The 57,671-nt window shown below is 50.9% G+C and carries 49 protein-coding genes (1 of these 49 only partly in view); 35 read left to right on the top strand and 14 right to left on the bottom strand.

All coding sequences use genetic code 11. From position 1 onward, the window contains the following. A protein-coding gene (pilB, locus tag ACO0LF_RS10885) for a type IV-A pilus assembly ATPase PilB (protein WP_423014109.1) crosses the window boundary here: on the bottom strand, nt 1–1,397 show its 5' portion. It extends 334 nt beyond the left edge of the window; only the first 1,397 of its 1,731 coding nucleotides appear in the window; the start codon lies at nt 1,395–1,397; its stop codon lies beyond the left edge, outside the window. A 324-nt stretch (nt 1,398–1,721) separates the two neighbouring features. Beyond that, complete coding sequence (ispB, locus tag ACO0LF_RS10880) at nt 1,722–2,702, bottom strand: octaprenyl diphosphate synthase (protein WP_423014108.1); 981 nt, start codon at nt 2,700–2,702, stop codon at nt 1,722–1,724. A 262-nt stretch (nt 2,703–2,964) separates the two neighbouring features. Here ispB and rplU point away from each other — a divergent pair, with 262 nt between their 5' ends. The 4 genes from rplU (at nt 2,965) to proB (ending at nt 6,357) form a co-directional block, all read left to right on the top strand. Then, nucleotides 2,965–3,276: a 50S ribosomal protein L21 gene (gene rplU / locus ACO0LF_RS10875; RefSeq protein ID WP_110255243.1), complete on the top strand. Its 312-nt coding sequence runs from the start codon at nt 2,965–2,967 to the stop codon at nt 3,274–3,276. Between the two features lie 48 nt (nt 3,277–3,324). After that, complete coding sequence (rpmA, locus tag ACO0LF_RS10870) at nt 3,325–3,594, top strand: 50S ribosomal protein L27 (protein WP_186952092.1); 270 nt, start codon at nt 3,325–3,327, stop codon at nt 3,592–3,594. Between the two features lie 252 nt (nt 3,595–3,846). Continuing rightward, a complete protein-coding gene (obgE, locus tag ACO0LF_RS10865; RefSeq protein ID WP_110255241.1) occupies nt 3,847–4,959 on the top strand; it encodes a GTPase ObgE in 1,113 nt (370 codons plus the stop codon). A 279-nt stretch (nt 4,960–5,238) separates the two neighbouring features. Then, a complete protein-coding gene (gene proB / locus ACO0LF_RS10860; RefSeq protein ID WP_423014107.1) occupies nt 5,239–6,357 on the top strand; it encodes a glutamate 5-kinase in 1,119 nt (372 codons plus the stop codon). 72 nt (nt 6,358–6,429) lie between these two features. Here proB and ACO0LF_RS10855 read toward each other — a convergent pair whose 3' ends face one another. Then, the gene (locus ACO0LF_RS10855; RefSeq protein WP_423014106.1) at nt 6,430–6,948 is read right to left on the bottom strand and encodes a CNP1-like family protein; all 519 of its coding nucleotides are present in this window, start codon (nt 6,946–6,948) and stop codon (nt 6,430–6,432) included. Nucleotides 6,949–6,951: 3 nt separating this feature from the next. After that, nucleotides 6,952–7,542, bottom strand: a complete 591-nt coding sequence (locus tag ACO0LF_RS10850; protein WP_423014105.1) for an RNA pyrophosphohydrolase — start codon at nt 7,540–7,542, stop codon at nt 6,952–6,954. Between the two features lie 224 nt (nt 7,543–7,766). Here ACO0LF_RS10850 and ACO0LF_RS10845 point away from each other — a divergent pair, with 224 nt between their 5' ends. The 4 genes from ACO0LF_RS10845 to ACO0LF_RS10830 all read left to right on the top strand — a co-directional run bounded on the left by ACO0LF_RS10845 (nt 7,767) and on the right by ACO0LF_RS10830 (nt 11,975). After that, nucleotides 7,767–9,503: a proline--tRNA ligase gene (locus ACO0LF_RS10845; RefSeq protein WP_423014104.1), complete on the top strand. Its 1,737-nt coding sequence runs from the start codon at nt 7,767–7,769 to the stop codon at nt 9,501–9,503. A 194-nt stretch (nt 9,504–9,697) separates the two neighbouring features. After that, nucleotides 9,698–10,216 (top strand): lytic transglycosylase domain-containing protein, encoded by a 519-nt coding sequence (locus ACO0LF_RS10840; protein WP_423014225.1) that lies wholly within the window; start codon nt 9,698–9,700, stop codon nt 10,214–10,216. A gap of 202 nt (nt 10,217–10,418) precedes the next feature. Then, nucleotides 10,419–11,111 carry a hypothetical protein gene (locus ACO0LF_RS10835; protein WP_423014103.1) on the top strand — a complete coding sequence of 231 codons (693 nt, stop codon included), beginning with the start codon at nt 10,419–10,421 and terminating at the stop codon, nt 11,109–11,111. Between the two features lie 198 nt (nt 11,112–11,309). After that, nucleotides 11,310–11,975 (top strand): hypothetical protein, encoded by a 666-nt coding sequence (locus tag ACO0LF_RS10830; protein WP_423014102.1) that lies wholly within the window; start codon nt 11,310–11,312, stop codon nt 11,973–11,975. A 173-nt stretch (nt 11,976–12,148) separates the two neighbouring features. On the opposite strand, the gene ACO0LF_RS10825 is transcribed toward ACO0LF_RS10830, so the two are convergent. Further along, entirely contained in the window at nt 12,149–12,556 is a 408-nt protein-coding gene (locus tag ACO0LF_RS10825; protein ID WP_423001922.1) for an SWIB/MDM2 domain-containing protein, read from the bottom strand. A gap of 278 nt (nt 12,557–12,834) precedes the next feature. Further along, nucleotides 12,835–14,202, bottom strand: coding sequence for a signal recognition particle protein (gene ffh / locus ACO0LF_RS10820; protein WP_423001923.1), 1,368 nt, complete (start codon nt 14,200–14,202; stop codon nt 12,835–12,837). A 425-nt stretch (nt 14,203–14,627) separates the two neighbouring features. On the opposite strand from ffh, the gene ACO0LF_RS10815 reads away from it, so the two are divergent. The 11 genes from ACO0LF_RS10815 to ACO0LF_RS10765 all read left to right on the top strand — a co-directional run bounded on the left by ACO0LF_RS10815 (nt 14,628) and on the right by ACO0LF_RS10765 (nt 26,783). Beyond that, nucleotides 14,628–15,776: an ABC transporter substrate-binding protein gene (locus ACO0LF_RS10815; protein ID WP_423014101.1), complete on the top strand. Its 1,149-nt coding sequence runs from the start codon at nt 14,628–14,630 to the stop codon at nt 15,774–15,776. A gap of 195 nt (nt 15,777–15,971) precedes the next feature. Then, entirely contained in the window at nt 15,972–16,943 is a 972-nt protein-coding gene (locus tag ACO0LF_RS10810) for an ABC transporter substrate-binding protein (RefSeq protein WP_423014100.1), read from the top strand. Nucleotides 16,944–17,036: 93 nt separating this feature from the next. Next, nucleotides 17,037–17,855 carry an ABC transporter permease gene (locus ACO0LF_RS10805; RefSeq protein ID WP_423014099.1) on the top strand — a complete coding sequence of 273 codons (819 nt, stop codon included), beginning with the start codon at nt 17,037–17,039 and terminating at the stop codon, nt 17,853–17,855. 1 nt (nt 17,856) lies between these two features. Continuing rightward, nucleotides 17,857–18,654 carry an ABC transporter ATP-binding protein gene (locus ACO0LF_RS10800; RefSeq protein WP_423014098.1) on the top strand — a complete coding sequence of 266 codons (798 nt, stop codon included), beginning with the start codon at nt 17,857–17,859 and terminating at the stop codon, nt 18,652–18,654. Nucleotides 18,655–18,711: 57 nt separating this feature from the next. Continuing rightward, the gene (locus tag ACO0LF_RS10795; protein WP_423014097.1) at nt 18,712–19,170 is read left to right on the top strand and encodes a cache domain-containing protein; all 459 of its coding nucleotides are present in this window, start codon (nt 18,712–18,714) and stop codon (nt 19,168–19,170) included. 78 nt (nt 19,171–19,248) lie between these two features. After that, nucleotides 19,249–21,036 carry a sensor histidine kinase gene (locus ACO0LF_RS10790; protein WP_423014096.1) on the top strand — a complete coding sequence of 596 codons (1,788 nt, stop codon included), beginning with the start codon at nt 19,249–19,251 and terminating at the stop codon, nt 21,034–21,036. Nucleotides 21,037–21,056: 20 nt separating this feature from the next. Next, on the top strand, nt 21,057–22,415 hold the full coding sequence (locus tag ACO0LF_RS10785; RefSeq protein ID WP_423014095.1) for a sigma-54-dependent transcriptional regulator: 1,359 nt from the start codon (nt 21,057–21,059) through the stop codon (nt 22,413–22,415). 68 nt (nt 22,416–22,483) lie between these two features. Then, on the top strand, nt 22,484–23,293 hold the full coding sequence (locus ACO0LF_RS10780; RefSeq protein WP_423014094.1) for a cytochrome C assembly family protein: 810 nt from the start codon (nt 22,484–22,486) through the stop codon (nt 23,291–23,293). Beyond that, on the top strand, nt 23,290–23,538 hold the full coding sequence (locus tag ACO0LF_RS10775) for a PP0621 family protein (protein ID WP_423014093.1): 249 nt from the start codon (nt 23,290–23,292) through the stop codon (nt 23,536–23,538). Before ACO0LF_RS10780 ends, ACO0LF_RS10775 begins: the two co-directional genes overlap by 4 nt. A gap of 24 nt (nt 23,539–23,562) precedes the next feature. Continuing rightward, complete coding sequence (locus tag ACO0LF_RS10770; RefSeq protein ID WP_423014092.1) at nt 23,563–25,326, top strand: sensor histidine kinase; 1,764 nt, start codon at nt 23,563–23,565, stop codon at nt 25,324–25,326. Further along, complete coding sequence (locus ACO0LF_RS10765; protein ID WP_423014091.1) at nt 25,323–26,783, top strand: sigma-54-dependent transcriptional regulator; 1,461 nt, start codon at nt 25,323–25,325, stop codon at nt 26,781–26,783. The genes ACO0LF_RS10770 and ACO0LF_RS10765 overlap by 4 nt, the downstream gene beginning before the upstream one ends. A 311-nt stretch (nt 26,784–27,094) precedes the next feature. Here ACO0LF_RS10765 and ACO0LF_RS10760 read toward each other — a convergent pair whose 3' ends face one another. Continuing rightward, nucleotides 27,095–27,358: a hypothetical protein gene (locus tag ACO0LF_RS10760; RefSeq protein WP_423014090.1), complete on the bottom strand. Its 264-nt coding sequence runs from the start codon at nt 27,356–27,358 to the stop codon at nt 27,095–27,097. Between ACO0LF_RS10760 and ACO0LF_RS10755 the strand changes: the two genes are divergently transcribed. Continuing rightward, nucleotides 27,333–30,248, top strand: a complete 2,916-nt coding sequence (locus tag ACO0LF_RS10755; protein WP_423014089.1) for a ribonucleoside-diphosphate reductase subunit alpha — start codon at nt 27,333–27,335, stop codon at nt 30,246–30,248. The two genes, ACO0LF_RS10760 and ACO0LF_RS10755, sit on opposite strands and share 26 nt — an antisense overlap. 79 nt (nt 30,249–30,327) lie before the next feature. Continuing rightward, entirely contained in the window at nt 30,328–31,497 is a 1,170-nt protein-coding gene (locus ACO0LF_RS10750) for a ribonucleotide-diphosphate reductase subunit beta (protein ID WP_423014088.1), read from the top strand. 677 nt (nt 31,498–32,174) lie between these two features. Here the strand turns inward: ACO0LF_RS10750 and ACO0LF_RS10745 are convergent. Both ACO0LF_RS10745 and ACO0LF_RS10740 read right to left on the bottom strand, forming a co-directional pair. After that, on the bottom strand, nt 32,175–32,867 hold the full coding sequence (locus tag ACO0LF_RS10745) for a hypothetical protein (RefSeq protein WP_423014087.1): 693 nt from the start codon (nt 32,865–32,867) through the stop codon (nt 32,175–32,177). Nucleotides 32,868–32,911: 44 nt separating this feature from the next. Further along, the gene (locus tag ACO0LF_RS10740) at nt 32,912–33,046 is read right to left on the bottom strand and encodes a hypothetical protein (RefSeq protein ID WP_423014086.1); all 135 of its coding nucleotides are present in this window, start codon (nt 33,044–33,046) and stop codon (nt 32,912–32,914) included. A gap of 265 nt (nt 33,047–33,311) precedes the next feature. Between ACO0LF_RS10740 and ACO0LF_RS10735 the strand changes: the two genes are divergently transcribed. Next, nucleotides 33,312–33,836 (top strand): YggT family protein, encoded by a 525-nt coding sequence (locus tag ACO0LF_RS10735; protein WP_423001937.1) that lies wholly within the window; start codon nt 33,312–33,314, stop codon nt 33,834–33,836. A gap of 5 nt (nt 33,837–33,841) precedes the next feature. Here the strand turns inward: ACO0LF_RS10735 and ACO0LF_RS10730 are convergent, their stop codons facing one another. Next, complete coding sequence (locus ACO0LF_RS10730) at nt 33,842–34,843, bottom strand: LacI family DNA-binding transcriptional regulator (protein ID WP_423014085.1); 1,002 nt, start codon at nt 34,841–34,843, stop codon at nt 33,842–33,844. Between the two features lie 124 nt (nt 34,844–34,967). On the opposite strand from ACO0LF_RS10730, the gene ACO0LF_RS10725 reads away from it, so the two are divergent. Then, complete coding sequence (locus ACO0LF_RS10725) at nt 34,968–36,245, top strand: amidohydrolase family protein (protein ID WP_423014084.1); 1,278 nt, start codon at nt 34,968–34,970, stop codon at nt 36,243–36,245. Between the two features lie 70 nt (nt 36,246–36,315). Here ACO0LF_RS10725 and hemL read toward each other — a convergent pair whose 3' ends face one another. Together hemL and thiD are read right to left on the bottom strand one after the other, a co-directional pair. Continuing rightward, on the bottom strand, nt 36,316–37,596 hold the full coding sequence (gene hemL, locus ACO0LF_RS10720; protein WP_423014083.1) for a glutamate-1-semialdehyde 2,1-aminomutase: 1,281 nt from the start codon (nt 37,594–37,596) through the stop codon (nt 36,316–36,318). Nucleotides 37,597–37,661: 65 nt separating this feature from the next. Beyond that, nucleotides 37,662–38,489, bottom strand: a complete 828-nt coding sequence (gene thiD, locus ACO0LF_RS10715) for a bifunctional hydroxymethylpyrimidine kinase/phosphomethylpyrimidine kinase (RefSeq protein WP_423014082.1) — start codon at nt 38,487–38,489, stop codon at nt 37,662–37,664. Between the two features lie 169 nt (nt 38,490–38,658). Here thiD and ACO0LF_RS10710 point away from each other — a divergent pair, with 169 nt between their 5' ends. From ACO0LF_RS10710 to ACO0LF_RS10685, 6 genes are all read left to right on the top strand, one after another. Beyond that, the gene (locus ACO0LF_RS10710; protein ID WP_110255217.1) at nt 38,659–38,811 is read left to right on the top strand and encodes a rubredoxin; all 153 of its coding nucleotides are present in this window, start codon (nt 38,659–38,661) and stop codon (nt 38,809–38,811) included. 117 nt (nt 38,812–38,928) lie between these two features. Continuing rightward, on the top strand, nt 38,929–39,321 hold the full coding sequence (locus tag ACO0LF_RS10705; RefSeq protein ID WP_423001942.1) for a response regulator: 393 nt from the start codon (nt 38,929–38,931) through the stop codon (nt 39,319–39,321). 39 nt (nt 39,322–39,360) lie between these two features. Next, nucleotides 39,361–39,726, top strand: a complete 366-nt coding sequence (locus tag ACO0LF_RS10700; protein WP_162039914.1) for a response regulator transcription factor — start codon at nt 39,361–39,363, stop codon at nt 39,724–39,726. 57 nt (nt 39,727–39,783) lie between these two features. After that, nucleotides 39,784–40,368: a chemotaxis protein CheW gene (locus tag ACO0LF_RS10695; RefSeq protein ID WP_423014081.1), complete on the top strand. Its 585-nt coding sequence runs from the start codon at nt 39,784–39,786 to the stop codon at nt 40,366–40,368. Between the two features lie 58 nt (nt 40,369–40,426). Further along, nucleotides 40,427–42,766: a methyl-accepting chemotaxis protein gene (locus tag ACO0LF_RS10690; RefSeq protein WP_423014080.1), complete on the top strand. Its 2,340-nt coding sequence runs from the start codon at nt 40,427–40,429 to the stop codon at nt 42,764–42,766. 90 nt (nt 42,767–42,856) lie between these two features. Continuing rightward, nucleotides 42,857–49,771 carry an Hpt domain-containing protein gene (locus ACO0LF_RS10685; protein WP_423014079.1) on the top strand — a complete coding sequence of 2,305 codons (6,915 nt, stop codon included), beginning with the start codon at nt 42,857–42,859 and terminating at the stop codon, nt 49,769–49,771. Between the two features lie 588 nt (nt 49,772–50,359). Here ACO0LF_RS10685 and ACO0LF_RS10680 read toward each other — a convergent pair. Next, a complete protein-coding gene (locus ACO0LF_RS10680; RefSeq protein ID WP_423014078.1) occupies nt 50,360–51,850 on the bottom strand; it encodes a cryptochrome/photolyase family protein in 1,491 nt (496 codons plus the stop codon). Nucleotides 51,851–51,997: 147 nt separating this feature from the next. Between ACO0LF_RS10680 and ACO0LF_RS10675 the strand changes: the two genes are divergently transcribed. The 6 genes from ACO0LF_RS10675 (at nt 51,998) to ACO0LF_RS10650 (ending at nt 56,693) form a co-directional block, all read left to right on the top strand. After that, nucleotides 51,998–52,615 carry a YqgE/AlgH family protein gene (locus ACO0LF_RS10675; protein WP_423014224.1) on the top strand — a complete coding sequence of 206 codons (618 nt, stop codon included), beginning with the start codon at nt 51,998–52,000 and terminating at the stop codon, nt 52,613–52,615. Further along, on the top strand, nt 52,615–53,010 hold the full coding sequence (gene ruvX / locus ACO0LF_RS10670) for a Holliday junction resolvase RuvX (protein ID WP_110255210.1): 396 nt from the start codon (nt 52,615–52,617) through the stop codon (nt 53,008–53,010). The genes ACO0LF_RS10675 and ruvX overlap by 1 nt, the downstream gene beginning before the upstream one ends. Then, nucleotides 53,007–53,528: a bifunctional pyr operon transcriptional regulator/uracil phosphoribosyltransferase PyrR gene (gene pyrR / locus ACO0LF_RS10665; protein ID WP_305258157.1), complete on the top strand. Its 522-nt coding sequence runs from the start codon at nt 53,007–53,009 to the stop codon at nt 53,526–53,528. The genes ruvX and pyrR overlap by 4 nt, the downstream gene beginning before the upstream one ends. After that, complete coding sequence (locus ACO0LF_RS10660; RefSeq protein WP_422949513.1) at nt 53,521–54,492, top strand: aspartate carbamoyltransferase catalytic subunit; 972 nt, start codon at nt 53,521–53,523, stop codon at nt 54,490–54,492. The genes pyrR and ACO0LF_RS10660 overlap by 8 nt, the downstream gene beginning before the upstream one ends. Before the next feature lie 7 nt (nt 54,493–54,499). Further along, on the top strand, nt 54,500–55,786 hold the full coding sequence (locus ACO0LF_RS10655; protein WP_423014077.1) for a dihydroorotase: 1,287 nt from the start codon (nt 54,500–54,502) through the stop codon (nt 55,784–55,786). Nucleotides 55,787–55,961: 175 nt separating this feature from the next. Next, entirely contained in the window at nt 55,962–56,693 is a 732-nt protein-coding gene (locus tag ACO0LF_RS10650; RefSeq protein ID WP_423014076.1) for a lysophospholipid acyltransferase family protein, read from the top strand. A 113-nt stretch (nt 56,694–56,806) separates the two neighbouring features. On the opposite strand, the gene ACO0LF_RS10645 is transcribed toward ACO0LF_RS10650, so the two are convergent. Next, a partial coding sequence (locus ACO0LF_RS10645) for a hypothetical protein (RefSeq protein ID WP_423014075.1) occupies nt 56,807–57,671 on the bottom strand: 865 nt, incomplete at its 5' end.

Below are 57,671 nucleotides of genomic sequence, written 5' to 3'. Positions count from 1 at the left end.
CGGCGCGCCAGCCTTTGTGCCGTAATCAGGATGACGGAGGAGGCGATATTGAAGGGAGCTACCCCCATATTCATCAAACGCGTCAGGGTGGCAGGCGCATCATTGGTATGCAAGGTGGAAAACACCATGTGACCGGTTTGCGCAGCCTTGATGGCAATATCGGCAGTTTCCAGATCACGAATCTCACCCACCATGATGACATCAGGATCCTGACGCAAGAAAGACTTCAGCGCAGCTGCAAAGGTCAGGCCGGCCTTGTCATTGACGTTGACCTGATTGACTCCTGGCAAGTTAATCTCGGCCGGATCTTCAGCAGTGGAGATATTGATACCAGGTTTATTAATAACGTTAAGACAAGTATACAGAGACACGGTTTTACCAGAACCCGTAGGTCCGGTCACCAGCACCATGCCATAGGGACGTTGAATCGCATCCATCAAGATGGCTTTGTGATCCGGGTCATAGCCCAGAGCATCAATACCCATCTGTGCTTGCGAACCGTCCAGAATACGCATAACGATCTTTTCGCCAAACAGGGTAGGCAAAGTGCTCACACGAAAGTCGATGGATTTGCTGGCCGATAGCTGCAATTTCATACGACCATCTTGTGGTATCCGTTTTTCCGAGATGTCCAGCTTGGAAATAACCTTGATGCGTGAGGATAATTTATCCTTGATCGCCAGCGGTGGCTGAGCAATTTCCCTAAGTTCGCCATCGACACGAAAACGTATGCGGTAAAATTTTTCGAATGGCTCAAAATGTAAATCGGATGCCCCCATGTTAATGGCATCAATCAGCATTTTTTGCAGGAATTTAACGACTGGAGCATCATCAATCTCTGTTGCCTGTGCTTCCGCTGCTGCGCCGGCACCAAGATCATCTTCCTTGAATTCCAGATCAAAGTCATCGCCACCAATTTCATTAAGGCTTTGCTCTGAGGATTTACCCAGTTTTTCCAGCAGTTTAACCAGCGCGTCGTGTTGTACGACGATAATGTCTATACCCAGGCCAGTCTGAAATTTGACTTGGTCCAGGGCGGAATTATTGGTTGGATCAGAAATCGCCAAAGACACTTTATTGCCTTTTTTGGCCACCGCAAGCAGTCGTTGTGCCTGCATGAGTTTTTGATCTACCAGTTTATCCGGGATCAGAGACTCATTGATAACTGATAAATCCAGCAATGGGTAGCCGAATGCATCCGAGCAAAAGGTCGCCAGATCACGTGCGCTGACCGTGCCACTTTGTGTCAGGGCGTCAATGAAGCCTATCCTTTCGGCTTGCGCTTTTTTGCTGACGGTTTCAACTTGAGCCGGCGTCAATAAATTGGCCTGCATCAAGGCTCGCGCCAAGCCTGGCGTTGCCATTTGGGGCGCTGAATTTGGTAGGACTGCGGACATAGGATCTTTTGAGTAAATTTGCCAATACAATCAGTTGCCTTAGGATAATGCAACCAAGCCTGTTATTTGTAAAGTCGTTCCATAGTGTAGTCACACGGGACGAGGCAAAAAAATGCATTGCTGCTACAACGCCATCAAGTTTGGAATCATTTCGCCATTTTCGACGCTGATTCATTACTTCTTTACTCTGTATAGATTGTTTTCTGCCAAATAGCTATGCCAATTTTTTCAGACATTTTCTTGCCGCTTGGAGCGCAGAATTTGAGCAGCCGTGCAAGGCTGCCCGATTTTGTAACAATCTGTTAATTCCGCGAATTTCGCGATTTAATGATTCCTGCCTACGGCAAAAGCACACAGCTTCACCATGGCTTGTTTATATTGATTTTCTGGCCAGGCCGATATCGCAGCTGCCGCACGTTCTGCGGCTTTAACTGCCTCACTTTGAGTATAGGCGAGTGCCCCGGATTGGGTAATAGCGGCCAGTATGGCATCAAATTTGGATTCGTCGCCGTTTTCTATGCAGGCACGCACCAACTCACGTTCTTCTTCACTACCGTTTTTCATCAGATATATCAGCGGCAGGGTGGGTTTGCCTTCGCGCAAGTCATCACCTACGTTCTTGCCTATGTCATCTGCATTGCCAGAGTAATCAAGTACGTCATCAATCAATTGAAATGCCGTACCCAGCGAACGGCCATATTCTCCTGCAGCCTCAATCTCTGTTTGGCTGGCGCCAGCGATCAGGGCTCCGATTTCTGCCGCCGCTTCAAACAACTTGGCTGTCTTGGAGCGTATCACCTGCAGGTAGCGCTCCTCGGTCACGTCAGGATCATGCATATTCAATAACTGCAAGACCTCACCTTCGGCAATGACATTGGTGGCATCGGCCAGAATTTGCATGATGCGCATGCTATTGATGGACACCATCATCTGAAAGGCACGCGAATACAGGAAGTCACCTACCAGCACCGAGGCCGCATTGCCAAACAGGGCATTGGCTGTCTTGCGACCACGGCGCATGGATGATTCGTCAACAACGTCATCATGCAATAGGGTGGCGGTATGGATGAATTCGACAATGGCGGCCAGTTCATGATGGTGCCTGCCCTGATATTGAAAGGCATTCGCCACCAGCAAGACCAGTACTGGGCGTATGCGTTTGCCACCAGCACTGATGATGTATTCAGCGATCTGGTTGACCAGCGCAACTTCAGAGTGCAATTTATTGCGTATGACTTGATTTACCTCGTTCATGTCGGAGGAAATCAATTCTGTAATGGGGTTTTGGTTGTTTGTGGCAGACAAGGGGGAACCTGCTTAAAAATCCGGGATGGCCGAGATTATACGATGCAGTGCTGGTATTTGCTTGAATTGCACCAGTTCTCTTGTGCATCATCTATTTCTTACCAGCAAATTGCCCGTTTACTATGGCTTTGCTGAAAAAATATGCAAATAGTCTTTGACGCATTTAGCAGGATTATGTACAATTTGGGGTTTTCCCGACTTCCCAGGTGCATTTTTGTCTGGCGGGGAGAAAATCCCTAATATTTATTTGATGAGGTTTCACATGTACGCGGTCATAAAAACCGGAGGCAAACAATACAAAGTTGTCGCTGGTGAAAAACTTAAAGTAGAACAGATACCTGCAGACATTGGCTCCGAAATCACCATTGATCAAGTGCTCGCTTTGGGCGCTGGTGAGACCATTAAGTTTGGTGCTCCATTGGTCGCAGGTGCTACGGTGCTGGCTAAGGTTATAGATCACGGTCGTCACGACAAAGTGCGCATTTTCAAAATGCGTCGTCGTAAGCACTATCAGAAACGTCAAGGCCATCGCCAAAACTACACTGAACTGCAAATCGTTTCTATCAACGGCTAATCTGTAGATCAGCAATCAATCTACCTGTATTTAAGGAGCTAATTAAAAATGGCACACAAAAAAGGCGGCGGCACCACGCGCAATGGTCGTGACTCAGAATCAAAACGCCTTGGCGTTAAAGTCTACGGCGGCCAAGCTATCAATGCTGGCGGTATCATCATTCGTCAACGCGGCACTCGCGTACACGCTGGTGAAAATGTTGGTATGGGCAAAGATCACACTTTGTTCGCTCTGGTTAACGGCAAAGTACAATTTGCGATCAAAGGTGCAGCACGTCACCAGTTCGCTATTGTTGTTGCAGACGCAGCAGCAGCGTAATGCATTGAAGTAATTCAAGGCAGGGCGCAAGCCAGTATGATAAAAAGGCTCTGCCATCGGTAGGGCCTTTTTAGTTGGATCAGTCATTATCCAACTTATTGCGGCCGTACTTCGCCGCAAGCTCAAACCTCTCCGTAAGCACACCCTGGATAGACAGTTTGGTGTTAGTCCTTTTAATTTGAAGAAATCCTGTATAAATTTATTGTTCCATCAGGTTACAAAAATTTATACAAGCTTTTTTAGGTGGTAAAAATGAAATTTATTGATGAAGCCCGTATCGAAGTAATCGCCGGCGATGGTGGCAATGGTGTGGCATCCTTTTGCCGTGAGAAATTCCGTCCATTTGGTGGCCCTGACGGTGGTGATGGTGGTCGTGGCGGCAGTATCTGGGCTGTAGCTGACCGTAATATCAACACCCTGGTTGATTATCGCTATTCCAAATTGCATAAAGCCAAAGACGGTGAAAATGGCCGTGGTGCAGATTGCTACGGCAAAGGCGCTGACGATATCCGTCTGCGCATGCCGGTTGGCACGCAAATTTGCGACAGAAATACCGATGAAGTCATCGCTGATCTGACCGAACATGGCCAGGAAGTTGAACTGGTCAAAGGCGGCGAGGGCGGCTGGGGTAATATCCACTTCAAGACTTCCACCAACCGTGCGCCACGTCAGCGCTCCGATGGTAAAGAAGGCGAACGCCGCGAATTGCGTCTGGAACTGAAAGTATTGGCTGACGTAGGCCTCCTGGGTTTGCCAAATGCCGGTAAATCGACTTTCATTACTGCCGTATCGAATGCACGCCCGAAAATCGCTGATTATCCTTTCACGACCCTGCATCCTAATCTGGGCATGGTCCGTGTCAGCCATGAGAAAAGCTTTGTCATCGCCGATATTCCTGGTTTGATTGAAGGCGCTGCCGATGGTGCCGGTCTGGGCATACAATTCCTGAAGCATTTGCAACGCACAGGCTTGCTCTTGCACATTGTTGATCTGGCACCGTTTGATGAAGCCGTCGATCCTGTCAAAGAAGCCAAGGCCTTGATCAAGGAATTGCGTAAATACGACGAAAGTCTGTATGAGAAGCCACGCTGGCTGGTACTCAACAAGCTTGATGTGCTGACAGAAGATGAGCGTAAGAAAAAGGTCAAAGACTTTATCAAACGCTTTGCCTGGAAAGGCCCGGTCTTTGAAATTTCCGCCTTGAACCGTGAAGGTTGCGAAGAGCTGGTGACCGAGATCTATAAATATCTGGAAGAAAAGCGTACGCATGAACAACGTTCGCAAGAAACCACGATGAAAGAAGAAGCGCAGGGTATTTTGTCTATTGATCCAGATGATCCGCGTTTTAAAGTAATTGAAGACTAAAAGAAAACCTGGTGAAAACCAGGTTTTTTTACATCTGCCATCAACTGCTCACGCATTGCTCATCAAGCCCCTCACAACCTGTAAGGATTGAATATTAATGATTGTTTTATTGTTAAAATAATTTCTTTTTAATAATAAAAATCTCATAAAAAGTAGAATATAGCTTTTAAATATGAATTAAATTTAGATTGCAATGATAGTATCCATATAAAGTATAATTTTGATTTGTTTGCCACTTTTGTGTGGCAACGTCGCCAAATCATATTTCCGTACTCATTTATGCAATCTGTCATTCAGCAAGCAAAACGTTTGATTATCAAAGTAGGTTCGTCCCTGGTCACTAATGATGGCAAGGGCTTGGACCAGCAAGCCATCGCCAAATGGGCGGCGCAAATTGCTGGCCTGCGTGCCATGGGCAAGGAAGTAGTGCTGGTCAGCTCTGGTGCTATCGCCGAAGGGCGACAACGCCTGGGTTTTGAAAAACGGCCGACGGCCATTCATGAATTGCAGGCCTGTGCCGCTGTCGGCCAAATGGGCCTGGCACAAATTTATGAAAGCAGTTTTCGTGAACACCAGATAGGTACGGCGCAGATTTTATTGACGCATGCTGACCTGGCTGACCGTGAGCGTTATCTGAATGCACGTTCCACCTTGTTTACCTTGCTGCGCTTTGGCATCGTTCCCATCATCAATGAAAACGATACGGTGGTCACCGACGAAATCAAATTTGGTGATAACGACACTCTGGGGGCACTGGTCGCTAATCTGATTGAAGGCGACGCCCTGATCATCCTGACTGACCAAAAAGGTTTGTATACGGCTGACCCGCGTAAAAACCCGGATGCCCAGTTTGTCCACGAAGCCCGGGCCGGTGACCCGTCACTGGAAGCCATGGCGGGTGGTGCTGGTTCCAGCGTCGGCAGTGGCGGCATGTTGACCAAGATTTTGGCAGCCAAGCGCGGCGCACGCTCTGGTACACATACCGTCATCGCCTGGGGGCGTGAAGAGAATGTCTTGTTGCGTCTGGCGCAAGGTGAGGCCATAGGTACGCAGTTGATTTCGCAGATGGCACCAGTGGCAGCACGCAAACAATGGATGATGGATCATTTACAGACCCTGGGCCAGGTTGTGCTGGATGCCGGTGCGGTACAAAAACTGACGCAGGAAGGCAAGTCCTTGCTACCCATAGGCGTAGTCGATGTGCGGGGTGAATTCAGTCGCGGTGCGGTAGTGACTTGCTGTGATGAGGCTGGTACACCGGTAGCCAGAGGCTTGATTAATTACTCAAGCGCAGATGCCCGCCGCATCAAGCGCCATGCTTCGGCTGAGATCGAGGCCATTCTTGGTTTTGTTGAAGAATCTGAGCTGATACACCGGGATAATCTGGTGTTGTTATAAATCAGATATAAAAATGGGTACTGAATTTAAAAATTCAGTACCCATTTTATTTCGGCATTCTATTGCAGCGTTTTAGTAATAGGACATCTTCTTGCCACGCAGCTTATCCAGCAAAACACTGGCTTTGCCTGCGATAGTTTTACCTTCACAAAAATACTCAGAGTACAAAGTCGCATGCTGTTTATTGACGCCAGTGTTTGTGATGGCATCCCATTGATTGCGGCGCGAGCGTGACCAGGTACCATCCGGGCGTCCAAAGGCATACAGCTTGACTTCATATGACTGGCAACGCAAGCCTTCAAAGCTGATATTCCTGGCACCACCAGAGCTGGTGGCAACCATGGTATAACGGATAGTGCCATCAGTTGCCACGATGAGCGACTTGGTATCAATCGCAAACGTCTGGCTGGGGCTCTTGTAAAAATTTAAAAGATTTTCAGGCTTGGGTGCCTCCGGCAATTGCAGGGCGACTTCATGCCATTCTTTGTCATTTTCTTCCTCTTCATCTGCAGCAAAAGCCAGGCTGGCAGGTAACAGTGCCATGCCTATGATGAAGATATGGTGGAGATAGCGTAGTTTTTTATTCAACATAAATTATTTGGATTCTTCCGGCTCGGTTTTCTTGCAATCCTGATTTTTTTGCGTTTGTTGAGTTTGTTGCGACTGTTGCTGATTACGCAAATAGCGGTTGCGGCTGGAATTGGGGTGCTCGGTACGGTGTACATAGCGTGACAATTCCTGCAAGGCCAGTTGGTAAACGCCGCGCTTGAATTCAATCACCACATCCAGCGGTACCCAATAGTCATGCCAGCGCCATGCATCAAATTCAGGATGGGTGCTGGCCCGTAAATTGACATCGCAATCACGGCCTATCATGCGCAACAGGAACCAGATCTGTTTTTGCCCGCGATAATGCCCGCGGATTTCACGCTTGATAAAATGATCCGGCACTTCATAGCGCAGCCAGTCACGGGTACGGCCTATGACTTTGACGTGCTCAGGCAATAAGCCGGTTTCTTCTTCGAGTTCGCGGAACATGGCCTGTTCCGGTGACTCACCATATTTAATGCCACCCTGGGGGAATTGCCAGGAGTGCTCGCGCACCCGCTTTCCCCACCAGACTTCATTGTTGGCGTTTAGCAAAATTATGCCAACGTTAGGGCGGAAGCCTTCACGATCCAGCATGTTCAACCTCAAAACTTTCTGTGGCTAAACGGCTTGCTCCTGCAATAGATAGCGTTGAGAGCGTTTGTTTCGTCGAAAAATACCGCGTTTTTCGACGGACAGCCCCCTGGGAGGCGAACAAATCGCAGTTTCCTTCATCAAATGTGCAAAGAGTGGGCGCATTAGCCAGCTAATCCTTTAAAATTGAGTTGATTATAACCCTCCATTTAAAAAGAATCACTGTCATGCGTGCTACACGATTTTTTATTTCTACACAGAAAGAAGCTCCTGCCGATGCCGAGATCGTCAGCCATAAACTGATGATGCGTGCGGGCATGATTAAACGCCTCGGTTCCGGCATCTACAACTACATGCCCATGGGCTTGCGCATCATCCGCAAAGTAGAGAATATTGTTCGTGAAGAAATGAATCGCGCCGGTGCGATAGAAATGCTGATGCCCGTCGTGCAACCTGCAGAACTCTGGCAAGAAACTGGCCGCTGGGACAAGATGGGCCCGGAACTCATGCGTGTCAAAGACCGTCATGGCCGCGATTACATCATCCAGCCTACGTCTGAAGAGGCGATTACTGACGTCATACGTACAGAAATCCGCTCCTACCGCCAGTTGCCTGTGAATTTTTATCACATCCAAACCAAGTTCCGTGACGAACGCCGTCCACGTTTTGGTCTCATGCGTGGTCGTGAATTCACCATGAAAGATGCGTATTCCTTTGACCGCAATGTTGAAGACATGCAAAAGTCTTATGAAATCATGTACGACGCTTATACGCGTATCTTCCAGCGCTTTGGCCTGGAATTCCGTGCGGTAGCGGCTGACAATGGCGCGATTGGTGGTTCTGGCTCCCATGAATTCCACGTCATCGCCGATACGGGTGAAGATGCGCTGGTGTATTGCCCGACCTCTGACTACGCTGCCAACATGGAAGCGGCAGAAGCTCTGCCTACGCAAACCAGTCGCCCGGCTGCCACTGCTGCGCTGACCAAGACTGCCACGCCTGGTAAAGCCAAGTGTGAAGATGTTGCACAATTGCTTAATATTCCGCTAGAAACCACCGTCAAGTCTATCGTGCTGGCAGTTGATGCCGAAAAAGACAGTGGCAAGCCAGCGCAAATCTGGTTGCTGTTATTGCGTGGCGACCATGACCTCAATGAAGTCAAGGCAGGCAAGATAGCGGGTATGGCTAACTACCGCTTTGCTACCGAGGCAGAAATTGTCGAGCATTTTGGCACCAAGCCAGGCTACCTCGGCCCTATCGGCACACAAAAACCAGTCAATATCGTGGCTGACAGAACTGTCGCCAACATGGCTGACTTTGTTTGTGGCGCCAATGAAGCGGACTTCCATTTCACCGGCGCCAACTGGGGCCGTGATTTGCCTGAGCCTGTCGTTGCTGATTTGCGTAATGTCGTCGCTGGTGATCCATCACCAGATGGCAAAGGTGTATTGGCGATACAGCGCGGTATCGAAGTTGGCCATGTATTCCAGCTCGGCACCCGCTATTCATCCGACATGAAAGCCACTTTCCTGGATGAAAACGGCAAACCACAATTGCTGCAAATGGGTTGTTATGGCATAGGTGTGACCCGTATCCTGGGCGCAGCGATAGAACAGAATTTTGATGACAAGGGCATCATCTGGCCAACGTCGATTGCACCGTTTGAAGTCGTCATTTGCCCCATGGGCATGGACCGCAGCGAAGCCGTCAAAACGGAAGCAGAGGCCTTGTATCATTCCTTGCTGGCAGCTGGCGTTGACGTAATACTGGATGACCGTGGCGAACGCCCTGGTGCCATGTTTGCTGACTGGGAACTGATAGGCGTGCCACACCGCATCGTCATCGGTGACCGCGGCCTTAAAGATGGCAAGCTGGAATATCTGGGTCGCCGAGATACTGAAGCCAGCAATGTGCCTGTGGCCGAGATGCTGGCCTTCATCCAGGCCAAAATGGCAGATAAATAAGTCGCAGGATGAAGTATTTTTTCTTGCGCTTTTGCGTCTGGTGCAAAGGAAGATGGAGTGCTGGCAGCAAGTGGGATCTGCAAGTCACGCAAGCTATAGGGGGAGGATGGAAAAAATCCATCCTTCGTGCGGCGATCTGCCTGTTGGCGGTTTCTGTATTACCGGTGCAAGCCGGTAATCAAAAAGAAGAAGCCATGGCAGATTCCGTGCGTCTGGCATTGGCCAAAGCTATTTCTGACTCCACACCACCCAAACCTACATTTGCCAATATCGAAGAACGTATCAAATACCTTAGCTGGCAAGGGGAAATGGCGACCCGCCTCAAGCGCCGTATCCCCGATTTACAGACCCGTAAGGAATTGCTGGATGCCATCTGGTATGAATCCAAGCGCGCTGGCCTGGATGTTGCCATGGTCATGGGTTTGATACAGGTAGAATCTGCCTTCCGCAAGTATGCGACCTCGGTCGTTGGTGCGCGCGGTTTTATGCAAGTCATGCCTTTCTGGTCACGCGTTATCGGCGATGGGGATGCCCAAAAACTGTTCCAGATGCAAACCAATCTGCGTTATGGCTGCTCCATTTTGCGTCTGTATATCGATATGGAAAAAGGCGATCTTTACCTGGCACTGGGGCGCTATAACGGCAGCCGCGGCCGCCCTGAATATCCCAAGGCCGTGCTGGCCAACTGGAAGAATTGGGAATTGAATAGTTAATGTAGGAAGAGAGTGGGGCTGATGCCCCATTTTTTTGGGGCGGTAGCAAAACACGCTACTTCAGGGCTTGTAAAACTATGCTTTTAAAAATTAACGGGCCAAGCAGGACCAGGCATTCCATGATATCTGGATACTGCGGTCATATTCAATACCGCTATTATTTTTGCTGTTATCGTTTATTTTCAGGAAAAGTCCAGATCCCATGCAGGCACTCTATTATCGCGCAGAGTTTGGCAGCACAGACTGGTTAAGCTTGTTGCGTACACGCTGGCAAATGCTGCTGGCGGTGGTCCTGGTACATCTTTTGTTTATCATGTTGTGGCCTAGTCTAATCCTGCATAAAAGCGAGCATGTGACACCGCTGGCAATGCTGGTGCAAATGCTGGAAGCACCTGCACCGCCGCAAAAAACCGTACCTTCGGAAAAAACGTCAGCGCCTGACAGACCAGCTACAGCGCAGGACAAACGCATAGCCCCTGTCGTCAACACAAAGACAGTGCCTCAGATTGAGCCACCTGCAGCAGATACCGTCAGTGAGCCAGTGGCACCAAGCATACCGTCAGCACGCGAGCAAGCCGGTGAGACGCAACGCGAGGGACAGAGCGATATTCAGCGCGACATCCGCAAGCTAGTCAAGGATGTGGAGCGTGAAATGCCAAATCGCATACTGACTGATATCAAGCCAGAAAAATCATCCATGCTCGCCTTTGAGAAAAATGTCGCTGCCGCAGCACGTCCACGCGGCACCACCATGCAGAATTTTGTCTTGCCAGATGGCACAGCCATAACCAAGGTGACCACATCCCTGGGCTCCTATTGTGTGATAGGTGCCAAGCCAGGGTGGGACATCACCAAGGCACCAGGCATACGTACGGTCAGTTGTGGCAGTTACTGAGCGCATTTGCCGATGGGATCAGGCAGTCTGCATTGCAAGTCTTGAATGATGCTACTTCAGGTACGTCGCCTTGCAGCTTTTTAGCAATCGCTATAAAAAATATGCTTTTTGTTTCAACATATAATGCTGGGAAGAGATGCCCGGCTTGGGCAATACTATCGTTCCCGGGTGAATAGTTCAGATGTAGCAGGGATATCAATGCTGGCACTTTATACTCACAATCACAATGACATGCAGCGGGCAAAATGGCAGATATTGTTTGCCGTCTGCTTATTCCATGCCTGCCTGTATATGTTATGGCCGCAGATCAAGGCCATGAACGAAGACAATAAACTGTTGGCCGGTAGTTTGATTTTCCTGAACCCACCTGACCAGATAAAACCTGCACCACCAACGCCAGCACCGCCAACCACTATCATACTGGCCAGGCCCGCCAAATCCCCTGTCCCTCCATTATCGCCAGCAACTATCGGCAAGCCCGATACAGCACCTGTTGTTGAAAGGCATCCTGTCCCGGTAGTTACAGCGGCAGAGCCCAGCGAAGATGTGTCACGGCAGGCTGGCAAGCCGATTAATCGTGACGTGGGAGCCGCATACAAGAGCCTAGGCAAGGACTTTGAATACCGTGACCGCGTCAGTATCAAAGCGCCCACTGCTCCCATGAGCAAGTTTGGGGCGGCGGTCATGTCATCCTCAACGGTCATGCGGGAAAGCTATAAGCATGAAGTGCATATCCTGGGGGATGGGCGTCCGGTATCGAAAGTCATCACACCTTATGGCACCTACTGCATCTTGCATCGCAAGCCAGGGGAGATCATCGGCAATGAGCTGGCAACAGTGCCGGTTACTTGCGATAATTTGTAGTGCTCATATTGATAGCGTTTATTCGTAACGCTTATTCGTAGCGTTTATTCCTAGCGATTATTCGTTAAGCAAAAACAAAAATGCCCGCGCGATGCGGGCATTTTTGTTTGGGATGGGACTAACTGCTTCCCTTTAAGTTTCCCAAAGCAACTACGGAAATCTATTCCTAAAAATCAGGACAGATGGCCGGAAATGAGTTTAGTCATTTCAAACATGGACACTTGTTTCTTGCCACCGAAGACGGCTTTCAACTTGTCATCCGCGTTGATGTTGCGTTTGTTTTCTTCATCTTGCAGTTTGTGTTTCTTGATGTATTCCCATACTTTTTTAGTGACTTCAGTACGTGGAATAGCTGCTGTACCGATGACCGCTGCCAGAACTGGAGAGATAGTCATAGGTTTCATGAATGCTGCATTTGGCTTGCGTGCTGCTGCTGGTTTAGCTGCTGCGGCTTTTTTAGGAGCTGCTGCTTTTGCTGCCGGTTTAGCGGCTGCTGCTTTTGGAGCTGCTGCTTTCGCTGCCGGTTTGGCCGCTGGTTTAGCTGCTGGTTTTGCTGCTGGTTTCTTTGGTGCTGTAGCCATAAATAGCCTCCTTCACAAATTTCGTGGACGGAGCTTTGATCGTTTTGAAAAGCTCCTGCATTGCGTCACTTCACGCATCGCTAATAGTGGTGCGGTTTTTACAGGGATGCAAGTGTTTTTTGCGAGATTTTAGTGAAAAAGTGCAGGAATTTGCCTGTCGTTGGATTTAAGCCTAAAAAAATACCGGATTAGCGCCATTTTGGCTGCTATCCGGCATTTTTTCATAGGGAGAAACGCGCAGGCAATGATGGCTGAAAATCAGCCGGATTGAGCGAAACTCAGCGCTTGCCTGGCATCATTCCCTTCATGCTGCGCAGCATCTTCATCATGCCGCCGCCGCGCAATTTCTTCATCATCGATTGCATCTGCTCGAACTGGGCCAGCATGCGATTGACTTCTTGTATTTGTACGCCAGCACCAGCGGCGATGCGACGTTTGCGCGAAGCCTTGATCAATTCCGGCTTGGTTCTTTCCAGTGGCGTCATGGAATTGATCATGCCTTCCATCCGGCGGACTTGCTTTTCAGCCTGGTCCATGTTGGCGCCGCTAGCTGCTTGCTGCATTTGTGCTGGCAACTTGTCCATCAGGCTGGACAGACCACCCATGTTCTTCATCTGCGAAATTTGCATCTTGAAGTCATTCATGTCGAATTTGCCGCCATCCTTGATCTTGTGCGCCAGATCCTGTGCCGCGGCGACATCCATGCCTTTTTGTGCCGACTCAACCAGGGCCAGGATATCACCCATGCCCAGAATACGATTGGCCATGCGGGTTGCATCGAAAGATTCCAGGCCATCAAGTTTCTCTGCCACACCGACAAACTTGATCGGTTTGCCAGTCACATGTCGTACTGACAGGGCGGCACCACCACGCGCATCACCATCGAGCTTGGTCAGCACCACGCCAGTCAAAGGCAGGGCATCATTAAAGGCCTTGGCGGTGTTGACCGCATCCTGACCCAGCATGGCATCGACCACGAACAAGGTTTCTATAGGCTTGATGGCAGCGTGGACAGCTGCAATCTCTTGCATCATCGCTTCATCTATACCCAGGCGACCGGCAGTATCGACGATCAGCACATCGTGATAATGTTTTTTGGCGTAATCCAGCGCTGCCAGGGCAATATCCACCGGCTTTTCGGTCGGTGAAGAGAGAAAGAAATCAGCGCCTACCTGTTGCGTCACTGTCTGCAACTGGCCGATCGCGGCCGGACGATAGACGTCGGTAGAAACGGTTAAAACCTTTTTCTTTTTTTGCTCTTTCAGATATTTTGCCAGCTTACCTACCGTCGTGGTTTTACCTGCACCCTGCAAACCTGCCATCAAAATAATCGCTGGCGGCTGGCAGTTAAAACTCAGTTGTGAAGCATCTTCACCAAGGTCGGCACCCATCAGGGCGGCCAGTTCTTTTTGTACCACGCCCACCAGAGCCTGGCCTGGTGTCAGGGAAGAAATGACTTCTTCCCCCATGGCTTTTTCTTTGACGCGGGCGATCAGTTCACGCACTGCGGGCAGGGCAACGTCAGCCTCCAGCAAGGCCATGCGCACTTCGCGCAACATTTCTGCAGTATTGGATTCCGTCAGGCGGGCTTCGCCGCGCATGGTCTTGACGACTTTGGCTAGGCGCTGGGTAAGGTTATCGAGCATGTTTGCTTAGGAAATCTTAAGAAAAAATCAATAGGGCGGTGCTCACGGCTGACTGTAACAAGCAGCAGTAGCAGCTCAGTAACAACTCAGTAGCAACGAAAGCAGGCATTTTACCTGAAGCCGCATGGAGGCTCAGGCATTTCGCAGATTGAGCACCATAGATACGTCCATATTTCTGGAAAACCAGAATTATTTTTAATATCCGTGCGGATTTTCAGACATGCGAGGGATATTACGGATATATTTTGCTTAAAAAATCAGCTAAAACCAGTGTATCAGCCTTCATTCATGCTTGGTATGAAGTCTGCTAATAAGAGTGCTATCCCAGAGCTTGTTACAAAGTTAAGATGACGCGGTCATGCGCCATGTCGGCCTTATTTTGTCACGGATTCTCAAAATAGACGCTCAATAATCTGGAGACAATCATGAGTCGACTTCAACGTGCCTGGCGCTTGCCACGCATACTCAGCCTGTGCACCCTGCTTACTTTGTCTGGCCATAGCCAGGCAGAAGAAGGTGTCACTGACAATAGTATATTAATAGGACAAACCGTAGGCCTGACCGGACAGATCGCTGGCCCCGTCAAGGAAATGAATGCCGGAGCCGCAGCTTATTTCAATCAGATCAATAAAAATGGTGGCATCAATGGCCGCAAGATAGAACTGCGCATCCTTGATGATAAATTTGATCCTGCCACAGCCGCCAGCAATGCCGAAGCATTGATCAAGAAAGAGCATGTCTTTGCCTTGTTCCAATGTCGTGGCACGCCACATACCCAGGCCATCTTGCCCATACTGCTGGCAAACAAAGTGCCACTGGTTGCACCTAGCACAGGTGCTGCGGTATTTCATAGTCCGGTCAATCGTTATATATTTAATGTCAGGGCCAAGTACCAGGATGAAGTCAAAAAAGCAGTCGAGCAATTTTCCACGATAGGCTTGAAAGATATTGCCCTGGTCCACGTCGATGATACTTTTGGCGGCGATGGCCTGGATGGTTTCAACACAGCGATGGGGCACTTCAAATTGAAGCCATCCCTGATCAGCAAATATGACAGGGCAAAACCGGACATCCCCAAGACTGTTGATGAACTCATCAAATCCCCGGCCAAGGCCTTGATCATCATAGGCTCGGCCACCACGGTCGTGGACATTATTCGCGGTTTGCGTGCCAAAGGCAGTACTATACAAATCATGACACTGTCGAATAATTCTTCGCAATCCTTTATCGATTCTCTGGGGCCGGTCGCGACGGGCATTATGGTCTCGCAAATCATGCCTGCACCGCACCTGGTATCAAGCACGCTGGGACAGGAATTCAAAACCATGGCCAAGGAAAATGGCGTGCCTACATCTTATGCTGCGATGGAAGGCTTTGTTTCTGCCAAACTTCTGGTCGAAGGCTTGAAACGAGCAGGCAAAGGCTTGACGCGGGATGGCTTGATACGCGCGCTGGAATCCATGCATAAGGTTGATCTGGGTGGCGTCACAGTGACTTATAGCGAGCGCGATCATAGCGGTAGCGAATTTGTCGATTTGACGATGATAGGCCGTGACGGTAAATTTTTACGTTAAGTGTATCTGGGGCCAGCAGGCTGTGCGAAAAAACGGAATGCCTGACAATCAAAATCCGGTTTTTCGCAATACGCTTGTCTCGTTTCAGATAAAAACTTGAATGAAATCAGTTGTTTACTAAAATCCTGATGCTGGCACAATATCTGCTAATCAGTACGCGTAGGGAAAAATCAAATCAAAACCCAGGAGACAAAGATGTTCAAAAAGATTTTGCTTGCCACTATGATCAGCTCAGGATTGTTTGCCAGCGCGACTCAGGCTCAAGAAGTCGTTCGTTTGGGAAATCTGAAATTCGCCCATTACGGCGCGGTATCCTATATCAAGGAAATTGCTCCCAAGTGTGGCATCAAGGTAGAAGAGCGGGTATTTGCCAAAGGTCTGGATGCCATGCAAGCCGTCATCGCTGGTGAGCTTGATGTCGGTGCAGTGTCTTCAGAGGCAGTAATTTCTGCCCGTGCCAGCGGTACACCCATCTATCTGGTAGCCGGTTTTGCCAAGGGCGGTGCCCGTCTGGTCGGGCGTGCAGACCTGGGTATGAAGACAGTCAAGGATTTGAAAGGCAAAAAAGTAGGTGTTACCCGCGGTGGTATCCAGGATATTTTGCTGGCAGCCGAACTGGCGCAAAATGGCCTGACCTATTCTGACCAGCCAGGCAAGGATGTACAAATCATTTACCTCGGTTTCCCGGACTTGAACCAGGCGCTGCTGGGCAAAAATATCGATGCCATCATGCAATCAGAACCTTATTCTTCCCAGGCCATCAACAAGGGCTTTGGCAATGAAATCATCAAACCTTACGACACACCGATAGGTGAACCGGTTCGTACCATGGTCATGACCGAGAAGTTCTACAAAGAACGTCGCCCGGTTGCTGAAAAATTCATGCGCTGCTTTGTCGAAGCGACCAAGACCTTCATCGACAATAAAGAACTGGCTGAGAAATATGTACGCGAAAACATGTTCAAAGGCCAGGTCAGCCACGAAGATTTCGTCAATGCCATAGAAAATTCACCTTATTCTTATGACGTCACGCCAGAGCATATACAAATCACCACTGACCTGATGCAAAAATATGGCGTGGGCAAAATGGCCAAACCGCCAGTCGCCAAGGATTGGGTAAAAACCGATCTGCTGGAACAAGCTAAGAAAAGCCTCAACATAAAATAAGCATCAAATAAGTCTTTAGCTTGAGCAAAGGGTGAGCCTGCTTTTTTAACGCAATTTGCTCACCCGGGCTCTTCAATTCTTGAAGGAAAAATCATGAAATTCAAATGGCGTGAAATGGGCGCGGGGCTGATCGTGCCCGTTATTCTGATTGCGATCTGGCATGCGGTGACCACCATGGGTTGGGTCAATGCCCAGGTCTTGCCTACCCCTTTGGCCGTGGTAAAGAAATGGATAGAGTATGCATCCCCTTATGAAGCCAGGGATGCAGCCACTACCAGCTGGTTGGCCTGGGCTTTTTCTGGCGAGTTAATCCGCGACACCATGGGTAGTATGTACCGCGTGCTGGTCGGCTTTGTGGTCGGTGCGGGTCTGGCTTTGCCGCTAGGTCTGGCCATGGGTTCGAGTCAAAGAATGTATGCATGGATGAATCCCTTAATACAGGTTTTGCGTCCTATACCACCGATTGCCTATATTCCTTTGTCGATACTCTGGTTTGGCCTGGGTAATCCACCAGCCATTTTCCTGATTGCCATCGGTGCATTTTTCCCGGTACTGATGAATACCATCGCCGGTGTACGACATGTTGATGGTATTTATATCCGGGCCGCCCGCAACCTCGGTGCCAGCCAGACCACCATGTTTGTGCGCGTCATGTTGCCAGCGGCTGTGCCTTATATTTTGTCTGGTGTGCGCATTGGTATAGGTACGGCTTTCATTGTGGTTATCGTTTCGGAAATGATCGCTGTCAATAATGGCCTGGGCTTCCGTATCCTGGAAGCACGTGAGTATTTTTGGTCTGACAAAATTATTGCCGGCATGATGAGTATAGGTTTGCTGGGTTTGGCGATAGATCTGGCGATGAATAAACTAAATAATTATTTGCTGCGCTGGCACCGTGGATTGGAGAACTGAAATGAACAATAGTCATATCAAAATTCAAGGCGTGAATAAAATCTTCAAGACCGCCGACAAAGAAGTCGTGGCCTTGCGTGACATCAATCTGGAAATACCTGAAGGCCAGTTTGTCTGCCTGCTCGGCCCATCCGGCTGCGGCAAGTCGACCTTGCTAAATGCTGTTGCCGGTTTTTCTTTACCCACCTCCGGCAATATTATCGCCAATGCTCAGCAGGTCAAAGCACCCGGTCCAGACCGCGGCATGGTGTTCCAGGAGTACGCATTGTTCCCCTGGATGACAGTCGAGCAGAATATTGCTTTTGGCCTGGAAATCAAGGGCATGGCCAGGGCAGAGATACAACAAAGGGTTGCCAGCTTGCTGGGCATGCTGGGTTTGAGTGATTTCAAGGCACGCTTTCCCAAGGATTTATCTGGTGGTATGCGTCAGCGGGTTGCAATTGCCCGTGTATTGGCGCTGGATTCGCCTATCATGTTAATGGATGAACCCTTTGGTGCTCTGGATGCTTTGACGCGTCGCAACTTGCAGGATGAATTGCTGCGCATTTGGGCAGAGCTGAAAAAAACCATTATCTTCGTGACACATAGTATAGAAGAGGCAATCTATCTGGCCGACCGTATCATCGTCATGACTTACCGGCCAGGTACGGTGAAAAAAGATTTGATCGTTGAATTGCCACGCTCGCGTGATCCTTCTGATCCTGGCTTTAATGCCTTGAAGCGTGAGCTGGGACAATTGGTCATGGAAGAGCAGCAAAGACATCACAATGATGAATTGAAGATGGCTGCAGTGGATTAAGTGAAGCAGGCTTGTCGTTGTCTGGATGCGCCCATAAAAAACATAAGGAGAGACATCATGCTGAGATTCGCACGAATTGTAGTAGCGGGATTGGTTTTCTTGTTGGGCGCGTCAAGTCAGGCGCAAACTGCCCATGGCACGGCAAACGAGGCCGTTGCCATGGTGCAAAAGGTCATTGCCAGCATCAAATCTGCCGGTAGGGAAAAGACTTTTGCTGATATCAATACTTTGCAAGGGTCTTTCCGTGACCGCGACCTGTATATCACTGTCAATGATATGAACGGCAAAAACCTGGCCCACGGGGCCAATGCCAAGATGCAGGGCAAGGATTTACTGGATTTGAAAGATGCCGACGGCAAGTTGTTTGTGCGTGAACGTTTAGAACTCGCCAAAGCCAAGGGCAAAGGCTGGCAGGATTATAAATTCGTTAATCCTGTCTCTAAACAGATAGAACAAAAATCCATGTATTTTGAAAAGTATGAAGATATTATTATCAACTGCGGTATTTATAAATAAACGCCTGTGAGCTTGCCGCAGACTGACTATCCCCATAAGCGGCATAAGCGGCGCCTGTTTTTGGTGGGCATCGCGGTAGTGAGCATCGTGTTGGTGATAGCAGCCTATTTTGCCGCCGCTGCGATTGCCAGAGATAATAACCGCCAGGCAGGTGAGCGTCAGTTGCAAATCATCGCTCTCGATATAGAGTCTGTACTTGAGCGTTATGAAACCCTGCCTTTCGCCATTTCTTATTTGCCGCTGACTGCTGAAGTGCTGGCTCACAGGCAGGACGGCAGTCAAACCCAGGCCCTCAACCTGAGCTTGCAAGAATTGGCTGAACAAGCCAAGGTTGCCGCTATTTATCTCATGGACATGCAGGGTAATACCATTGCTGCCAGCAACTGGAATACCGCACAAAGTTATCTGGGCCAGAATTTCGCCTTTCGCCCCTATTTTTCTGAGGCCTTGAAGCAAGCCAGGCCTGGTCATTTTTATGCGATAGGCAATACCACCAGCATCCCGGGTTATTTTATTTCCCAACCGGTCTACCCACCAGGCAGCAAGCGTGGCACGCTGGCACCCATAGGCGTGATCGCGGTCAAGATCAGCCTGGATGAGTTTGAGCAAGCCTGGCGCAGCAGTGAAGAACCCATCGCACTGAGCGACAAGCATGGCGTGGTCTTCTTGAGTAACCGGCCTGCCTGGAAATATCATAGCCTGCAGACACTGTCCACAGCCGTGCAGCAAAACCTGACTGCGACTTTACAATATGGCGGCAAAAACATCACTGCGATTGCGCAATTGCCTGAGAAAGAAAAGCAGGGTTATGAAGAGTATTTGCAGAGACCCATAGGTCGCCTGCAATGGCAATTGATGCTATTTCCTGACCAGAGTAAGGTGGTGCGTGCCGGTTTACAAGCGGCCCTGGTGCTGGCTTTGATGCTGGGGATTGCGCTGGCTTTTGCCGCTGTCCTGGACCAGCGTCGCCGCAGGCTGGAAGAAGGGCGACAGGCACAGCTGGCCTTGAAGCAGGCAGCCGATGAACTGGAATTGCATATTGCAGAACGCACGCGGCAACTGACACTGGCGAACACAGAACTGGAAGCCAGGTATCTGACCTTGCAAGAGACCGAGACCTTGCTCAGATCAACCCAGAATGAAATGGTGCAGGCGGGCAAGCTGGCCATGCTGGGGCAAATGGCGACGGGCATCACCCATGAATTGAACCAGCCGCTGACTGCCATACGCGCCTTTGCCGAGAATGCCATTACCTTCATGAATCGTGGCAAGGCTGAGCAGGCTATGGCTAATCTTGAACACATCAGCCATGCCAGCGCACGTATGGGTAGTATCATTGCCCAGCTCAAAGGCTTCGCCAGGAAAAGCCCGAATGCGATCGCCGAGGTCGATGTGCAAATGGCAATTCAGTCTGCCGTCAGTTTGTTGCGCAGTGAAACCGACAGGCGTGGTGCGCGTTTGCAAGTCCATATTGATGAAGCGGCCAAAGTATTGGGTGACACTGTCAGGATAGAGCAAGTCTTGATCAACCTGATACGCAATGCCCTCGATGCCATCGAGAATAGCCCCAGCAAGGAAGTCGATGTCAGGCTCAGTCATGCGCAAGGCATGGCCAGGATCAGCATTACAGATAGCGGCACCGGCATACCAGAGCACGTGGTCAGGCATTTGTTTGAACCCTTTTTTACCACCAAGGAAATTGGTCATGGCCTGGGCCTGGGATTGGCGATTTCTTCTTCCATCGTGCAAGCCATGAATGGCAGTTTGACTGCCAGTAACCGTGCGCAAGGTGGGGCAGAATTTACAGTCACTATTCCTATGGCTGCCGAACAGGCAAGTTCGCCGCTACTGGCTACTACTATATAGTAAGGAAGTAAGGAAAGACCATGACGGACATGCTGGCATTATTAATAGAGGATGAACAGGCAGTACGCCTGGCAACGACCCAGACGCTGGAGCTGGGTGGTTTCGAGGTGCTGGCTTGTGCGGGGGCCGAAACGGCGGAAGCGCATATCAAGGCTGATTATGCAGGCATTATTGTCACCGACGTGCGCTTGCCCGGCAAGTCTGGCCTGGAAGTACTGGAAAAAGTACGCGCCCTGGATGCAGAGCTGCCGGTCATTATCATCACCGGTCATGGCGATGTCAGCATGGCGGTGGAAGCCATGCGCAATGGCGCCTATGATTTTCTGGAAAAACCTTTCGCTGCCGAGCGTCTGCTTGATGCCTGTTTGCGGGCGCAGGAAAAGCGTCGCCTGGTCATGGAAAACCGCAAGCTCAAATTGTCCTGGTTGAATCATGCGGCAACGCCGGACCTGATAGGGCAAGGCCCACAGATAGAGAAAGTCAGAAAATTTATACAAGGCATAGGCCCTACCCAGGTCGATGTCCTGATTAACGGCGCGACTGGTTCTGGCAAAGAAGTGGTGGCGCGGCAATTGCATCTGGCCAGTGGACGCAAAGGAGAGTTTGTTGCCATCAATTGCGGGGCCTTGCCTGAGTCTGTGTTTGAGAGCGAGATTTTTGGCCACGAGGCTGGTGCCTTCACCAGTGCCCAGAAACGTCGCATAGGCAAACTCGAATACGCGCAAGGCGGCACTGTGTTTCTTGATGAAATTGAAAGTATGCCGCTGAACCTGCAAATCAAATTGCTCAGGGTTTTGCAAGAGCGCAGCCTGGAAAGACTGGGTGGCAATCAATTGATTGCCCTGGATTGCCGCATCATTGCCGCCACCAAGACAGATTTATTGAAACTCAGTGCGCAAGGGCAATTCCGTGAAGACCTGTATTATCGTCTTAGTGTCATCACTATTCATTTGCCCAAGCTGAATGAAAGGCGCGAAGATATTCCCCTGCTGTTGTCATACTTTGTGCAAAGAGCGGCTCTGCGCTATCAAAAAGAAGTGCCGCTCTGGTCGGCTGCCCGAATGCAGCAGTGGATGCAGGCTGACTGGCAGGGTAATGTACGCGAACTGCGTAACTTTGCCGACCAGCTGGTACTGGGCGTGGCTGAGTTTGCTGCTTCCCCCCATCTGCCACATGCTGAGGCGGAACAGCTCAGCGCCAGCAGCTTGCCTGAAAAGCTGGATGTGTATGAAGCCAGCCTGATACAGGCGGCCCTGGAAAAGAGTGTCAATAATGTCGCTGCCGCTGCCGAGTTGCTCGGCATACCCAAAAAGACCCTGTATGACAAAATCAAGAAATATCAAAAATCTTTGTCTTTAATCAATCAAGTGACAGGATAGGATGGTGATGTAAACGCGGCTGTATGGGCATAATCCAAATTTCATGCGACATGGTGTAAACTTGGCCCATGCAAATCTATCTATCCTTTCTTGCCGCTGCCTTATATATATCCAGCATCGTCTTGCCAGCACGCAGGCTGACCCTGGTGAATGTCGTCAGCGCCCTGGCCTGGCTGACCCATGGTGCGGCTTTGTGGCTGACGGTTTTTCCTGAATATGCGATCAGGGTAGGGTTTGCTGTCATGTTGTCGGCAGCCTTATGGGTTTCTGTTTTTGTCTGCTGGCTGGAAAATCGCAATGCGGCTCTTGATGGCCTGCGCTTATTACTCATGCCAAACGCCGCCGTGATGGCAGTGCTGCCCAGTTTCTTTCCCGGCAGCCTGGTTGCGCTGGCAGGTAAAACGGCAATGTTTCCCTGGCATGTGGTGATCGCCATGCTGGCCTATAGCACGCTGACCATTGCGGCCTTCCATGCCGTTGTCATGACAGTGCAGGATAAACATTTACATCAATTGCGTGCTGCGCAAAAAACATTGTGGCTCAATACCCTGATAGACAGGTTGCCCGCATTGTTGACCATGGAGAAAATCCTGTTCCGCTTCGTGCTCTTGGGCTTTGTCTTGCTAACCCTGACAGTCTTGTCGGGGGTGATATTTTCTGAGCAGGTACTGGGTGTTGCCTTCAAATGGGATCACAAGACTTTATTGTCACTCTTATCCTGGCTCTTGTTTGCCATCTTGCTGACAGGGCGTTACTGGCGCGGCTGGCGTGGTAAAACGGTCTTGAGCTTCACGCTCTCCGGTTTTATCACCTTGTTGCTGGCCTATGTAGGTAGTCGCTTTGTCCTGGAAGTCTTATTACACAGGAGCCTGACATGAGGCTATTGTTCTGGCTGGGCCTGGCCTTGCTGGTCATCCTGGCCTTGAAGAAAAAAATCCAGCCTCCAGCAGCATCATCGGGGCATGCTGAGCCTGATGCACCACAGGGGCCGCAGGGGCCACAACAAGGGACAGCAGAATCCATGGTGTGTTGTGCACATTGCCAGATTTATTTGCCGGCATCCGAGGCCGTGCGGCGTGGTGAACAGGTGTATTGCAGTAAAGAACATGCCGAGCTTGCGTGATGCCATGCGCCAAACAGGATACTGATGTCTGATCTTCACACTGTAGTCAACGAACCCTCGCACTCTTTCTGGCGTTCTTTGCAAACCCTGAATGCTTCACGCATCGTGGTTGCGGCCAGTTTGCTGATATTGCTCAGCTTGCGTACCGACAAAGATGTCTGGGCTACCGAGTATCTGTTTGGCCGTGACATAGGCTTGATCTATGTATCGATCGCCATAGGGTTTGTGCTGCTCAAGCAGTTTTATCCGCGCCGTTTCATGTGGCAACTGACGACGCAGATACTGCTGGATATCATTATCATTTCTGTCATCTATCTGGCCAGCGGTGGTTACAAGAGCGGTTTGGGTATTTTGTTTTTGTTTCCATTGGCGGGGGCGGCAATACTGAGTCCGCTGATCTGGTCTTTGTTTTTTTCCTCCCTCGTTGTCTTGTTCTTATTGGGCGAAAGTGTCTATCACTATCTGCAATCGGATGGTGGCGCACCATTATCGCAAGCAGGTTTGTTCGGTGCCGCCTATTTTGCCGTGGTGTCAGTGGTGAATCGCCTGGCACATAATCTGATCAGTCAGGAGCAACTGGCGGCGCAGCGCGGCAATGCCTTGATGATACAGCAGGCGATTAATCAACTGGTCATCTCGGACATGGGTGATGGCATCCTGGTCCTGGATCAGAATGCCTGCATGTTTGAAATCAATCCGGCTGCTGTACGCATGCTGGGAGGGCATCTGACCAAGGAAATGATAGGCGTTGAACTGGCTGACATTACGGCCTTGCGCCCCATCGTTGAAGCTTTGAGTTCTATGCAGGGTCGCCCCAGCTTGCCTGACAGGCGCAAGGAAGAAGAAATTTCTTTTGTCTCCATACGTTGCTATCTGGATGAAGTGCGACCCGAACTGGAAGAATTAGCTGCCGATACAGCGACCAGAGAACGTTTCGAGCGTGAGCGTCCGCATTTTGTCACACATCTGAAGCTGCGCTTCGTTGCCATCAAGGGCGTTAATGTGGGAGGCATCAAGGAGAAGGCGGGGGCTTATACTATCGTTTTCATGCAGGATGTATCGGATATAGAAAACCAGGCTCAGCAACTGAAACTGGCTTCCATGGGACGTTTGACTGCCAGTATCGCGCATGAAGTGCGCAATCCCCTGTCATCGATTTCCTATGCGGCTTCATTGTTGAATGAAGACCTGGGTAACCTGGAGCCGGACAAGAAGCAGGCAACCCGCCTGCTTAAAATTGTTGACGACAATGTTGCACGCCTGAATCAGCTGATAGAAGATATCCTGAAGCTTTCACGCAAGGCGCAGTCGGACGTGCAACCCTACCATGTCATGGATTTGCTGGTCGAAATGGTCAGGGATTTCGTCGAAACCCGGGCGTTGGCCACGGATTTGATCCTGGTTGTAATAGAGCGCAACTTCATGGTGGACTTTGACCCCAGTCATTTGCGCGAAGTTGTGCTGAATCTCTTGTCGAATGCCATACGCTATGCCAGTGGCCAGCCTGCCAGTATCAAGATATTTGCTCTGGTGAACCCTACTGGTCGCCAGGAGTTGCATATACAAGATGATGGTCCCGCCATACCCTATGATGTGCGTTCTCATTTATTTGAGCCTTTTTATACAACATCGCGCATGGGAACAGGACTGGGCTTGTATATGGCAAGGGAACTATGTTTGAATAACCATGCCTTGCTCGATTATGAATATCGGGTTGAAGAAACAGAAGCAGGCAAGGTAGAGCCCAGTGGGCGTTTTGTAATTAATTTCTCTGGATATAGTGCATGAGTATGAATGAAGTTGCTGCCTGTCCCCGTATCCTGGTAGTGGATGATGAAGCACATCTGCGTGAGTTGCTGGAGATTACCCTCATCAAGATGGGCCTGGATGTCGATAGTGCCGAAACCCTGGCGCTGGCGCGTGCTCATCTTGCCAAGCAAAGCTATGCTCTGGTATTGACGGACATGCGTTTGCCCGACGGTTCCGGCATGGAACTGGTGCAGGAAGTTAACGCCCACTTTAAGAATACCCCTATCGCGGTGATCACGGCTTTTGGCAGTGCTGACAATGCCGTGGTGGCCTTAAAGGCCGGTGCCTTTGACTATGTCTCCAAGCCAGTCGCACTCGATCAGTTGCGCAAGCTGGTCAGGTCCGCCTTGCAAACCAATGAAGTTCAGAAAGAACAAGAGTCTGCACCTGAACAAGTGGCTATTCCTGCCAAATCCTTCATGATAGGCCAGTCGCAAGGCATGCAGGAAGTCAGGGAACAGATCAACCGGCTGGCGCGCAGCATGGCACCAGTCATCATTACTGGCGAATCCGGCAGTGGCAAGGAGTTGGCGGCCAGGGAAATCCATACCAGTAGCGCCAGATCCGGCAAGCCTTTTATCGCCGTCAACTGTGGCGCGATTCCTGAAACCTTGATGGAGGCTGAATTCTTTGGCTACCGCAAAGGGGCATTTACCGGCGCAGCCGATGACAGAGAGGGTTTTTTTCAGGCGGCCAGCGGTGGCACACTGATGCTCGATGAAGTTGCCGATTTGCCTTTACCCATGCAAGTCAAGCTCCTGCGTGCCATACAGGAAAGGCGGGTGCGCAAGGTCGGTGCCACGGTGGAAGAAGCGGTGGATGTGCGTATTATTAGTGCCACCCATCAAAACCTGGCCATCTGTGTGGAGGAAGGTCGCTTTCGCCAGGATTTGTATTATCGCCTGAACGTGATTGAATTGCACTTGCCGCCTTTGCGCGAGCGCCTGGAAGATATCATCGTATTATCCCGCAATATTCTGAGAAAACTCACGGGCAATGATATTGATATGTCGGTAGAGGCGATTGATGCCTTGATCAGTTATGACTTCCCCGGCAATGTCAGGGAGCTCGAAAATATCCTGGAACGTGCCATCGCATTTGCCAACGATGGTTGCATAGAAGTGACCGACCTGGCTTTGCGTGGTACCAGGAAATTACTTGACACACCCCTGGCGCAACCCATCCCGACGGAAGTCGTCAGCCACTCAGCCCAGCCAGTGTCAGTGCCAGACCAGCCAGCGGATGTCGAAGTTGATTTGTTTGCTGCGCCTGGTTTGCCCTGCTCATTACCCGACTATCTGGAAAATGTGGAACGTGAAATGATCAAGCGTGCCTTGCATCAAACCCGCAACAATCGTACCCAGGCGGCGGAATTGCTGGGTGTGAGCTTCCGGCAATTGCGCTATCAGATACAAAAATTGAAAATTCAGGAATAAATCATTTGCCTGAATTGCCCTGCGCTAAGCCTGGGTCGGGCATGGCTGCTGTCTGATGTACATCAGACAGCAGAACTCTGCAGTCCACTCTGTGACTCCTCATGACTGACGCCATACTTGACGGCTGTCAAGCCTTGGCTCTTTGCCTGTGCTTGCACGTTAGTGTTCACTCGCGTTTGCGCTAGTGCTGTTCTGGGCTTTGCGAAAGTCAACACCTAATCAAGCTTTTTTCGAAAAAAATAATTCAATTATTTAAATAAAAAGCGGTTGCACATGACCAGATGCGGCACTAGAATTAGGGCAAATAAAAATTAGCGCACTATATGTAGTGGTTTTTCAGATTTGTTTGTTTTCTTGCCTTGCTTCAATTTCCCTTCTTGTTTTGTAATTGTCTGGCGAATGATGTGAACAAAATAAATCGGATATGACAAATTTTTGTCTCGTCCGGCTATCAACAGTATTGCGCGTTTCCCGTTTAACCCCATGACCTGCCAGGTCCTGTATTCATGAATCTGGCTGGCAAAAAATAACACTGCATCCGGAGGATCAATGCACTCTTCTAATGAAATATCCACTTTGTCCAAGCCAGAACTGGGATCAGTTTTGAATGTGGCAGCCACACCTGCTGCCACCAGCCTGAACAGCTATAGCGAATATCGTATTATTCGCCGCAATGGTTCCGTGGTCGGCTTTGAGCCTTCCAAGATCGCCATTGCCATGACCAAGGCTTTTCTGGCGGTCAACGGTGGACATGGTGCAGAATCCGCCAGGGTCCGTGAGCTGGTTGAGCAACTGACAGCCAGCGTGGTTGCCGCCCTGTTGCGCCGCCAGCCTGCCGGTGGCACTTTCCATATAGAAGATGTGCAAGACCAGGTCGAGCTGGCGCTGATGCGCTCAGGCGAACATGATGTCGCCCGTTCTTATGTCTTGTACCGTGCCAAGCGCATGGAAGAACGCCGCCGCATTCATGATGCGCCTGGCCATGTTGAAGCCGCCGCACCGCAATTGCATGTCATCGTCGATGGCCAGCCTCGTCCACTGGATGTGGCAGAAGTGCGCAGGATGATTGCTGCTGCCTGCCTGGGGCTGGATAAGCTGGCTGATCCTGATGCGATTCTGGCCGAGACCCTGAAGAATCTGTACGACGGTGTACCGGTAGAAGAATTATATAAATCCGCTATCCTGGCTGCCCGCGCGCTGATGGAAAAGGAACCGGCTTACAGCCAGGTGACAGCACGTTTGCTCTTGCATACAGTCCGTAAAGAAGTGTTTGGCAAAGAAGTAGCGCAACAGGATGCAGCTGCAGAATATCTGGAATACTTCCCTAAATTCATCAAGAAGGGCATAGAAGCCGACTTGCTCGATGCCAAGCTGGGTCAGTTTGATTTGAAAAAACTGGCGAATGCACTGGTTGCTGACCGCGATCTGCAATTTGGTTATATCGGCCTGCAAACTTTGTATGACCGCTACTTCCTGCATATCCGTGGCACCCGTGTAGAAATGCCACAGGCTTTCTATATGCGTGTAGCGATGGGTCTGTCTTTAAATGAAATTGATCGTGAAACCCGCGCAATAGAATTTTACAATTTGCTGTCCAGCTTTGACTTCATGAGCTCGACACCGACCCTGTTCAATTCCGGCACCCAGCGTTCACAACTGTCCTCTTGCTACCTGACCACGGTTGCCGATGATCTGGATGGTATCTATGAAGCCATCAAGGAAAACGCCTTGCTGGCAAAGTATGCCGGTGGTCTGGGTAATGACTGGACGCCAGTGCGTTCACTCGGCGCACATATCAAAGGCACCAATGGCAAATCCCAGGGGGTTGTGCCTTTCCTCAAAGTCGTCAATGACACGGCAGTGGCCGTCAACCAAGGTGGCAAACGCAAGGGCGCGGTGTGCGCCTACCTGGAAACCTGGCATATGGATATTGAGGAATTCCTCGACCTGCGCAAGAACACTGGCGATGACCGCCGCCGTACTCATGACATGAATACCTCGAACTGGATTCCTGATCTGTTCATGAGGCGCGTCATGGAAAAAGGCGACTGGACTTTGTTCTCTCCTTCCGACGTGCCTGACCTGCATGACAAATACGGCAAAGCTTTCGAGCAAGCCTATGTTGCCTATGAAGCCAGGGCTGCCAGCGGCGAGCTGACTTTATCGAAAAAAATCCCGGCGCTGGACTTGTGGCGCAAGATGCTGTCCATGCTGTTTGAAACTGGCCATCCCTGGATCACCTTCAAAGATCCTTGCAATATCCGTTCACCACAACAGCATGTGGGCGTGGTCCATAGCTCCAACTTGTGTACAGAAATCACCCTGAACACCAACGACAGCGAGATCGCGGTATGTAATCTGGGCTCGGTCAACATGCCTGCCCACATGAAGGACGGCAAGCTCGATCACATTAAATTACAAAAAACTGTGCGAACAGCGATGCGTATGCTGGATAACGTCATCGACATCAACTACTATGCAGTGAAGAAGGCACGTGACTCCAATCTGCGTCATCGTCCTGTTGGTCTGGGTATCATGGGTTTCCAGGATTGCCTGCACATGATGCGCATCCCTTACGCATCGATGGAAGCAGTGCAGTTCGCGGATACTTCCATGGAAGCGGTTTGCTACTACGCTTACCTGTCATCGACAGAATTGGCAGAAGAGCGCGGTCGTTACAGTTCATATACAGGTTCCTTGTGGGATCGTGGCATCCTGCCGCAAGACTCTTTGAAGTTGCTGGCAGAAGAACGCGGTGGTTATCTGGAAGCTGATTTTTCGGAAACCATGGATTGGTATCCGGTGCGTGATCGCATCAAGAAATTCGGTATGCGCAATTCCAATTGCGTGGCGATTGCACCAACTGCAACAATTTCTAACATTATTGGTGTGTCTGCCTGTATCGAGCCGACTTACCAAAACCTGTATGTGAAATCGAATCTGTCTGGTGAATTTACCGAGATCAATGAACATCTGGTACGTGACTTGAAAGACCGCGGCCTGTGGGATGAAGTCATGATCGCCGACCTGAAGTACTTTGACGGCAGCCTGGCACGTATAGATCGCATCCCGGAAGATCTGCGTGCCCTGTATGCAACCGCATTTGAAGTCAGCCCATCCTGGCTGGTGGAGGCGGCTGCGCGTCGTCAAAAATGGATAGATCAGGCGCAGTCTCTGAACATCTATATGGCAGGTGCCTCCGGTAAAAAACTGGATGAAACTTACAAGCTGGCATGGTTGCGTGGTTTGAAAACCACTTACTACCTGCGCACCATAGGCGCTACGCATACTGAAAAATCCACCAGCAAAACCGGTGCATTGAATGCGGTGGCAGTCGACGGTAATAGCGGTGGCTACGCTACCGCAGCAACAGGCATGACGGCAGCAGCGCAAGAGACCGACGGTCCGGCCTGCATGTTGCGTCCTGGTGATGCTGGTTTCGAAGAATGCGAAGCTTGCCAATAAGCGTCAAAAGACTGAGGGGAGAAGCTCTGCTTCTTCCCTCTGAAGAATAAGCTGTTACAAAAAAGTAAGGAAATAAATAATGTTATCTTGGGATGATGAAGTCAAGCCGGCAGCTCCGGCACCACGTCAGGTCACTGGCCAGGATTTGCAGCCTCGCTTGCAGACGCAAGAAGTCGCCCTCAATCCCGCACTGGTCAGCAAACCAGTGACGGTCGCTACAGAAGTCGTGGCACGTCGCGTGAACGCTGCTGACAAACGCATCATCAACGGCACCACAGACGTCAATCAACTGGTGCCTTTCAAATATAAATGGGCCTGGGATAAATACCTGGCAGGTTGCGCCAATCACTGGATGCCGCAAGAGATCAATATGCAGCGTGATATTGAACTCTGGAAAAACCCGAATGGCCTGACTGAAGATGAGCGCCGCCTGGTGAAACGCAATCTGGGTTTCTTCGTGACCGCCGATTCCCTCGCCGCCAACAATATCGTGCTGGGTACTTACCGCCATATCACGGCACCAGAATGCCGTCAGTATCTGTTGCGCCAGGCATTTGAAGAAGCCATCCACACCCATGCCTATCAATACATCGTTGAATCGCTGGGCCTGGACGAAGCTGAAATCTTCAATGCCTACAATGAAGTTGATTCCATCCGCGACAAAGATCAGTTCCTGATTCCTTTCATCGACGTGTTGACCGATCCTGCATTCAAGACTGGTACGACCGAGGCGGATCAGACTTTGCTGAAGTCACTGATCGTCTTTGCCTGCCTGATGGAAGGTCTGTTTTTCTATGTCGGCTTCACACAAATTCTGGCGCTTGGTCGTCAAAATAAAATGATGGGCGCGGCTGAACAATACCAATACATCTTGCGTGATGAATCGATGCACTGCAATTTCGGAATCGATTTGATCAATACAATTAAGATGGAAAACCCGCATTTGTGGACGCCAGCATTTCGCGATGAAATTAAATCGTTGTTTTTGCGTGCTGTGGAGTTGGAATATCGTTACGCAGAGGATACAATGCCGCGTGGAGTGCTCGGTTTGAATGCGCCTATGTTTAAAGGTTATTTACGCTTCATCGCAAATCGCCGCGCACAACAAATCGGTCTCGAGGCGCTATTCCCTCAGGAAGAAAATCCTTTCCCTTGGATGAGTGAAATGATAGACCTGAAAAAAGAGCGCAACTTTTTTGAGACACGTGTAATTGAGTATCAAACTGGCGGAGCCCTCAACTGGGAATAAGCGCTGAATACAGCGATCGCCAAAATCCAGATCAGGGATTTCTGATCAAGTGGTGCGAGCAGGTTGATTGAAGTTTTTAATGTGATGTTGAATTTGGGTTTGCAAGACCCCAGATAGAAAAGGCAGCCACAAGAAATCATCAAATCAGGAAACGCCGCAAGCTATCAGTATCCCTCGGGATTGCTCATGATTTGCACAAGATGTAAAACGCGAGAGGCCTCACCAAACTGAATGGACAGTCATAGACAACATTGTTTTGAACTGTTAGTGCCGCAATACCTGGCTACACTGGGTATTGTGGCTATTGGTCTTTGTGTTTTGCAAAAGAATACCGGCGTCTGCAATTAATGCAGGCGTTTTTTGGGTTTGCCGCCAGGCCAGGAGCCGGCGTGGAACCTGTTTATGATCTGTAGCAAGCGGTCGTCAGCGGGGTCAGGGTAATAAAAACGCAGCGCAAAAAGCAGAATGTACTTTAGTACATGAGCATTTTGAGCAGCGCATGAGCCCCGATCACGTCCGCGCAGTAAGATCATAAGCAGGTTCTAAAGCAAACCATGATGGCTGAAGTGCCCCATCAATAGAGGGGATGGAGCAGTTCGGCCGGTGCAGAATTCATTAGCGCAAACAGCGATCATGTTTGTGCCGATGAATAATCCGCTTGAATGGATCGAGCGGATTTAATTTTTATCTGATTTTTTCCATTCCAATCGAAGGAGAAACAAAATGGCAACAGCACCACAACCGTCCCCGGACGAACCAGTAGCAGCGAAGAAACCTGCTGCAAAAAAAGCCGCCGCTAAAGTGGCAAAACCAGCTGCAGCGAAAAAAGCAGCGGCCAAGCCAGCAGCAAAAGCTGCAGCTAAACCAGCAGCCAAGGCAGCAAAAGCAGCTAAGCCAGCAGCAAAAGCAGCGGCCAAGCCAGCAGCAAAAGCTGCAGCTAAACCAGCAGCCAAGGCAGTAAAAGCAGCTAAGCCAGCAGCAAAAGCCGCAGCTAAACCAGCAGCCAAGGCAGCAAAAGCAGCTAAGCCAGCAGCAAAAGCTGCAGCTAAACCAGCAGCCAAGGCAGCAAAAGCAGCTAAGCCAGCAGCAAAAGCCGCAGCTAAACCAGCAGCCAAGGCAGCAAAAGCAGCTAAACCAGTAGCGAAAAAAGCAGCAGCGAAGCCAGCAGCAAAAGCGGCTAAGCCAGCAGCAAAAGCCGCAGCTAAACCAGCAGCCAAGGCAGCAAAAGCAGCTAAACCAGTAGCGAAAAAAGCAGCAGCGAAGCCAGCAGCAAAAGCGGCTAAACCAGCAGCAAAAGCAGCTAAGGCAACTAAGGCAGCTAAACCAGCGGCGAAAAAAGTAGCGGCTAAACCAGCAGCTAAGGCGGCCAAGCCAGCGGCAAAAGCGGCTAAGCCAGCAGCTAAAAAAGCAGCAGCTAAACCTGCAGCAAAAGCAGCAGCCAAGCCAGCGGCAAAAGCAGCAGCCAAGCCAGCGGCAAAAGCAGCAGCCAAGCCAGCGGCAAAAGCAGCAGCCAAGCCAGCAGCAAAAGCAGCGGCCAAGCCAGCAGCAAAAGCAGCGGCTAAGCCAGCAGCAAAAGCAGCAGCTAAGCCAGCAGTCGCAAAAAAAGCCGCGGCTAAGCCAGCCGCAAAAAAGGCCGCTCCAGCAAAACCAGCGACACCTGATGCAAAAACAGTTGTAAGTCCAAATGCAGCATGGCCTTTCCCAACTGGTAATCGCCCAGCATAATCTTTGATATGCTTGGTGGCCTGGTTTTATTCAGGCACAATACCCACTGTCTGATTCGTCATGCAGTGGGTTTTTTTTAAGGGTGTGTCGTGTTACTCAATAATTTGATTTATATTATCAAGGCTGTCACGGGTGTCTTTGCGGGCTTTTTGTTGCTGCGTTTCTGGATGCAGGCACAAAGGATCAGGCCTCCGGCATCACTGGCGCAAGCCATATTCAAGTTGACTGACTGGCTGGTCCATCCTATCCGGCGTGTCATTCCCGGGTTTGCCGGTTATGACTGGGCGACACTGATCGCTGCCTTGCTGGTGGCTCTCGCGACTGCCGGTTTTATCGTGTGGCTGGTGTTACCCGTGTTTTTGGTCGAACAGGCTTTTATCATGGCCGGGATCATGATGACGCAATGGATTATCTATGAGTTCATGGCCTTGCTCTTGCTTGAGGTGCTGTTCAGCTGGGTGAACCCCAGTGCACCTTTCGCGCCCTTTGTCAGAGCTTTGAACGAGCCTTTGCTGTCGCCGGTGAGAAAAATCATTCCTGCCATCGGTGGGCTGGATTTTTCCCCCATGATCGTTTTGATCTTGTTGCAGGTTTTGATTAACTCTATCGCTTAAAGCCTTTATTCGGGGCGAGCAGTTGATTGCCGTATCACCAGCTGTGACTTCAGCATTTCCCGCCTCAAAGGCGCTTCCGGGTCGACGATGCGGTTGACCAGTATCTGGGCCGTCAGATTGCCTATCGCTTGCTTGGGCTGGGCTATCGTGGTCAAGGGCGGGGTGCTGAACGAGGCCAAGGCAATGTCATCGTAGCCGATGACGGACAAGGCTTCCGGTATCTTGATGCCAGCCTCATTGGCTGCCCTGATGCCGCCTATTGCCATCAAATCATTGCTGGCGAAAATGGCAGTAGGCCGTTGTGGCAATGCCAGCAATTGCTGGAAGGCGTTAAAGCCTCCCTGGCTGGTAAAGTCGGCATGTAACAAATATTCACTTTTGAACTCCAGACCAGCTTCCTGCAGCGCACGGCGGTAGCCAGTAACACGGTCGCCACTGGGTAGCAGGATGTCAGGTCCGGCAACGCAGGCAATCTGCTTGTGACCTAGTCCTATCAGGTAACGGGTTGCTTCATAACCACCCTGTTCATGGTCGGCTTCGATAAAGTCTGCCACTACACCTGACACTTCTCTATCCACCAATACCTTGGGTATGCCTTCGTCGGCCAATAATTGTGTCAATTCTTCATCCGAGCCCGAGGACACCAGGATCAGGCCATCAATACGTTTTTCCATCAACACGCGGATATAGGCAGCCTGCTTTTTCGGATCATCGTAGGAATTGCACAGGATAATGTTATAGCCCAGCTTGAATGAAGCGTCTTCTATCCCCTGTATGATTTCTGCAAAATAGGGATTGGAATTATTCGGTATCATCATACCCAGAGTGTGGGTACGGTCGTTCTTGAGGCTGCGGGCCACGGCGCTGGGGATATAGCGCAATTCCTGTATCACGGCCAGCACACGTTCGCGTGCATCTTCACTGACGACACGGGTATTATTGATGACGTGAGAAACCGTGGTAGTGGAGACGCGCGCTTTCTCTGCGACTTGCTTCATTGTTGCCATAAGATTCCTGCCTTTCTGTGCCAAGATTATGACGCAGGATGGAGCCTGTGGCGCATATTTTCTGTAATAACTATGTACTAATCTATTTGCTAATCGATGTACTAATAATAGAGAGAGATTTCTGATGAACGATCTTGTCATACGCAATGCCAGTTTGCCAGATGGTCGCAAGGGTATCGATATCGCCATCCAGGATGGTCGCATCAGCGCTGTTGATGTAGCCTTGTCCGTCAGCGCGGCAGAAGAAATCAATGCCAACGGCAACCTGGTGACGCCACCATTTGTCGATGCTCACTTCCATATGGATGCGGTGCTTAGCTATGGCTTGCCGCGCGTAAATCAGTCCGGCACTTTGCTGGAAGGTATAGCCTTATGGGGCGAATTGAAACCCATGTTGACGCAAGAGGCACTGGTTGAGCGCGCCATGACTTATTGCGATTGGGCAGTAGGGCGGGGTTTGCTGGCAGTGCGTTCGCATGTGGATATCTGCGATGACCGTTTGCTGGCAGTCGAAGCCTTGCTGGAAGTAAAACGCCGCGTTGCTCCTTATCTGGATTTGCAGCTGGTGGCCTTTCCGCAAGATGGTATCTTGCGCAGCGCCACCGCGATGGATAATCTCAAGCGTTCCATCGCCATGGGTGTTGATGTAGTGGGTGGCATACCGCATTTTGAGCGCACCATGGCCGATGGCGCAGAATCGGTACGCCTATTGTGCGAGTTCGCTGCCGACAAAGGCTTGCGAGTCGATATGCATTGCGATGAATCAGATGATCCCTTGTCGCGCCATATAGAAACCCTGGCTTATCACACCCACAGACTGGGCATGCAGGGGCGGGTGGCAGGTTCGCACCTGACTTCCATGCATTCCATGGACAATTACTATGTCAGTAAATTATTACCATTGATACGCGAAGCTGGCGTCGCTGCCATCGCCAATCCCCTCATTAATATTACCTTGCAAGGCCGCCATGACACCTATCCCAAGCGCCGTGGCATGACCCGCGTGCCCGAGATGCTGGCTGCTGGCATAGAAGTCGCCTTCGGTCATGACTGTGTGATGGACCCATGGTATAGCCTGGGTTCAGGTGACATGCTGGAAGTCGCGCAGATGGGCCTGCATGTGGCGCAGATGACAGGACAGGACGCAATGCGCCAGTGCTTCCAGGCAGTGACCGCTGCACCTGCCCGCATATTGGGACTGGAAGGTTATGGTCTGGAAGTTGGCTGTAATGCGGATATGGTAATACTCGATGCCAGCGACCCGGTTGAAGCAATACGCTTGCGCGCTACCCGAACCCACGTGCTGCGCCGCGGCAAAATCATCAGCCAGACGCCTGTGCCGCATGCGAATTTGAATTTGCCGGGGCGGCCGGGACAGGTGGATTTTAGATCAAAAAAATGAAGCTACTGATATAGAAATAGAAGGGAGCCAGCATTAGCAAGCTCCCTTATCGTCCCAGCTTTTTCGAAGATCAGAGTTGTGCGAAAGCCTTTTCAGCCGCAGCAATCGTATCGGCAATAATGGCATCATCATGTTGCGCAGAAACGAAGCCAGCCTCAAAAGCAGATGGTGCCAGATAGACGCCCTGGTCCAGCATGAGGTGGAAGAAGCGGTTGAATTTTTCCTTGTCGCTGGCCATCATGGCGGCATAAGAACCCGGTACTTCATTCGCAAAATACAGACCAAACATGCCGCCGACGGCATCGGCACAGAAGCTGATGCCAGCAGCTTTGGCGGCGGCACTCAGGCCATCCACCAGCTTGCGGGTTTGCGCTGTCAGGTTTTCATAGAAGCCTGCCTGCTGGATAATTTTCAGGGTAGTCATACCCGCTGCCACGGCGACGGGGTTGCCTGACAAAGTGCCAGCCTGGTAGACGCCGCCCAAAGGTGCCATGTGACCCATCAAATCGGCGCGACCACCAAAGGCGGCGACCGGCAAACCACCACCGATGACCTTGCCCAGGCAAGTCAGGTCAGCCTGCACGCCATACAGCGCCTGCGCACCGTGCAGACCTACACGGAAACCGCACATCACTTCATCAAAAATCAAAACACTGCCATGCGCAGTACACAGCTTGCGCATGGTATTGATGAATTCTTGCGTAGCGCGTATCAAATTCATATTGCCAGCCACTGGTTCAACAATGACACAGGCGATTTGCTCACCGATGGATTTGAACACTTCTTCCAGTTGTTCGCAGTTATTATAGTCAAGCACCAGAGTGTGCTTGCTGAAGTCTTCCGGCACACCGGCAGAAGTCGGGTTGCCAAAGGTCAGCAAGCCACTGCCAGCCTTGACCAGTAAAGAATCAGCATGGCCATGGTAGCAACCTTCAAACTTGATGATCTTGTCGCGTTTGGTGGCACCGCGTGCCAGGCGCAGGGCGCTCATGGTGGCTTCAGTGCCGCTGGAAACCAGGCGTACTTGCTCTATGCTGGGTACAAGTTTGCAGATTTCTTCTGCCATCTCGACTTCACCTTCAGTCGGTGCGCCAAAGCTCAGGCCGCGGGCGGCTGCTTCTTGCACTGCGCTGATGACTTCAGGATGGGCATGGCCAACGATAGCGGGACCCCATGAGCCTATGTAATCGATATAGCGTTTGTCTTCCGCATCCCAAAAATAAGGACCGGCTGCGCGCGTGATGAAACGCGGTGTGCCGCCAACGGAGCGGAAGGCGCGCACAGGAGAATTCACCCCACCAGGCGTGGTCTTTTGGGCGCGGGCAAACAGGATGTCGTTTTTATCAGTCATGGTGGAGCTTCTGTAAAAGGTGATGCAAATAGGGGGAATAGTGACAGATGAATAGTAAGAGATTGTTAAAGCGTCAGTTGACGATCTTCCCTGGCCCAGAAATAGCGATCAGGTATCAGTCTGCCCATGCCCAGCCTTTGCGCATGGCTGAGGGCGGCGTGGGTAAACTCCTGGGCTTCCAGCACGGCTTCGGGTATTTCCAGTCCATTCGCCAGCAGAGCGGCAATCGCCGCAGACAAGGTGGAACCAGCACCGGCATGCGAGCCAGGCAATCTTTGCCAGACATCGCGCCTGACGACGCCAGATTCATTATATAAAGTGTTAACGACTTCACCGGTTTCACCCGCTGTGCCCGTGACTAATATATACTCGCAGCCGGATTCGATGAGCGTCATGGCATCGGCAGCCAGATCTTCAGCTTCGGCGTTCTCTTTCCAGGTTTCCGCCAGACGTGATAATTCAACAGCAGAAATCATCAGCAGGCTGGCTTGCGGGATCAGTAATTCGCGGATGGCCAGCACCAGATCCTCCGCTTCCGGCCCCTGTTCTGTGATGGCGGCATTGAAGGGATCCAGGATGAGCGGCAGTTCCGGATAGTCAGAAACGATTTCGGCGATGACGGTGACATTTTCCACGCTGCCCACCTGGCCGACTTTAAAGGCCAGTACTGGCATGTCTTCGAGCACGGTACGTGCCTGCTCATCGACTAAATCACCATCAAGTGGATGTAAATCATCGATTTGTGACGTATCACCAGTTAAAATGGCGGTCATGATGGGCAAACCGTAACAGCCCATGGCTGCAAACGATGCCAGATCGGCATGGATGCCAGTGGCTGCAACAGGATCTGATGCACCAAAGCTAAGTATTAGTGGAGAAATTTGGTTTTGCACGTTGGGTAGATTAATATAGCTGACTTCGTGAGGACTTAAATTACTCGCGCAAATGCCATTCGTAACACAATGCAAATACAATATTTGCAGCAGTTTCAATATTTTACTTGATTGAAGGGTTTTAGTCGTGACTGATACGGTAAGGGATGAGGTAGTTTTCAAGGCGTGGATGTGCTTGATTTGCGGTTGGGTATATGATGAAGAGCAAGGTTCCCCCGAAGACGGTATTCCAGCCGGTACCAAGTGGGAAGATGTTCCGATGAACTGGACCTGCCCCGAGTGCGGCGCCCGCAAGGAAGACTTCGAAATGGTGGCAATCTGATCGATTTTTCGATTTTTGATGTTGCTTAATATGTTTATTCAAGGAAAAAAAGCGCAAATGTGCGATTTTTTGTTACAGTGATATGTAACCTTAATACTGCCGGGAAGAGATGATTTTATGTCAACGTTGACAGGCAACGAGAACTTGAAAATCATGGTGATTGACGATAGCAGCACCATACGCCGTTCGGCTGAGATTTTTTTAGGACAGGCTGGGTACAAGATAGTATTGGCAGAAGATGGCTTTGATGCACTTGCCAAGATTAACGATTCTCGTCCAGACCTGATTTTTTGCGATATCCTCATGCCTAGACTGGATGGGTATCAGACTTGCGCTCTGATTAAGAAAAGCGCGAAATTCCGGGATACACCGGTAATTATGTTGTCTTCTAAGGACGGTTTATTTGACCGCGCCCGTGGTGCAATGGTCGGCTCTGATGAGTATCTGACCAAGCCTTTTACAAAGGATAGTCTGCTGAAAACTGTGAAAAATTACACTTCGGCGACCTAGGTTTATATAGTTAAGTTAGTTAATGTGAGGTAAAACAAGATGGCCATTCAAAAAATTCTGGTAGTAGACGATTCTCCAACAGAACGCTATTTCCTGACCGATGTATTGGTGAAAAATGGTTTTTCAGTATCAACAGCTGAAAACGGTGAAGAAGCCCTGACAAAAATCAAGGCAGACAAACCACAGCTGATCTTGATGGACGTGGTCATGCCTGGACAAAATGGTTTCCAGATCACCCGCGCAATCGCCAAGGATCCTGATACGCAAGATGTACCCGTGATTATCTGCACCAGCAAAAATCAGGAAACTGATCGTATCTGGGGCTTGCGTCAGGGTGCCCGTGATTACCTGGTCAAGCCGATAGACCCGGCAGAGCTGCTGGCGAAAATTTCTGCTCTTGGTTAATCCATATAGACAAGTTTTTATTCTTGCATCAATAATAAGATATCTGCGGATTGCCTCATGAATCAGACTGTGCGTGAAACTGCTGCAGCAAATCTGGAAGTTGTCAAACCTGAAAAGGGTGTGCGTCGTACCCGTTTGCGTGAATTTCAGGCGCAGCTGGTTGAACGCATGCAGGCTGCCCAGCGTGGTGGCTATACGAAACTTAGCCAGCTCGGCATTATGATAGGTCAGGGACGTTATCTCCTGGATTTGCGTGAATCCGGCGAGATCGTCACTGCGGGCACCCTCACCAGGGTGCCTTTGACGCGTGACTGGTACATAGGTTTGTCCAATATCCGCGGTAATTTGACTGGTGTCATTGATTTACCGCGTTTCCAGGGCATGGATAACACCAAGCAAGATACTCAGTGCCGGATTGTGGCTTTCGCCCCTGGCATGGCGTTTAACAGTGGCTTGCTGGTATCCCAGGTTCTGGGTTTGCGTACAGTTTCAGAAATGGAAGAAATCCCCTTTGACGACAATCAGCTGGAAAGCAAAGCCTGGTTGAAGAAGAAGTACAGGGATAAGGATGGCAACATCTGGTTTGAACTTAGTCTGGCCACGCTGGTGCAGGACCAGGATTTTTTGCAAATAGGTATTTAAGTCAGTATGTGCACTCAAGCAGAACTGACAGCTTTTCAATCGTTTAGGAGACTTAGTAATGGCATTTAATCTACCGTTCTTGTCCAAAGATAAAGAAGATCCGGAAATTGACGGAGCAGAGGTTGCGGCAAGGTCGTTCGGGAATGCTGATTCGATTGAAATTGAAGAAGCAAACAATGTAAAAATGGTGACTCCTGCTGCGCAGGAAGCTACCAGTACGCCTGCTGTGGCAGAAACTGCCGCACCCAAGGCCGACTCTTACGGTGACGCCACCTTTATTGGTGATGCACTGGAGAAGGGTACTGGCATGCGCCTGCCTATCATCGGCGGCATGTCGGTTCGTCGTCAGACCAACTTCTTGCTCGGCACGATGGTGTTCTTCCTGTTGCTGGGTGGTGTTTCGGTGTATCTGAACTCCGATCACTCGACCTTGCTGTCCACGCAAGCGCAAATCGCCGGTGAGTCGCTGATGCACTCGCAGCGTATTGGTAAAGCGGCACCGAATGCGATTCAGGGTAACGTCGAAGCGTTTAAACAGCTCAAGGATAGCCGGTCTGAAATGAACTCAGACTTGAACCTCTTGCTCAAGGGTGGTAATTACCAGGGCCGTTCGGTTAAAAAAGCCGACTCTACTCTGGAACCAGCCGTCAAAGAAGCGCAAAAAGCCTGGGACAATTCGAATAAGGCTGCGGAAACGATCTTGAACCGTCAAAAAGAATTGACGGGTTTCGGTCAGACACTGCAAAAAATGAATGCCCTGTCACCTATCCTGCTGGAATTGACCGAACAGATTTCCACCTTGAAAGTACAAGGCGGCGGATCTGCGCGTGAAATTAATGCTGCCGGTCAGCTGGTCATGTTGACCCAGCGTCTGGGTCGTAGTGCGAATGAATTCCTGACTTCCGAGGGTGTTAATCCTGAAACGGCGTTCTTGCTGGGTAAAGATACCAATACTTTCCGTGATCTGGTTGATGGCTTCCTGAAAGGCAGCGATGTATTGCGCCTGACAGCGACCAAGGATGCAGATACCCGCGACAAATTGACTGAACTGCAAAAAACCTTCTCTGAATACCAGGTATGGGTTTCCAGCATTCTGGGCAATCTGCAAAACTTTATCGCTGCAAAACAATCCGAACAGCTGGTGTTTAACGAGAACGAAGATCTCAAGATCAAGCTGTCCAAATTGCAGAAGACTTACACCACCGAGCAGGATGGTACCAGTATCTACTTCTACGCCATGCTGGGCTCTGCCTTCTTCGCGCTGCTGGCTGCGGTAGGTGTGGGTTTCGTTCAGTTGCAGGAAAGCCGTAACCGCGCCAGGGAAGCGAATGATCGCCGTCTCGAAGCTGCGGCACAGATGATGCAAGCGCAGAAACAGGAAGAAGAAGCGAAAGCCGCGAACGATCAGAATCAGGCTGCGATTTTGCGACTGATGAATGAATTGCAAGAGGTTGCGGATGGTGACTTGACTGTGCAAGCGACGGTTTCTGAAGATATCACGGGCGCGATTGCCGACTCGGTTAACTACACGGTGGAAGAGTTGCGCGGTCTGGTAGGTCGTGTTACGGCAACTGCAGAACAGGTTACTTCAGCTTCGACACAAGCGCAGAATATTTCCAGCGATTTGTTGACAGCGTCTGAACAACAGTCTCGCGAGATTTCTGATGCTGGTCAGGTGGTTTTGACGATGGCGGCTGAGATTACTGACGTTTCCCGCTCTGCGAATGAATCAGCACTGGTTGCGCGTCAGTCGGTTGCTGCGGCGGAGCAAGGTGCCCATGCGGTGGAAAACGCCATCAAGGGTATGAACGAGATTCGCGAACAAATCCAGGAAACTTCCAAACGTATTAAACGTCTGGGTGAGTCTTCACAAGAGATTGGTGAGATCACTGAACTGATTTCCGACATTACCGAACAAACCAACGTACTGGCGCTGAATGCGGCGATTCAGGCGGCGTCTGCGGGTGAAGCAGGTCGAGGCTTCTCGGTGGTTGCGGAAGAGGTTCAGCGTCTGGCGGAACGTTCAGCTGAAGCTACCAAACAGATTGGTGCGCTGGTTCGTACGATTCAAACGGATACCCATGACGCGGTTGCCGCGATGGAAAAATCCACTCAGGGTGTGGTTGAGGGAGCAAAACTGTCAGATGCGGCCGGTACGGCGCTGTCTGAAATCCGTAGCGTTTCCAACCGACTCGCGGAACTGATTCAAGGTATCTCGCTGGCGACGGAACAACAAGCTACCTCAGCCAACGGCGTTGCACAAAATATTCAACACATTTTGACCATCACCGAGCAAACGCAGCATGGTACGCAGCAAACTGCGGTTTCCATTAAAGAATTGTCCATGCTTGCGGAAGAACTCAAGAACTCTGTGTCACGGTTCCGGGTTGCCGCCTGATTTTCCAGCCCTGGTTGTACTAGCTGCAACCCTATCATATTTGCACGGCAATGGACTGCGGTCCATTGCCCTTGAGTTTGCGGAGTACGCATGACATCCGATTTTTCAAAATCGCCAGATCTTCCACAGGAACAGTTCGACATCGGGCCGTTGTCCTGGGTGATGGGAGAAGTGCGGGAAGCAATCACGAATGCTGGCAAGATGCTGACAGACGCACTTGCCCAGGACACTGAAACCCGCCCGACTACCTTATTGCATGCAAAAAGCTATCTGCACCAGGCCCATGGTGCCTTGCAGATTGTTGATATCGATGGTGTTTCCATCGTTACAGAAACCATAGAGGAATTACTCGAGCGCCTGCAAAATGGCCAGCTGGAGATGACGCAGGCAAATGTTGAAGTCATCGTCGATGCCTTCCATGCAGTCTTGCGCTATCTCGAAGATTTGCTGTCAGGCGCGCCCCATCAGCCAGTGCGCTTATTCCCTTATTATCGCGCCTTGCTGGAATTGAAAGGTGCTGAGCGTATTCATCCTGCTGATTTGTTCTTTCCTTCGTTATCCGCCAAAGAGCAGATACCTGAACTGGCCGTCAGCAGCAAGGCCGTAGCCGTCAGCTATACCGGTTTGCGCCAGCGCTTTGAAAAGCTCTTGCTGACAGTCTTGACCAGCAAAGACAAGGAACAGCAACGCGCCGCCACGCAATCCATGCATGACCTGATTGCAGAAATCGAAAACGGTCAAACTAATTCCCAGGCCAAGGCTTTCTGGGTAGTCATGCGCGCTTTTGTCGAAGCTGTGGGCCACGGTGCCATCGACAACCAGCAATATGTCAAACAGATCTTCGGTCGCATCAATTTGCAAATCCGCCGTCTGGTAGAAGGTGTCAGCACCATCCCGGAACGCCTTTTGCGCGATGCCCTGTTTTTCCTGGCCCAGGTTGAAAAACCTTCTCCTTTTGTCACCAGGGTGCGCAAGGCTTATCAGCTCGATGACAAAGTACCCGTTGATTATGACCAAAAAAATTATGGTCAGATTACCGCTGGTGCACTGACAGCCGCCAAAGAACAATTGTCGGCAGTGAAGAACTTGTGGGGCAGGATAGCCAATGGCGAAACTGGCCTGGCAGAAAAATTCTCGCAAAAAATGACAGACCTGGCCGATACCGGCGCAGGTTTGAATGCCCCTGCGCTGGCCAAGCTCTTGCGTGAACTGAATGGCATTGCCCGCCATGTCGCGCATTCGCCTGATGGCAGCAAACTAGGCATAGAACTGGCAACCAGTCTCTTATTCGTTGAGCATGCGCTTGACCATGTGACTCGTTTGCCAGCACATTTTGCCGAACGTGCAGAAGAAATCACGACACGTTTATTGTCTGTGGTATCTGGTGAAACCCCCCAAACCCAGGCTAGCTGGATGGGTGAGATTTCCCGCGAAGCACAGCAGCGCCAGACCATGGGTGTACTGGTAGGCGAGATGCAATCGAGTTTGCGTCATATAGAAAAAGTGCTGGATGAATATTTCCGCACACCTACTGATAAAGAAACACTGAAACCTATCGATGGCAATTTGCATCAGATCGGTGGCGCATTGTCCATGCTGGATCAGGATGACGCCGTACTGGCAGTCGACCATACCCGTCAGATGATCAGCAAGTTTTCTGCCGAAGATGCAGCAGACCCTGTGGCGCAAGCCGCCGCCCATGAGAATGTGGCGCAAAATATAGGTGCACTGTCTTTCTTCATCGAGACGCTGCAATCCCAGCCAGAAACGGCTAAAAAGAAATTCAGTTTCGATCAGGAAGCTGGCCTGTTCCGCTCCAACTTGCTGGAAGCACAGGCAAGCAAGGAATTGCTGCCTAGCGCAGATATACACCTGCCTGGCGATGAAGGCCATGGTCAGGAAAGCAAGGTCGCCATCCTCAAGACTGCCGAACAAGAACTGGCTCAGCAACAGCAGGAATCTGCTCGCCTGGCGGCTTCGCTGGCAGAAGCACCGCATGATGCTGGTTTGCAGGCACAACTGAAAAGCTCACTGGAATCCGAGCGTTCAGTGGCTATTTTGCTGGACGATACAGCAGCATCGGATCGCGCCAAATCTGCCATTGATCTCCTGGGTAAAACCGATCAGGCCGGTGCCTCAGAAGCTTTACAGGATATCGTTACTGCAGCGGCTGAACCCGTGGTGGCTACTGCGCAAGCACAGGAAATCCCTGACGGTGATGAAGCCATTGATGCCGAATTGCTGGAAATCTTCCTTATGGAAGCAGATGAAGTACTGGCCTATGTCCAGACTACTTTGCCGCTGTCCAGAAAAGATACCAATAACCAGGAATACCTGACCAGCTTGCGTCGTTCTTTCCACACACTCAAAGGCAGCGGCCGCATGGTTGGCCTGATGGTGTTTGGTGAAGCGGCATGGAGCATAGAGCAAGTCATGAACCTGTGGCTGTCTGACTCCCGTAGCGGCGATGAAAACCTGTATGCCCTGCTGGATCGCACTGCCCGCGAGATGGTCGAATGGGTAGAGGAATTAAAACAAAGCGGTGTCTCGCCACGCACTGGCAAAGCCATCATTGCCGCTGCAGAGCGCGTCAAGTCTGGCCTCGATTATCAGGATATTCCTGAGGTTGTCGAAGTTGCGCAAGTTGCCGAGGTTGCCGAAGTTACGCATGTGCTTGAGCCTGTAGCTGAAGCTGCTGCAGTCCCCGCCACACCAGTCGCTGAGCCTGAAGTCTTGCCTGTCCCAGTGGCAGAAGAAATTCAAGCTGCAGCCTTGCCTGTTGAAGCGGAAATTGAGGCGGTAGCTATTCCTGTTGTGGAAGAAGCTGCACCTGCAGTTGAACATGCTGCTGTTGAGCTGGAAGCATTCGACTTTACACCAGTTGAACTGGTGCCTGAACCTGAAGCTACAGCAGTAGTGCCTGCAGTTGCTGAAGAAGTTCCCGCTCCTGTCACATCAGGCTTGCCTGAATTGACGCTTGATACCCCTGCAGCTTCCCCTGCTGAAGAACATGCCTTGCCATTGGAGCTTGCGCTGGAAGTGGCAGTAGCTACTGAAGACATGCCAGTCGAGGACGCTGAAATACTGGTTGCTGAAGTACCACTGGCAGTGGAAGACGTAGCAGAAACAGCAGCAATAGCAGAAACAGTGGCCGAAGCATTGCCAGAACCAGTGGCAGAACTGACATTGGATACGCCTGCAGTACGTGCAGAAGAACTGGTTTTGACAGATTTGCCAGCAGACTTGCCGCCTGAAGTGAGCTTGCCAGTTGAACCTGTTGTTACTACAGAAATTCCGGCAGTAGTCGAAGCAATTGAAGTCGCAACAGCACATGAAGTTGCTGAAGCTGCTACGGCAAAAATCATCGACTTCCCTGATTTGTCGACACCATCGCCTAGCGTGGACGACAATATCAAGCGCATAGGTGATATAGAAATCAGTCTGCCTCTGTACTCCATCTATATGGCGGAAACAGATGAGATCGTGCGTTTCCTGGTGCAGGACTTCGCCGAATGGAGACATGAGCCACATCGTCATGTTTCTACTCATGCCATCCACGCCAGCCATTCACTGGCGGGCAGCTCGGCAACAGTAGGCCTCAAGCCTTTGCAAGAACTGGCGCATAGCCTGGAATTTGTCTTGCAGAGACTGGAACGTCATCCTGTCAGCTTGCTGGAAACAGAATTCGACGTGCTGGAACGCGCTCTGGATTCTGCCAAACGCATGCTGCAAAAGTTTGCCTTGTCAGAAATGGCAGCATCTGCGCCAGAAGAAATTCGTCAGCTCGAACATTTGTTGCAAGTCGTCATAGAGCGCTCGAATGCCGGTGCTGATGAAGAGTTCATCACTTCCACCAATGAGAAACTCGACCCGATCGCCTTGTCTGCAGATCTGCATCAAGCTGACGCGCTCGCAGAAGATACGTTGAGCATAGATGCGATCGATAGCTTGCCAGTAGTCGAAACAAGTGAGTTGATCACAGCAGCAGAATTGCCAGAAACAATAGAATTGCCAGCAGAAGAATTACCAGTCCTTGCTGACGCCTTGCATGATCCAGACTTCAATCTGGATCATGCAGAAGTACTGGAAGCCTTGCCTGTTGTCGAAGAAGAGCTGGTGGCTGACTTGCCTGTAGAGGCTGAGCCGGAAATTATTACTGCAGAAGCGATAGTCGCAGAACCTGTTGTTGCAGATGTTATCGACCACTTGCCTGAGCTGGATGGTTTGACGACGATAGATGCAGTTGCTTTGCCAGAACCGGAAGCGCCAGTAGAAACCATTACTGATCGTATCGGTGCCATCATGACGGATGCCATGGATGACATTCTTCCAGTGGAAGCTGTTGCCGAGCTGTCTGAACTTGAGTCTGCAGTCGAAGCTGAACCGGTGATTGAACCAGTGGTTGAACCAATTGCTGAGCCAGTTATTGAGCCAATGAGTGAGCCTGAACCTGTGGCAGAAGCACTGGTGGCTGAAGCTGTACCAGCAGAACCTGCAGTACCAGTTGCCATAGCCGAACCTGTGACTCAGGCTGCAGTACCGGAATACGTTGCACCAGTGAGTGACGGTACGGTCCAGATCCGTGATGACCTGGATATGGACTTGTTGCCTGTCTTCATAGAAGAAGGTAATGACTTGCTGCCTATGGTTGGTCAATTGCTGCGTACCTGGCAAGACAAGCCGGATGACATGGCCGCACCACAAGCTATCGCCCGTATCATGCACACCATCAAAGGTAGTGCGCGTATGGCCGGTGCCATGGGCCTGGGTCAGCACATCCATGACATGGAATCACGTATCGAAAGTTTGATGCATGGCGGTAGCGCGGTGCGCGCCTCCCTGCTTGATGACTTGCTGGCACGTCACGATCACAGCATGCATATGTTTGACCGCTTGCTGCATCCAGAAGCCTATGCAGCACCAGTGCAGGCAGATGCACCGCTGACCACAGCGCAAGAGCTGGATCAGTTCCAGGAGCAAATGGCAGCCAGCAATACAGATGCACCAGTGATCATCAATGAATTGGTGAACCTGACGCCTGTCGTGCCTATGATGACACGTGCTACACCATCGACAGCCGTGGCTGCTCCGGTAAACACGCCGGTGGGCGCAAATACCCCGGTTCCACTGGTACGTGTGCGTGCCGATATTCTTGACCGTCTGGTTAACCAGGCCGGTGAAGTTTCCATCTCGCGTTCACGTCTGGAAAATGAAGTCAGCACCTTGCGCTCATCTCTCAGCGAATTGACAGAGAACGTCAACCGTCTGCGCGATCAGTTGCGTGAAGTCGAGATCCAGGCAGAAACCCAGATCACCTCACGTATGGCGCATTCTGGTGACCGTGAATTTGATCCGCTGGAATTCGATCGCTTCACCCGTTTGCAAGAATTGACACGCATGATGGCCGAAAGCGTCAGCGACGTTGCCACAGTGCAAACCAACTTGACCCGTACTATTGATGGCGCATCGAATGACTTGCTGGTGCAAGCGCGTTTGACACGTGACTTGCAACAGGATTTGATGCGCGTGCGTATGATACCTTTCGCCAGTATTTCCGAGCGTCTGTATCGCGTGACTCGCCAGACTTCCAAAGAAGTCGACAAGCGCGTCAACCTGGATATTCGCGGTGCCACGGTAGAGATGGATAGGGGCGTTCTGGAAAAAATGGCCGGTCCTTTCGAACACTTGCTGCGTAATGCAATTGTCCACGGCATAGAAAGCCGTGCGCAAAGGCGTAACAATGGCAAGGAAGAAACCGGTGAATTGCTGATTGAGATTCGTCAAGAAGGTAATGAAGTCGTGATACGCTTCAGCGATGATGGTCAGGGCCTGAACTTGACCCGCATCCGCGAAAAAGCGCTGTCCGTTGGCTTGATTACGCATGAAGATAATCCTGGTGAGCTGGAAACAGCCAACATGATTTTCGAACCTGGCTTCTCGACAGCGACTGAAATCACTGAACTGGCTGGCCGTGGTGTCGGTATGGACGTGGTCCGTTCCGAAGCCGCATCCCTGGGTGGTCGTGTAGAAGTGACGACCAGCGAAGGCAAGGGCGCAGAATTCACGATTCGCCTGCCTTTGACACTGGCTGTGACGCAGGTGGTATTGCTGAGTTCTGGTGGCCGTACTTTTGCCGTACCTTCCGTTCTGGTAGAGCAAGTACAGCAACTGAAATCCAATGCCCTGGCCAATGCCTATAACGATGGCGCAGTCATGTGGCAAGGTCAGCGTGTGACTTTGTACTACCTGTCCTCCATGCTGGGTCAGGACGACGCGACACCGATGACACAACAATACAGCCCGCTGCTGATCATGAAGAGCGGTGGCGAGCGTGTTGCGATTCACGTCGATGACGTTCTGGGTAACCGCGAGGTGGTTGTTAAAAACATCGGCCCGCAACTGGCACGTATGACAGGTATCGCTGGCGCGACCGTACTCGGTTCCGGTGAAATCGTTCTGATCCTGAACCCTGTGCCACTGGCACAACGTATGGAACATGAACATGCACGCCTGCAGCAACTGGGTGCAGAAGCTACACCTGAAATGGGTGCAGTCGCCAACCTGCAAACTGCAACAGAAGTTGCTGAAACCAAAACCCAGCCAGTACAGGGCTTGCGTACTCAACATACGGTCATGGTAGTCGATGATTCATTGACCGTACGCCGCGTGACCCAGCGTTTGCTGACACGTGAAGGTTATCAGGTCATCCTGGCAAAAGACGGTATTGATGCGCTGGAGCAGTTGCAGTCAGTCACACCAGACGTGATGCTGGTCGATATCGAAATGCCACGCATGGATGGTTTCGATCTGACCCGCAACGTCCGCAGCGATTCACGTACCAGCCATATCCCTATCATCATGATCACTTCGCGTACTGCGGATAAGCATAGGAACTATGCGAAAGAACTCGGTGTTAATGAGTACTTTGGTAAGCCTTATCGCGAGGATGATTTGCTGGGGGCGATTATGGGGTTCCTGGGTAAAGATGCGGCGGTGATTGTGTAAGTAGGCTGTAGATTTAACGTAGTCAAAAAAGCAGAGAGTGATCTCTGCTTTTTTGTTTTAACGATTAATCTTTGATGGGCCTCAAATAAATGCCATGTATGCGGAATTGCCGTGAACTAAAAGTCGTCATTCCAGCATGCTTTTAGCTGGAATCCAGTGGCGTTTGCAGCATGCCGTACTGTGATATACAGGCGTACATTTTCAACGCCGACATTTGGTGAATTACGATCGCAGGCCGGTGGTAGACCGGCGGCTACTTACCTTTTTGCTTCGCCAAAAAGGTAAGCCAAAAAGGCGACCCAGGCGTAGCCACCCCTGCGGGGTCCCCATTTGTGCAGTACAAAAAATGGGAAGATCCGAAACTCGCTTCGCTCAGACAGCGGCTCTTCTTAATCCATTTTCTGTACAGCACAAATGGCGTCTACACATGGGAACTGCAAAAGTCAAAAGCAACGGCAACGTCAAAACCAACGTCAAAACCAACGTCAAAACCAACGTCAAAACCAACGTCAAAACCAACGTCAAAACCAACGTCAAAACCACATCAACACATTGCTATCAGCGCCGGTTTATCAAACCTTCACTCCTTCACTCATCCTCACCATGCGTAGCCACCTTCTTCACCACCGCATACCGCGTCAAAGTCTGTTTGCGTGCCACATCATGTTCGACCAGCGGAAATGGATAATCCCTGCCTATCTTCACCCCAGCCTGTTCCAGTAACAGCGGTGCAGCCTTCCAGGGCGCATGGATACTGCGTTTATCCAGTGTCGCCAGTTGCGGCAGGTAGCGTTTGATGAACTTGCCTTCGGCGTCGAATTTTTCTGACTGGGTGATGGGATTGAAGATGCGGAAGTAGGGTTGGGCGTCGCAGCCTGAGGAGGATGCCCATTGCCAGCCGCCGTTGTTGGCGGAGAGGTCGAAGTCGTTCAGGTGTTCGGCGAAATAGGCTTCGCCGCGGCGCCAGTCTATGCCCAGGTCTTTGATGAGGAAGCAGGCGGTGACCATGCGCAGGCGGTTGTGCATGTAGCCGGTCTGGTTCAGTTGCAGCATGGCAGCATCGACCAGGGGGTAACCGGTACGGCCTTCGCACCAGGCGGCGAAGTGGGCGTCTGCTTGCGGGCCGGTTTCCCACTGTATGGCATCATAATCTGGTTTGAACGAGCGGCTTGCTACATGCGGGTGATGATGCAGGATCATGAAATAAAAGTCGCGCCAGACCAGCTCAGACAACCAGATTTCTGCGCCGCGATTGGCAGAGATACGCATTTGCCGCAGGGCTTCCTGCACCAGTTGACGTATCGATATCGTGCCAAAGCGCAAATGGACTGACAGATAAGACGGCCCCTTGATCGCCGGAAAATCACGCGACTGGTCGTACAGCTTCATACGGCCAACAAAATCTTCCAGCAAAGCCCGTGCACCCGACATGCCTGCGGCTACTGGCATACGACGTTCAGTGGCTTGCGCAAAACCCATTTCGGCCAGCGTCGGTATGGTTTGCGCTGAGATGCTGCTTAGCTTGTGCGCATATTTTTCTATGGGGTAAGAACGCGAATAAAAGTCGCTTCCTTCTGCATGGAATTTTTTCAGCCAGGCATTTTTGTAGGGAGTAAAAACCGAGAAGGGCGCATTTGCCAAGGACAAGACTTCTGCCTTTTCAAAAATGACCTGATCTTTAAAACTCAGAAATGCACAATTTCGTTTTGATAATTCTTGCCTGACGGACTCATCACGGGCCACTGCCTGAGGTTCGTAATCATGATTGGTGAACACGGCGTCCACATCAAGCTCAGCCACCAGTTGCGGTATGGCTGTTTCTGCATAGTCATAACGTACCAGCAAGCCACCGCCCATTTGTTGCAGTTCTTGATCCAGTTCAATAATACTTTCATGAATAAAGGCTAGCCGCCTGTCATTTTCTGGCAAATTGTCTAATATTGTTTTATCAAAGATAAAAGCGCAGTAGACAGTATCGCTTTGCCGCAGGGCACGATACAGGGCAGCATGATCAAAATTACGCAGGTCGCGGCGGAACCAGACCAGCGAGCGAGGAAAGTGAGTTTGGATTTCTTGCATGATCTGTGAAGTAGTGTGGTCAAAACGCAGTGTGGCACCTTAGCACACATCGAAAATACACGCTAAAAATGCTAAAATGTGACTATGGCGAAGCAAACAAAATCACTACATACCAATCTGCACGACGATGCAACACAGTCGGCCCCCATGACTTCCAGACATAAATTTCAGGTGAAACGCGAAGATGATAACAATTTGGAATTGAATTTAACCAATCATTTCCTGATTGCAATGCCATCCATGATGGACCCCGTCTTTGGTGGTACCGTCATTTATTTGTGCGAGCATAGTCCACGCGGTGCCATGGGCATGGTCATTAACCGGCCCATAGAGTTGACCGTGGCTGGCCTGTTTGACCGCATAGACCTGAAGCTGGAAATCATTCCTGACTCCCACCCCATAGGCAAGCGCCCTGTCATCTTTGGCGGGCCGGTGCAGGATGACCGTGGCTTTGTCTTGCATACGCCAGTCGGTGCTTATTCATCTTCGCTCAAGGTCACTGACGAGATTGCCTTCACCACCTCGCGCGATGTGCTGGAAGCCGTGGCAGCTGGTGATGGGCCTGAACAAGTTCTGATCAGCGTCGGTTATGCTGGCTGGGGTGCAGGTCAACTGGAGCAGGAGATTTTGGCCAATGGCTGGCTGACAGTCGCTGCCGATGCACGCATCCTGTTTGATTTACCGCTGGAAGAACGTTTTGCCGCCGCCATCAAATTGCTGGGTATAGACCCATTGATGCTGGCAGCCGAAGCGGGGCATGCCTGATGGCTGCAAGCGAAGGTACGGTACTCGCCTTTGATTTTGGTTTAAAACGCATAGGCGTTGCCGTTGGCAATACTTTTTTGCGCCAGGCCGAAGCACTCAGCATTATCCATGCTCCTACCAATGACGGCAAATTTGCCGACATCACCAAGCTCATAGAAAAATGGCAGCCTGTGCTCTGCGTGGTGGGTTTGCCCATGCACCCGGATGGTGCCGATAATGAAATGACACAGCGCTGCAAGCGCTTTGCCAACCAGCTTAATGGCCGCTTCAACCTGCCTGCCGTGCTGGTCGATGAACGCTATTCCTCTGCCGTACTCTCAAGCTCGCGTGGCGAGTTCATCGATGACGATGCGGCTGCCCTTATTCTGCAACAATATTTTGATGAAACGCCATGACTACCACGACCACTAATGCTGCCCAGCTTGATGCAGAGGCACTGTATCAGCAGCTACTGGAGCAAATCAGGCCACATGCGCTGGCACAAGACAAACTGGCCATCGTTGGCATTTATTCAGGCGGCGCGTGGATAGCCGAACGCCTGGTGCAGGATCTGGGCTTGCCGAATAAAGCCGGTCGCATCGATGTATCTTTTTATCGCGACGATTATGCCGCCAAAGGCCTGCATGCCGAAGTCAAACCTACGCAAATTCCTTTCGATGTCGATGGTGCACAAATCATCCTGGTAGATGATGTGTTGTACACAGGCCGCACGACACGCGCCGCCATCAATGAATTATTTGATTATGGCCGCCCGGCCCGCATCATGCTGGCTACCCTGGTAGACCGTGGTGGCCGCGAATTGCCGGTGGCTGCTGATTTTGTAGCACATACCGCCTCATTTGAACCCGCCGTCTCTGTCAATCTGCAACGTGCAGATGACGGCACTTTCAGCATCTCTGTCGACCATGCATAATCCCCAGCTCAATAAACACGGCGAACTCCAGCATTTGCTGACGATAGATGGCTTGCCGAAAGCCATCGTCAACCATATTCTCGATACTGCTTCTTCCTTTGTCAGCGTCAGCGACAGGGAAGTCAAAAAAGTGCCGCTGATGCGTGGCAAAAGCGTCTTCAATCTGTTCTTTGAAAACTCTACCCGCACGCGTACTACCTTTGAAATTGCCTCCAAGCGTTTGTCGGCAGATGTCATCAATCTCAACATCGCCGCTTCCAGTACCAGCAAGGGTGAATCCCTGCTCGACACTATCGACAATCTGGCCGCTATGCATGCTGACATGTTTGTCGTGCGTCATGCCACTTCAGGCGCGCCTTTCCTGATCGCCAAGCATTTGAACGACACCAAACAACATCATGTGCACGTGGTGAATGCCGGTGATGGTCGCCATGCCCACCCCACCCAGGGTTTGCTGGACATGTACACCATACGCCACTACAAAAAAGACTTCACCAACCTGACAGTCGCCATTGTTGGTGATGTCTTGCATAGCCGTGTCGCCCGTTCTGATATCCATGCCTTGACCATGCTGGGTGTACCAGAAGTGCGCGTGATAGGCCCGCGTACTCTGTTGCCGGGTGGCCTGGAGCAAATGGGGGTGCGGGTATTCAATAACATGGATGAAGGCCTCAAAGGGGTCGATGTCATCATCATGCTGCGCTTGCAAAATGAACGCATGAGCGGTGCCTTGCTGCCTTCAGCACAAGAATATTTCAAGAGCTATGGCCTGACGCCAGAACGCCTGGCCCTGGCAAAACCAGACGCCATCGTCATGCACCCCGGCCCCATGAACCGTGGTGTGGAAATTGATTCTGCCGTGGCCGATGGCCCGCAGGCAGTGATACTGCCGCAAGTGACTTTTGGTATCGCCGTGCGCATGGCTGTCATGAGCATTGTTGCAGGCAACAGCGGCGGGGTATGAGGAGAATATGAAGATACATATCAAAAATGGCCGCGTGATTGATCCGGCAAGTGCTAACGATGCAGTACAGGACGTGTTTATCGCTGCTGGCAAGATCATCGCCCTGGGCCAGGCACCAACCGACTTTGTCGCTAATAAAACTATTGATGCAACTGGCTTGATCGTCACCGCTGGCCTGGTAGACCTCAGTGCTCGCCTGCGTGAACCCGGCTTTGAATACAAGGCCACGCTGGAATCTGAATTGCAGGCCGCCATGCGCGGCGGCGTCACCAGCCTGGTATGTCCGCCAGATACTGACCCCGTGCTGGATGAATCTGGCCTGGTAGAAATGCTTAAGCAAAGAGCGCGCATGCAAAACAAGGCCCACGTTTATCCGCTGGGAGCGCTGACCATAGGTTTGAAAGGCGAGTCCCTGACCGAGATGGTTGAGCTGACAGCGGCAGGCTGCATAGGTTTCTCTCAGGCCGAAGAAACCATCGCCAATACCAATACCCTGCAAAGAGCTTTGGATTATGCCGCCACCTTTGGTTTCACCGTTTGGCTGCGTCCGCAAGATGCCTACATAGGCAAGGGTGGTGTTGCCCACAGCGGCCCGCTGGCGTCACGCCTGGGTTTGTCTGGCGTGCCTGTCATGGCCGAAACGATTGCTCTGCACACCCTGTTTGAACTCATGCGTGCCACAGGCGCCAAAGTGCATCTGTGCCGCATCTCTTCTGCCGCTGGACTGGACTTGATACGCAAGGCCAAGAAAGAAGGCTTGCCGCTGACCTGCGATGTTGGTGCCCATCATGTGCATCTGACGGACGCTGACATTGGCTACTTTGATTCCAACGCCCGCCTGACACCACCTTTACGCAGCCAGCGTGACCGCGATGCCATTTCTGCGGCATTGAAAGACGGCACCATCGATGCAATATGCTCAGACCATACGCCAGTCGATGATGATGAAAAACTGTTGCCCTTTGCCGAAGCATCGCCAGGTGCTACCGGCCTGGAATTGCTATTGTCACTGGCACTGAAATGGGCAGAAGACAGCCGCGGTGACGTCAGCCTGAGCTTGGCTTTGTCCAGGATCAGCCAGCATGCCGCCAAAGTGGCAGGCGTACCCGCCGGCCAAATCGCCGTAGGCCAGGCAGCCGACATCTGCATCTTTGATCCTGCCACGCGCTGGAAGGTAGAAGCCAAAGCCCTTGCCAGCCAGGGCAAGCACACGCCTTTCCTGGGTTATGAATTGCCAGGTGTGGTCAAGGCGACGATAGTGTCAGGGCATATTGCGTTTGATACCTTGCATTAGTTGTTTTGATAGGCGTGTCAGGTTTTAAGATCGTAAACAGGTTCTGAGATGCGGCTTTGACTGCATCATTAGGGTAGTAGAACAGCTGGTTGGGAGTATGGTTCACCGTACTCCCGTTTGTTTTATTGCGATGTGCATTTTTTTCTTGCCCCTTGTGGGTATGTGCGAGTTGGGCATGATCGTTTGGCATTTTTTCCGGGTATTCCTTCACCTCATGTCAGGTTTGCTGACTTGCGCGACGATCTTTCCATTTGTCAGCGATGCCAGGCGCGAGGCGCTGGTGCGCCGCTGGTCGGTCAGGCTGTTGGCGATCTGCACTGTGAATGTGGTTTTCAAAGATAAAAGTCAGGGTGTGGTCGCAGAGTCTGCGGTGGTTGTTTCCAATCACATTTCCTGGCTGGATATTTTTGTGATCAACACTTTGCATCCTTGCCATTTCGTCGCCAAGGCAGATATCCGTAACTGGCCTCTACTGGGATGGTTGTGTGAAAAAGCCGGTACTATTTTCCTGGCGCGAGGCAAAGTACGTGAGGTGCGCCGTATTTATGAAGGCCTGGTACACCAGATAGCGGCTGGCAAGCGCATTGCTTTTTTTCCTGAAGGCACAACCGCAGCGCAAGGGAATTTACTTTCTTTTCACGCCAATTTGTTTGAGGCGGCGATAGAAGCCCGCGTACCGGTGCAGCCTTTTGTGGTGCGCTATATGGATGCACAGGGCCAGTTTCATTCTGCAGCAGATTTTATTGGCGACATGACTTTTGTAGAAAGCATGCGCACCATACTCAAAGCCCCACCCATGACGGCAGAATTTATACGTCTGCCAGCCATACCGACTGAAGGTGCGCATAGAAGGGACGTGGCACAGTCAGCCCGTAAACTCATTGCTGAAGAATTGATGATTCAATAGACATCTATTTTCTGACAATATGACTCCCTATCCCTAGAGGGATGAACTGCAAGCTTAGCTTGAATAGCCGCTCGCAGTTCTTTCTTAGTCATTATTCAAGTTCCTTTATTGCACTAACGTCGATAGCTGGCAGTGATACTGGGTGCAGTCCCATTATTGGCAAGATTGTTGGCATTGTCACGGGCCTCGACCTTAAAGACAATATTGGTAGTCGCTCCTGATGCAGGTAATAGTGCTGCACAACTCAGGCCATTTTCATTGATCCAGTTACCTGTAAAGCTGAAGCTTTTGTTTCCTGTACTTGCGTTCAAATCCATATAGCAAGCAGAATTAGTGGCGGAGGTGCCTGCATGTATGCGCAGCATGCCGACACTGGAACCACTGACAGAGAAGCTGCCATTGATCGCCTGGCCTACGCCACTCTGACTGGCGCTCAGGCTACTGACCGTGATGGGGCTGGCCGCAGATTGATAACTGGCAGTGATACTGGGTGCAGTTCCATTATTGGCAAGATTGTTGGCATTGTCACGGGCCTCGACCTTAAAGACAATATTGGCAGTCGCTCCTGATGCAGGTAATAGTGCAGCACAACTCAAGCCATTTTCATTGATCCAGTTACCTGTAAAGCTGAAGCTTTTGTTTCCTGTACTTGCATTCAAATCCATATAGCAAGCAGAGTTTGCAGCGGATGTACCGGCATGGATGCGCAGCATGCTGACACTGGAGCCACTGACAGAGAAGCTGCCATTGATAGCCTGGCCTATACCGCTTTGACTGGCGCTCAAACCGCTGACAGTGATGGGGCTGGCCGCAGACTGATAGCTGGCAGTGATACTGGGTGCAGTCCCATTATTGGCAAGATTGTTGGCATTGTCACGGGCCTCGACCTTAAAGACAATATTGGCAGTAGAGCCGGATGCAGGTAATAGCGCAGCACAACTCAAGCCATTTTCACTGGCCCAGTTACCTGTAAAGCTG

Source organism: Undibacterium sp. Di27W, assembly GCF_049340345.1.
Taxonomy (GTDB): domain Bacteria; phylum Pseudomonadota; class Gammaproteobacteria; order Burkholderiales; family Burkholderiaceae_D; genus Undibacterium.
This window is presented reverse-complemented; position numbering and strand designations above follow the sequence as displayed.

Bases quoted from the DNA above. Each gene is read 5' to 3' on its own strand.
- rplU (WP_110255243.1), top strand. From the start codon at position 2,965: ATGTACGCGGTCATAAAAACCGGAGGCAAACAATACAAAGTTGTCGCT.
- rpmA (WP_186952092.1), top strand. From the start codon at position 3,325: ATGGCACACAAAAAAGGCGGCGGCACCACGCGCAATGGTCGTGACTCA.
- obgE (WP_110255241.1), top strand. From the start codon at position 3,847: ATGAAATTTATTGATGAAGCCCGTATCGAAGTAATCGCCGGCGATGGT.
- proB (WP_423014107.1), top strand. From the start codon at position 5,239: ATGCAATCTGTCATTCAGCAAGCAAAACGTTTGATTATCAAAGTAGGT.
- ACO0LF_RS10855 (WP_423014106.1), bottom strand. From the start codon at position 6,948: ATGTTGAATAAAAAACTACGCTATCTCCACCATATCTTCATCATAGGC.
- ACO0LF_RS10850 (WP_423014105.1), bottom strand. From the start codon at position 7,542: ATGCTGGATCGTGAAGGCTTCCGCCCTAACGTTGGCATAATTTTGCTA.
- ACO0LF_RS10845 (WP_423014104.1), top strand. From the start codon at position 7,767: ATGCGTGCTACACGATTTTTTATTTCTACACAGAAAGAAGCTCCTGCC.
- ACO0LF_RS10840 (WP_423014225.1), top strand. From the start codon at position 9,698: ATGGCAGATTCCGTGCGTCTGGCATTGGCCAAAGCTATTTCTGACTCC.
- ACO0LF_RS10835 (WP_423014103.1), top strand. From the start codon at position 10,419: ATGCAGGCACTCTATTATCGCGCAGAGTTTGGCAGCACAGACTGGTTA.
- ACO0LF_RS10830 (WP_423014102.1), top strand. From the start codon at position 11,310: ATGCTGGCACTTTATACTCACAATCACAATGACATGCAGCGGGCAAAA.
- ACO0LF_RS10825 (WP_423001922.1), bottom strand. From the start codon at position 12,556: ATGGCTACAGCACCAAAGAAACCAGCAGCAAAACCAGCAGCTAAACCA.
- ffh (WP_423001923.1), bottom strand. From the start codon at position 14,202: ATGCTCGATAACCTTACCCAGCGCCTAGCCAAAGTCGTCAAGACCATG.
- ACO0LF_RS10815 (WP_423014101.1), top strand. From the start codon at position 14,628: ATGAGTCGACTTCAACGTGCCTGGCGCTTGCCACGCATACTCAGCCTG.
- ACO0LF_RS10810 (WP_423014100.1), top strand. From the start codon at position 15,972: ATGTTCAAAAAGATTTTGCTTGCCACTATGATCAGCTCAGGATTGTTT.
- ACO0LF_RS10805 (WP_423014099.1), top strand. From the start codon at position 17,037: ATGAAATTCAAATGGCGTGAAATGGGCGCGGGGCTGATCGTGCCCGTT.
- ACO0LF_RS10800 (WP_423014098.1), top strand. From the start codon at position 17,857: ATGAACAATAGTCATATCAAAATTCAAGGCGTGAATAAAATCTTCAAG.
- ACO0LF_RS10795 (WP_423014097.1), top strand. From the start codon at position 18,712: ATGCTGAGATTCGCACGAATTGTAGTAGCGGGATTGGTTTTCTTGTTG.
- ACO0LF_RS10785 (WP_423014095.1), top strand. From the start codon at position 21,057: ATGACGGACATGCTGGCATTATTAATAGAGGATGAACAGGCAGTACGC.
- ACO0LF_RS10780 (WP_423014094.1), top strand. From the start codon at position 22,484: ATGCAAATCTATCTATCCTTTCTTGCCGCTGCCTTATATATATCCAGC.
- ACO0LF_RS10775 (WP_423014093.1), top strand. From the start codon at position 23,290: ATGAGGCTATTGTTCTGGCTGGGCCTGGCCTTGCTGGTCATCCTGGCC.
- ACO0LF_RS10770 (WP_423014092.1), top strand. From the start codon at position 23,563: ATGTCTGATCTTCACACTGTAGTCAACGAACCCTCGCACTCTTTCTGG.
- ACO0LF_RS10765 (WP_423014091.1), top strand. From the start codon at position 25,323: ATGAGTATGAATGAAGTTGCTGCCTGTCCCCGTATCCTGGTAGTGGAT.
- ACO0LF_RS10755 (WP_423014089.1), top strand. From the start codon at position 27,333: ATGCACTCTTCTAATGAAATATCCACTTTGTCCAAGCCAGAACTGGGA.
- ACO0LF_RS10750 (WP_423014088.1), top strand. From the start codon at position 30,328: ATGTTATCTTGGGATGATGAAGTCAAGCCGGCAGCTCCGGCACCACGT.
- ACO0LF_RS10730 (WP_423014085.1), bottom strand. From the start codon at position 34,843: ATGGCAACAATGAAGCAAGTCGCAGAGAAAGCGCGCGTCTCCACTACC.
- ACO0LF_RS10725 (WP_423014084.1), top strand. From the start codon at position 34,968: ATGAACGATCTTGTCATACGCAATGCCAGTTTGCCAGATGGTCGCAAG.
- hemL (WP_423014083.1), bottom strand. From the start codon at position 37,596: ATGACTGATAAAAACGACATCCTGTTTGCCCGCGCCCAAAAGACCACG.
- ACO0LF_RS10710 (WP_110255217.1), top strand. From the start codon at position 38,659: ATGTGCTTGATTTGCGGTTGGGTATATGATGAAGAGCAAGGTTCCCCC.
- ACO0LF_RS10705 (WP_423001942.1), top strand. From the start codon at position 38,929: ATGTCAACGTTGACAGGCAACGAGAACTTGAAAATCATGGTGATTGAC.
- ACO0LF_RS10700 (WP_162039914.1), top strand. From the start codon at position 39,361: ATGGCCATTCAAAAAATTCTGGTAGTAGACGATTCTCCAACAGAACGC.
- ACO0LF_RS10695 (WP_423014081.1), top strand. From the start codon at position 39,784: ATGAATCAGACTGTGCGTGAAACTGCTGCAGCAAATCTGGAAGTTGTC.
- ACO0LF_RS10690 (WP_423014080.1), top strand. From the start codon at position 40,427: ATGGCATTTAATCTACCGTTCTTGTCCAAAGATAAAGAAGATCCGGAA.
- ACO0LF_RS10685 (WP_423014079.1), top strand. From the start codon at position 42,857: ATGACATCCGATTTTTCAAAATCGCCAGATCTTCCACAGGAACAGTTC.
- ACO0LF_RS10680 (WP_423014078.1), bottom strand. From the start codon at position 51,850: ATGCAAGAAATCCAAACTCACTTTCCTCGCTCGCTGGTCTGGTTCCGC.
- ACO0LF_RS10675 (WP_423014224.1), top strand. From the start codon at position 51,998: ATGACTTCCAGACATAAATTTCAGGTGAAACGCGAAGATGATAACAAT.
- ruvX (WP_110255210.1), top strand. From the start codon at position 52,615: ATGGCTGCAAGCGAAGGTACGGTACTCGCCTTTGATTTTGGTTTAAAA.
- pyrR (WP_305258157.1), top strand. From the start codon at position 53,007: ATGACTACCACGACCACTAATGCTGCCCAGCTTGATGCAGAGGCACTG.
- ACO0LF_RS10660 (WP_422949513.1), top strand. From the start codon at position 53,521: ATGCATAATCCCCAGCTCAATAAACACGGCGAACTCCAGCATTTGCTG.
- ACO0LF_RS10655 (WP_423014077.1), top strand. From the start codon at position 54,500: ATGAAGATACATATCAAAAATGGCCGCGTGATTGATCCGGCAAGTGCT.
- ACO0LF_RS10650 (WP_423014076.1), top strand. From the start codon at position 55,962: ATGATCGTTTGGCATTTTTTCCGGGTATTCCTTCACCTCATGTCAGGT.